The organism is Gordonia sp. N1V (genome assembly GCF_029269935.1).
GTDB classification, from domain to species: Bacteria; Actinomycetota; Actinomycetes; order Mycobacteriales; family Mycobacteriaceae; genus Gordonia; species Gordonia polyisoprenivorans.
The window spans coordinates 1-57,671 of record NZ_JARJDD010000032.1 but is presented as its reverse complement, the minus strand read 5'-3'; the positions used below and the strand labels follow the sequence as shown (position 1 = coordinate 57,671).

Below are 57,671 nucleotides of genomic sequence, written 5' to 3'. Positions count from 1 at the left end.
CTCGGCGCGTTCGACCGCCAGCACCGCCAGATCCGGATGGTCGGTCCGCAGACGATGCAGCGCGGCAAGGCCACCGAATCCGACGCCGACGATCAGAACATCGGGTTCCGTCACAGGGTTCGTGCTCATCGGTTCAATGCCTCCATCAGCATGGTGATCATCCGACGCGCGAACTTGCGGTCGGGATCGGGCTCGCGCAACAGACGTGAGATCGCCAGGCCGCGTGCCAGTTCGGCGGCCAGCTCGATCTGTTCGGTCGAATACCGGCCGCCGAATACCGCGACGCCGGTGGTGACGAGTTCGCCGGCGATCCGCTCCTCCACCGGGATCAGCGCTTCCCGCAGGACCGGGTCGGTGCGGGCGGCCACCCACAATTCCAATGCGGCATAGAAGAGCGGCCCGTCGAACACCTCGAGGAGCAGCGTCAGATCCGCCGCACCCCCGCCGGCGCGTTCGATGATCTCGGCCTTGCGTCGATCGACGAGATGGCCGATCGCAGCGACCACAAGGGCCTCCCGCGTGGGGAACTGGTGCAGCAGCGCCCCGCGCGACACCCCGGCTCGGCGGTTGACCTCCTGGGTGGTCGTCGCCCCGTATCCCCGCTCGATCAGCGAGGCGACGGTCGCGTCGAGCACCTTCTCCCGCGTCGCCGCCGACCGTTGCGCCTGCGTACGCGGCATGGTTGCGGGCGCATCGACACCCGTGAAGGCGGCTTCGGTATCAGCCATAGCGGCGATCGTAGCCGCAAAATCAAAAACAGTCCAGAGTGCTTGTAAGTTTACTCAGGCGCGTTCCCCGACCACCTCGGCCGCCTGCCGGGCGATCGCGAGTTCCTCATTCGTCGGTACCACCAGCACCGCGACCGCACTGTCGTCGGTGGAGATCCGTCGCGCTGTCCTGCTCCGCTCCGCATTGCGGTCGGGATCGACGACGATGCGGTAGTTCTCCAATCCGGCAAGCGCATCGGCGCGGACACCCGCAGCGTTCTCCCCGACACCCGCGGTGAAGGTGATCGCGTCCACCCGACCCAGATCGATCATGTACGCACCGATGTAGCGGCGGAGCCGGTGGATGTAGACGTCGTAGGCGAGTTTCGCGGCCTCGTCGCCGCGTTCGATGCGCTCGGTGACCGACCGGAAGTCGTTCTCGCCGCAGAGCCCCTTGAGACCGGAGTTCTTGTTGAGGAGGGCATCGATCTGGTCGGCGTCGAGTTTGACGACCCGATGCAGATGGAGCACCACGCCGGGATCGATGTCGCCGCTGCGGGTACCCATCACGAGCCCTTCGAGCGGCGTCATCCCCATGCTGGTGTCGATGGGGTCACCTCCTCGTATCGCCGACGCCGACGCACCGTTGCCGAGATGCAGCACGATCTGATGCACCTCGGACGGTTCCTTGCCGAGAAGCGGCGGCACCTGCTCGGACACGTACTGATGGCTGGTCCCGTGAAATCCGTAGCGGCGGATGGCATGCAGCTTGGCCACCCCGCGGTCGATGGCGTAGGTCGCCGCCGCCTCGGGGAGTCCGTGGAAGAAGGCGGTGTCGAAGACCGCGACCGACGGCACGTCGGGCAGCATTTCGCGTGCCGCCTCGATCCCGGTCAGATTCGCCGGATTGTGCAGGGGTGCCAGCGAGGAGATGCGGCGGATCTCGCCGATGACGTGGTCGTCGATGAGGGTCGGGTGGTAGAAGGTTCGTCCGCCGTGTACCACCCGGTGTCCCACCGCCGAGAGCCCCGCACTCGCGAGATCGATACCGCCCGAGGCGAACAGCTCTCGCACCCGCCGGATGGCGGTGAGGTGATCCGGGAGTTCGAGGGTCTCGGTGGTCTTCTCGCCGTCCTGCTCGTGGGTGATCGAACCGTCGTGGTCGCCGATCCGTTCGGCGATCCCCTCGGCCACCACGACCTCGGTATCGGGATGTACCAGTTGGTATTTCAGCGATGACGAGCCCGCATTGAGGACCAGGACCGCCCCGGCGACATGGTCGCTCATGCCTCGCGCCGCCTCGTTGCCGCCATGTTCTGCGCCTGGATCGCGGTGATCGCCACGGTGTTGACGATGTCGTCGACCAGCGCACCCCGGGACAGATCGTTGATCGGCCGCCGAATACCTTGCAGCACGGGCCCGATGGCGACCGCCCCGGCGCTACGCTGAACGGCCTTGTAGGTGTTGTTACCGGTGTTCAGATCGGGGAAGATGAGCACCGTCGCGCGTCCGGCCACCGAAGAGTCCGGCATCTTCGTCGCCGCCACGGACGGCTCGACGGCGGCGTCGTACTGAATCGGGCCTTCCACCAACAACTGTGGGGCGCGTTCGCGGACCAGATCGGTGGCCACGCGCACCTTGTCGACATCGGCACCGGTTCCCGAACTACCCGTCGAATACGAGAGCATGGCCACCCGCGGCTCGATACCGAACCCGGAAGCCGTTGCCGCCGAAGAGATCGCGATGTCGGCGAGTTGCTCGGCGGTGGGGTCGGGCACGATCGCGCAATCACCGTAGGCGAGCACCTTATCGGCCAGACACATGAAGAACACGCTCGAGACCGTCGAGACCCCCGGCGTCGTCTTGATCACCTCGAATGCGGGCCGGATGGTGTGCGCGGTGGTGTGGGCGGCGCCGGAGACCATACCGTCGGCACGCCCGGTGTAGACCAGCATCGTGCCGAAGTACGACACGTCGCGCATTCGTTCCTGCGCCTGCTCGAAGTCGACACCCTTGTTCTTGCGCAGCTCGGCGTAGATGTGCGCGAACTCGTCGGTGAGCGGTGAGGTCGCGGGGTCGATGACCTGCACACCGTCGAGATCCACCCCGAGTTCGTGGGCGCGGCGCGGTACGGCCGCCTCGTCGCCGAGGATGATCAGCGACACCACCCCACGACGAAGCAATCGCCCTGCCGCGCGCAGGATTCGGTCGTCGTCACCCTCGGGCAGCACGATGCACCGACGGTCGGCGCGGGCCCGAACGATCAGCCCGTACTCGAACATCTGCGGCGTCATGATCTCCGGGGTCGGCACCTTGAGTACCTTCATCATCGCCTCGGGATCGATGTGGGTCTCCATCAATCCCAGTGCCGCCTCGATCTTGCGCGCCGACCCGACCGCGACGCGGCCGCGGGTATTGGCCGCGGTGCGGGCGGTCTCGTAGGTCCCCTGCTCGCACATGATGATCGGCAGCGTCGACTGCAGACCGTCGACGAGCGCGTCGATCATCGGGTGCGGTCGCATCCCGCCGTTGAGGATGATGCCCGACAGCCGCGGAAATCCTTGTGCCGCATTCGCATTGACAAGAGCGAGCAGGACGTCCGAGCGGTCGGCGGGGGCAATGACCACGGTGCCCTCGGACAGCCGTTCCAGGATGTGCTCGACGGTCATCCCGCCGACCATGACCTTGAGCGCCTCCCGATCGAGGAGCTCCGGGTCGCCGCTGTACAGACTCGCCCGCAGCGAGTCCTTGAGTTCGGCCATCGTCGGGGCGAAGAGCACCGGCTCCTCCGGCAGACACCACGTGGGCACCGAGATCCTCGACAACTCGGCCGCCACCGCCGACATCTGTTCGGGGTCACACCGATTCGCGATCACGGCGGCCGTGGTGGCGTGGATGGCGGCGATATCGGCGAGCAGGCGCTCGGCGGTCTCCCGCACTTCCACCGGGGTGCGCCCGGAAGCATTGAGCGCCAAGATGATCGGCGCCGCAAGATTGGCGGCGACGCGCGCATTGTAGGCGAGTTCGGACGGGTTGCCGACGTCGGTGTAGTCCGAGCCGATGATCACCACCGCATCGCAGCGCGCCTCCACCGCGTGGAACCGGGCCACGATCTCGGCGATCGCGCCGTCGGGTGCGGCGTGTACCTGGTCGTAGGTGACGCCGATGCAGTCGTCATAGTCGATGTCGGCCGAGGCGTGCTCGATGAGCATCTCGACGAGGTAGTCGCGTTCACCCGCGCCGGCCCGCGAGATCGGCCGAAACACCCCCACCCGGCCGCCGGTCGCACTCAGCAGCGACAGCACACCGAGCGCGACGGTCGACTTGCCGGTGTCACCCTCGGCCGAGGCGATGTAGACCTTCGTGGACACCGCCGGGGTGGATACCACCGGGCTCGACACCACCGGCCGGTCGTTCGATCCATCCTCGTCGGTGGCGGTGGTCGTCTCTGCACCCATGGCCGTAACCCTAATGGTTCTGCTCGGCCTCAGTCGGCCGGCCGATCGGTGGGCCGCGCATCGTCGGGCGCATCACTGACGATGGCGCGCACCACCAGGTCGGCGATCTGCTCGTCGGACAACGAACTGTCGGGCACGAGCATCACCGAATAGATCATGCGCACCAGGAATTCGGCTGCCCCACGGGCGTCGGGCACCAGGTGCTGACCGATCTCCGGCGCCATGTCGGGTAGGGCCTCGTCGACGATCCGTGCGACCAGGGAAGGCCCCTCCGAGTCGGTGGTGCTGATCAACGCCCGCACGATCTCCTCGGGTTCGTGGCGCAGCACGTACTGCAAGGCCTCGTGCTCGCGGATGTAGGGCAGCACGTGTCGGATCTGGGCGCGCACCTTGCCGGCGGCATCGGGTTCGGTCGCCGCCCACTCGCGCAACTGCACGCGCAGCTGGGCGACCTCTCGGTCGACGATCGCGGCGACCAGCGCGTCACGGCCACCGAACATGCGGTAGGCGGTCGCCCGCGCCACCCCGGCGTGCCGGGCCACCGAGGTCAGACTCAGTGTCTTCGCGCCGAAACGCGACACGAGCCCGACTCCCACCTCCACCATCCGATCGCGGTCCACCTGAAGAACTTATCGAAGACCCCGCGTCGATGTGGAGCGCCCGCGTCGGTGAGAATCGGCTCGTCCACACCTACCGACCATCGGGGGCTGCCATGCACATCCGCGACGCCGAATCCGGCGACGTCGACGGCATCACCGTCATCTACAACCACGCCGTCGAGCACACCACCGCGATCTGGAACGATCAGCTCGTCGACGCCGACAACCGCCGCGAGTGGCTCGCCGGGCGGCAGGCCGCCGGTTTCCCTGTGCTCGTCGCGGTGGAGGACTCCGCAGTGGAGGACTCCCCGGTGGGGGATGTCCCAGAATCCACCGGAAGTCCGGCGGCAGAACATGTCCTGGGCTACGCGACCTACGGTCCGTACCGCCCGCACGACGGCTACCGCCACACCGTGGAACACTCGGTCTACGTCCGCGAGGGACAGCAGGGGCGCGGAATCGGCAGCCTGCTGATGGATGCACTGATCACCCGGGCCCGCGAGAATCGGGTGCATGTGATCGTCGCGGGTATCGACGCCGCCAACACCGGATCGATCCGGCTGCACGAGCGGCTCGGTTTCTCTCGGGTGGGGTTGCTCACCGAGGTCGGGACGAAGTTCGGGTCATGGCTTGACCTCGCATTCCTCCAGCTCACGCTCGACGATCGGGCGCCCACCGACGACTGATCGCCGACCGCCGGGGATCTTGATGAGGCCGCGGGTCAGCGCCACCCCGAGCAGGCACAGCACCCCGCCGACGATGCGCAGCGGTGTCGGGATCTCCGAGAGCAGCAGCCACGACAGGACGATGACCAGGGCCGGAACGACGAGGGTGGTCGCGGCCATCGCGCCGGCGTCGGTGCGCGAGAGGGCGTACGCCCAGGTGGTGAAGGCGATCGCGGTGGGCCCGACGCCGAGGAACACCATCCAGGCGAGGTCGGCGGCCGAGGCCGAGGCGACCTCACCGATCGCGGCGGGCACGAACGGCAGGGTGACGACAAGGCCGGCGACCGCGCCCCAGAAGGTTGCGGTCAGGGCATCGACGGTGGCCAGCGCGACCTTCTGCAACAGCACGCCGGTGGCGTAGAGGACCGCGGCGAGCAGACCCAGCCCGACGCCGAGCCAGTCGGCGTGCGCTCCCCCGCCGCCGAACGTGATGAGCACGACGCCGGCGAAGGCGATCGCGATCCCGACGCTCAGTTGGGTCGAGAACCCTTCGCCGAGAAAGAGTCCCGCGAAGACCGCGACGAGGATCGGGGCGAAGTTGACCAGCAACGAGGCGGTTCCGGCGTCGATGTGGCGTTCGGCCCAGTTGAGCACCACACTGTAGACGCCGAACCAGGCCACCCCGTAGGCCAGCACGAGCACGAGCGCCCGGCCGCGCGGCGGTCGGAACGCCGAGCGGCGAACCCCTCGTCGCGCCTTCATGCCGGCGATGGCAACGATCACCGCGAGGGCGACCACCGCGACGGCCAGGCGTCCCACCGCGAGCACGCCGGGCGAGAAGGCGTGCCCGGCCGAACGGATCGCGATGAACGACAGCGCCCACAGCGTGACCGTGGTCAGCGCGGCCAGCGCCGGGAGATTCAGAGTGCGCGATCCGAAGGTCATGTTCTCCATGGTCGACCATCGGAGACTTCAGCACAATTTCATATTTCTACACTGACCCATCAGTGTGACTGTATGGTCGTGGTCATGATCGATCCCCACCGCCTCCGCATCTTCCGCGCCGTGGTCGCCGAGGGGTCGATCGGCGGCGCCGCCGCGGCGCTCGGTTACACCCCGTCCGCGGTCAGTCAGCACATCGCCGGGCTGCAGCGCGAGACCGGACTCGCGCTGATCGAGCGGGTGGGGCGCGGAATCGTCCCGACCGATGCCGGCACGACGCTGGCCGCCGAGTCCTCGGTGGTCTTCGACGGCCTCTCGCGCCTCGACGGCCTGGTCGCCGATCTGCGACACGGCAACGCCGGCACCCTGCGCGTCGCCTACTTCGCCTCCGCGGGCGCGGCATGGATGCCGGAGATCATCGCCACCATCGGCCGCGAGTTCCCGGACACCCGACTCGATCTGCGGCTGATCGAGCTGGCCGATCCCGAGGCGAGCGCACCCGACATCGAGATCTATGTGGAGAGCCCGGAGAGCGCCCTGAGCCGAGCACCGATCGTCACCCCGGTTCCCGGCTTCGACTCCGTACCTCTGGTGACCGAGGACTATCTGGTGGTCGTCGGCGAAGGCTCGGCGTACGCCGGTTGCGACCAGGTGACGCTGCGCGAACTCGCCGACGACGCCTGGATCGACAACGACGTGGCACGCGGACCGTGTCGCGAGGGCTTGCTGAGAGCTTGTACCGCAGCAGGTTTCACCCCGAACTTCCGTGTCGAGACCCACGACTACGGCACCGCCATGCGCTTCGTCGCCGCCGGTGTCGGGCTGACCGTGGTGCCGGCACTGGCGGTGATCGACCTTCCTGCGGGCGTGCGCACCGTCGCGATCGCCGAACCCACCCCGCGGCGAGCACTGGCGTTGCGCCGTCATCACCGGGCTCGGCAGAATCCGGTGGCCGAGCGCGTCATCAACCTGCTCTACGAGCAGGTGCGGCGCACGCACGGGATGGTGGAGCCGTCGTCATTGGCGCCCACCGAAGTCTGACGCGGACGACGAAACCTAGTCGACGACAGTCAGTTTGCGCAATCGCGGCGCGAGATCCTTCTCGAAGTTCGCCAGGAACCGCCGCTGATCGTGGCCGGGCGCGTGGAACACCAGGTGGTTGAGGCCGGCGTCGGTGTAGAACTTGACCTTCTCGACGGCCTCGTCGGGGTCGGAGGCGACGATCCAGCGCTTGGCGACCTGCTCGATCGGCAGTTCGTCGGCCAACCGCTCCATCTCCGTCGACGAGTTGACGCTGTGCTTCTGTTCCGCGGTCAGCGACAGCGGGGCCCAGAATCGGCAGTTCTCCAGCGCCAGTTGCGGATCGGGATCGTAGGAGATCTTGATCTCGATCATCCGGTCGATCTTGGTGAAGTCGCGGTCGGCCTTCTCCGCGCCCTCCTTGACCGCCGGGATCAGCTTCTCGGTATAGAGTTCGGCACCCTTGCCGGAGGTGCAGATGAACCCGTCGCCGGCCCGACCGGCATACCGCGCGACGACCGGCCCGCCGGCCGCCACGTACACCGGAATCGGTTGTTCGGGAACGTCATACATGTACGCGCCCTGGGTGTGGTAGTAGTCGCCGTCGAAGTCGACCTGGTCACCGGTCCACAGTTGACGCATCAGGGCGATGGCCTCGCGCAGTCGAGCGAAGCGTTCCTTGAATTCCGGCCACTCCCCCTGGAAACCGGTCGCGTACTCGTTGAGCGCCTCACCGGTGCCCACGCCGAGCATGATGCGGCCCGGGTACATACAGCCCATCGAGGCGAAGGCCTGGGCGATGACCGCCGGGTTGTAACGGAACGTCGGCGTCATCACCGAGGTACCGATCTGCACCCGCTTGGTGCGTTCGCCGACCGCGGCCATCCAGGCCAGCGAGAACGGCGCGTGCCCGCCGTTGTGGCGCCACGGCTGAAAGTGGTCGCTCACCGCGACCGAATCCATCCCGTGTTCCTCGGCGGCGACCGCGATCTCCACCAACTCGCGGGGATCGAACTGCTCCGCCGACGCCTTCAGACCGAGCTTGAGTTCCTGTGCCATGCCTCCACCTCACTGCCGGCCACATCGGCGGCTACCGAACCGAACGATCACTCCGGGCTCCAACCTACTCATGGAATCGATCGTCTGTCAGTGCAGCCTCCGCCACCGGCGGCCAGGGACTTAGGTAAGGCTCCATATAGACTCGCTGCGGATCGGAGAACGCGGCACTTGGTGCATCCGGGGAGAGGTGGTGACGATGACGGCAACGGCGACAGTATCCCCGTCGATGACGACCGCAACCCGACGCCGCGTGCTCACCGTGTCGGTCGCGGTCGTGCTGATGCTGGTGGGTGCGGTGCTGTCGTTGTGGATCGGCACGCGCTGGACCGATCCGGCCCAGGTGATCGACGCCCTGACCGCGGGTCGGGGCCATGGCGGCGACATCGGGATCATCGTGTGGGATCAGCGAATTCCCCGCACCCTGATGGCCATCGCGGTCGGTGCGGCGATAGCCCTGTCCGGGGCGCTCGTGCAGGGCCTGACCGGCAATCCGCTCGGCGACCCGGGTGTCCTCGGCATCTCCGGCGGCGCCGCATTCTTCTCCGTGCTCGCGGTCTTCCTCTTCGGCCTGCAGAGCGTGTCGGCCTACGTGTGGTTCGCCGTCGCCGGCGCGATCATCGCCGCTGCACTGGTCTTCGGGGTGGCCTCGCTCGGCGGCGGGGGCGCCAACCCGCTGTCACTGATCCTCGCCGGTGCGGCGTGCTCGGCGTTCTTCATCGCCGGGACGACAGCGGTGATCCTGCACGATCAGGCCAGCCTCAACCAGTACCGCTTCTGGAGTGCCGGCTCGCTGGTGGAACGCGACCTCGGCATCCTCGCCGGTGTCGCGCCACTGATGATCGTCGGCGTGGTGGTGGCCCTGGCATGCGGCCCGTCGCTCAACGTGCTCGCCGCAGGTCCGGAACTGGCCACCGCGCTCGGCGTCCGGGTCGGGATGATCCGCGGCGCATGCTTTCTCGCCCTGACCCTGCTGGCCGCCGCGGGCACCGCGGCAGCCGGACCGATCGCCTTCCTCGGGCTGGTGGTCCCGCATATCGTGCGGCATTTCACCGGCCCCGACCATCGCTGGCTACTCGTGGCGTGTATGCCCGCGGGCGCCGCGTTGATGCTCGTCGCCGACGTCATCGGCCGGGTGGTCATGCGTCCCGCCGAGGTCCAGGTCGGGGTGATCCTCGCGTTCATCGGCGTGCCGGTCTACATCTATCTGGTGCGTCGCCGCCGGATGGTGCAGACATGACGGCCACCCTCCCCCGCCCCGACGAACTCGTCTGGCCGGTACCGCGCATGCGTATCAAGCGTCGAGGCGTGCTGCTGACGCTGCTGCTGGCGGCGATCGTGGTCATCGCCGCCCTCGTCGAGTTGGCGTCGGGCCCCTATTTCATCCCGCTGGCCGACGTGGCGCAGGTCGTGGTCGGCGGCGGCGACCGCATCGACCGGGTGACCGTGCTCGACTGGCGCATGCCGCGGGTGCTGGTCGGCCTCGGCGTGGGTGTGGCGCTCGGTGCGGCCGGTGCGATCACCCAGTCACTGGCCCGGAATCCCTTGGCCAGCCCCGATTTGCTGGGTGTCTCGATGGGCGCCTCGGCGGCCGCCGTCACGATGCTCGTACTGCTGCCCGCGGGCCTGGTGATCGGCGGGGTCACCGTCGGAACGCTCGGGGCCGCGCTCCTCGGCGGCATCCTGGTGTCCGTCGTCATCACCGCGCTGGCCTACCGGGGCGGCCTGGAATCGATGCGGTTGGTGCTCATCGGGGTGGGGGTCAATGCCCTGGCCAGCGCCGTCATCTCGCTGATGCTGGTGCAGTCACGTCTGGCCCAGGCCGCCGACGTCGTATCGTGGCTGACCGGATCACTGGAGGCCCGTACCTGGGGACAGGTCGTCCCGCTGTGGATCACGATCGGCGTCGGGATGTCGTTGATCGCGTTGGCGGCGTTCGACTTTCGGGTCACCCATCTCGGCGACGCCGTCTCTCGTGCGCTCGGTGTGCCGGTCCGCACCACCCTGTTGTTGCTGTGGATCCCGGCCGTGGTGATGACCGCGGCGACGGTCGCCGCAGCCGGCCCCATCACCTTCGTCGCGCTGGCCGCACCGCAACTGGCCCGGCTCCTCTATCGCAGCCCCACCCCGCCGGTGATCGGCAGCGCACTGGTCGCGGCCGCGCTCGTTCTCTACGCCGATCTCCTCGCGCGTTACGCCCTGGGATCGGCTCCGGTCGGCATCGTGACCTCCGCTCTCGGTGCGCCGTTCCTGCTCGTCCTCCTCATCCGCGTGAATCGAAAGGTGACCGTATGAGTGCGCCCCCCACCGAGGCACTGGCCGCCCGCGGCATCAGCGTCGGCTACCGCGGCACGCCGGTGATCACCGACCTGGACCTGACCATCCCCCGTGGACGGCTGACCTGCATCATCGGCCCCAACGGCTGCGGCAAATCGACACTGCTCAAAGCACTTTCGAGGCTGATCCCCATCTCGTCGGGACGGGTGGAGATCAACGGGCGGGCGCTCGGCGATCTGTCCACGCGGGAACTCGCCACCGCGATGGCGGTGCTGCCGCAGAGTCCGATCGCGCCGGAGGGAATCCTGGTGGCCGACCTCGTCGCCCTCGGCCGCCATCCCCACCAGAGTTGGCTGCGCCAGTGGTCGGCGGGCGACGGCGATGTGGTGCATGCGGCTCTCGCCCAGACCGGCGTGGCCGATCTCGCCGACCGCACCGTCGATTCGCTCTCCGGCGGACAGCGGCAGCGGGTGTGGATCGCAATGGTGCTCGCGCAACAGACCGACACACTGCTCCTCGACGAGCCGACCACCTTCCTGGATCTGTCCCGCAGCCTCGAGGTCCTCGACCTCATCGACGTCCTGCACACCGAACAGCGGCGGACGGTGGTGATGGTGCTGCACGATCTGGCGCTGGCCTGCCGCTACAGCGACGAGTTGGTGGTGATGCGCGACGGCGCGGTGATCACCCAGGGCGCACCGCAGGACGTGATCACCGAAGAAATGCTGTGGGAGGTGTTCGGTCTGCGTAGCCGCGTCATGGCCGATCCGGTGTCGTCGCGGCCGCTGGTGGTGCCCGTCGGCGAGCGGTGTACCGACGTCGTGCCGGGAGGCCGCACAGAATCACGGGGCCGCGCCGTATGACGCAGCCGTCGCCGGAGCACCACGAGTCCGACGCATCCACGCTGCTGCCGATCGCGACGCCGCGTGAGGTGCTCGCCTACCTCGGCGCCGAGCTGCGTCGGCATCTGCCGCTGAGTATCGGGGTGGTGCTCACCTCGGTCATCGGAGCAGGTGCCTCGCTGGTCGCGGTGCTCGCGCTCGGCTCGATCGTCGACGCGGTCCGGGCGGGCAACGACCGCGGAATCCTCGTCGGCGTCGCGATCGCGGTGGTGATCGCCGCGGTGGTGACCGCCGTGTTCACCGCACTGTCGGAAACGTTGCTCGCCACCCTGATCGCACGCCTGCTGGCCACCATGCGCGAGCGGGTGGTGGCCGCGGTGCTGTGCCTGCCGGTCACCCGGATCGAACGGGCCGGACACGGGGATGCGCTGTCGCGGGTCGGCGCCGACATCGCGGTTCTCGTCGCGGGCTCGCGCACCGCGATCCCCGCGATCTTCAGCTCGTCGGTGCTCATCGTCGTCTCGGTGGCGGGCTTGTTCTCCCTCGACTGGCGGTTGGCGCTGGCCGGTCTGGGCGCCGCACCGGCCTATGTCGCGGCCATGCGCTGGTATCTGCCCCGGTCCTCACCGAAGTATCGCCAGCTCCGCACCGCCGAGGCCGATCACATCGACCGCCTCGTCGGAGGTATCGACGGGCTGACGACGGTCCGTGCCTACGGTCTGGAGACCGCCACCCGTGACCGGATCGACGCCTCGGCCCGCTCGGTGCGCGACATCTCCGTCTCGGTGTTCGGGGTACTCGAACGGTTCGTCTCTCGCGAGAACCGCGCCGAATTCGTCGGTCTCTCACTGATCATCGTCGTCGGATGGCTGCTGCTGCGGGCCGGTGACGTCAGTCTCGGGCAGGTGGCCGCGGCCACCCTGTTGTTCCATCGACTCTTCAATCCGATCGGCGCCATCCTGACCTTCTTCGACGAGGCTCAACGGTCGGGGGCGGCGATGACCCGGGTCGTCGGGGTGATCGACACCCTCGCTCCGGGAACCCGGCCGCATCTGCCGCCCGCCGAGCCGGGGCCGGTGGAGATCGTGGTGCGCGGGCTGCGCCACCACTATCACGCGAACGGTGCCCCGGCGGTCGACGACGTCGATCTGACGATCCCGGCCGGCACGAGTCTCGCGCTGGTCGGCGCCTCCGGTGCCGGCAAGACGACCATCGCCTCGCTGACCGCCGGGGTGCTCACCCCGATCGGCGCGCCACCGGATGCGATCCGCTACAACGATGTACCGATCTCCGGTCTCGGCGAGGACCGGATCCGCGCGTTCACGAGCGTGGCGACGCAGGAGACCCATGTATTCGCTGGCACCCTCGCCGACGATCTGCGTCTGGCCCGACCCGACGCCGACGACGAGCAGCTGTGGTCGGCGCTGGCCAAGGTGGGTGCCGATCACTGGGTCCGCGAACTCGACGAGGCCCTCGACACCCGTATCGGCTCCGGCGGCCTCACGCTCGACCCGATGCGCGCCCAGCAGATCGCGCTGGCACGGCTGTTGTTGCGCGACACCCCGGTGGTGGTTCTCGACGAGTCGACCGCAGAGGCCGGCTCTCGCGGCGCGGCGCGGCTCGAGGCCGCGGCGGCGGCCGTCACCCGCGGTCGCACCGCGTTGATCGTGGCCCACCGCCTCAGCCAGTCGGCGGCGGCCGATGCCGTCGCCGTCATCGACGGCGGCCGGGTGGTGGAGTACGGCACCCACCGAGAACTACTCGACGCCGACGGACGGTACGCCGCGCTGTGGCGCGTGTGGTCGAGCGCCACCGAGCACGACGGGACTCGAGAGGACGGCGCCCGATGAGCCGGACACCCGACCGTGCCGCGGTGGCCCTGCTGCGCGACGCCGTCCGACGCAATCGCGGCGCGGTGGCGGTGGGCTCGGTACTGCTGTGCGTGTACCAGGCCGCCGAGGCGGCGGTGCCGGTGCTCCTCGGCGTCATCATCGATCGAGCGATGACCTCGGACAGCTGGTGGGCGCCGGTGATCTCGATCGCGGCCCTCGGCGCGGTCATCACGTGCGTGTCGGTGTCGTGGCGCACCGCCTATCGCGGGCTGCAGCGGGCCAATGCCGGACACGTGCGTCACCTGCGGGCGATGTTGTCCGCCAAGGTGATCACCGCGCGCGACAACGATTCGCCATTGTCGCGAGACGAGTACGTCACGGTGATTGCCGAGGACACCGCGCAGGCCTCCGACATCATCGAGGTGATCCCGGTGACCATCTCCTCGGCGGTCGGCGTGCTGGCCGGTGCCGTGGTGCTGACGGTGATCGATCCGCTGCTGGGCAGCGTCGCCCTGGTAAGTACGGTGTTGTTGCTGGCCGCACTGAACCTGTTGTCGCGCAAGGTCACCCACCGTACCGAGGAACAGCAGGAGCTCATCGCCCGGGCGACCGGCGCGGTCGCGGATCTGTTGCGCGGACTGCGGCCGCTGAGCGGCTTCGCCGGACGCGGCCCGGCATACGACCGCTACCGCACACTGTCGGCCACCACGCGCAGCCATGCCGAACGCCTGGCCCGGATCTCCGGCGTGTACGAGGGTATCTCCGCCGGTGCCGCAGCCCTTCTCGTCGGCGTGGTCGGCACGCTGGCCGGCGTCCGCGCATTCTCCGGTGACATCTCCATCGGCGATCTGGTCGCGGTGGTCGGACTCAGCCAATTCATCGCCGAACCCCTCGGCCAGCTCAGCCGGATGCCTCGATTCGCCGCGCTGGCACGGGGTTCGGCCCGCCGGGTGGTACTGCTGGGATCCGGGCGCACCGGCGAAGGCGGTGCCCCGGTGACCACCCCGGCGCCGTCGGGCACGGTCCACCGGAGTACGCATCCCGACCTCCTCGTGCAGGTGGACACCACCGAGATCGCCGTGACCGCAGGCGCCCTGGTGGCGGTCGACTGCACCACCGACCAAGCAGCACGGGTGGCCACCGCTCTTGCCGCGGGTCCCGACGCGCCCCCCGAGGCACCGTCGATCTCGGTGCGCGGCACCGAGATCGGTGATCTCGACGCGGCCGGCCTCCGGCGGGTGGTGCTCGCCGATGCGCGGCACCCGGCGATCTTCGGCGGGCGCCTGGGCGCGGTCGTCCACCCCGACGGGACGCACTACGAGCCCGGTTCGGAGCCGGCGGACATCCTCACCGAGTTGGGTCTCGACGAGTTGGTCGACGACACCGCCGCGCTCCTCGATCATCCGGTCGCCGACCGCGGGGGCAACCTCTCCGGCGGACAACGCCAGCGGGTGGCACTGGCCCGTGCGCTGCATGCGAATCCGGACATCCTGGTGCTGGTGGACCCGACCTCCGCGGTCGACGCGGTGACCTCGGCAATCACCGCCGACACGGTCCGCCGACGCCGGCGGGGAAAGACCACTCTCGTCCTCGCCGCGAGTCCCGCGTTTCTCCGGTTGGCCGACAATGTCGTATCTTTGGAGGACAAACAAAGGCTAGGCTAACCAAATCAGAGGTGTGTGATAGTGAAGCCGATGACCACAACTCGCGACGTGGTGGGCGTGGGGTTCGGCCCGGGAAACCTCGGGCTCGCGATCGCCATGAGCGAATACGACGACGCAGACCAGAACTCTCCACCGCTCGACACGGTGTTCCTCGAACGTCGCCACACGTTCGGCTGGCACCCCGGCATGCTCCTACCCGGGACCAACATGCAGATCTCCTTCCTCAAGGACCTTGTCACCCAACGCAATCCGCGCAGCCGATTCACCTTCGTCAACTATCTGGTGGAGAAGGACAGGCTGACCGGCTTCATCAACCGGCAGACCTTCACCCCCGAACGGGTCGAATTCGCCGACTACCTGTCCTGGGTCGCCGACCACGTCGCCGCCGATGTCCGCTACGGCCGCAACGTGATCGGGGTCGAACAGGTCGATCCCCACGACGCCGACGCCCCGGCGGGAGCACGCTTTCGCGTGGTGACGACATTGGACGACGGGTCGGTCGAGACATACTTCTCGCGCACCGTCGTCGTCGCGCTCGGCCTGCGAGAACGGTTGCCGGAGTGGGCCGATCGCCCCGAGCTCACCGAGAGCGGCCGGGTCTTCCACAACCACCGCTTCCTCGATCATCTCGATGCCCTGCGGGCCGACATCGCCGGATCGGAATTCCTGGTCGTCGGCGGTGGGCAGTCGGCCGCGGAGGCCATCGACTACCTCTACACCCGGGGCGCAGGCGTCACCTCCACCTTCCACGGCTACGGCTTCGCCCCCGCCGACGACAGCCCGTTCGCCAACCAGGTGTTCGACCCCTCCGCGGTGGACGATTTCTACGCCGCATCCGAGGATGTCCGTGCCGACCTGCTCAACCGGCATCGCTACACCAATTACTCCTGTGTGGAGCCGCAATTGCTCACCACCCTGCACGATCACCACTACCGCGAGTCGGTGACCGGCCAGAGCAGACTGCACCTGCGCCGATCGACCGCGGTGACCTCGGCTTCGGTCACCGATCAGGGGCGCGTGCAGGTCGAGTTGTACGACCGTATCCATCGCACCCACGACACCGTCACCGTCGACGCCGTCGTCTGCGCCACCGGATTCACCTCACCGGGCGTCGACGGCATCAGTTCCATCGGTGACACATGCGTCGTCGGCCGCGACCATCAGGCGGTGGTCGACGGCACCCGCATCGCCGGACTGTTCGTCCAGGGGGCCTCCCAGGGCACCCACGGCCTCGGGGCCACCCTGCTCTCCAACATCGCCATCCGGGCCGGTGAACTGCGCTCGGCCATCATCTCCGAACTGGCCCAGCCGGAACCGGCCGAATCGGAGTTGGCGGCGTCGGGACGGGGCGGGCAGCATCGCTCCCACTCGGGCATGTGACTCACCCCACCACCCCGACCCGCTATCACCCCCGACATCACAGGGTCCGATTCCACAGGGTCCGATACCACTGTGTCCGTCACCACCACGGGCCGATCAGCCGGCAGCGCATGAACGTGTCACTCGCATGCCACCGGCGTCACAGAGAGGTTGACGATGAGTTCGCTCGGTTCGAATGTCCTCACCACCATCGCCCCGACAGCTCTACAGGAAATGCGCTCGCGCCTCGGTGACGTGGGAGTGGGGTCCACCGCGGCCACCATCGCACTGGCCACCGCCTGGTGGGCCGCGCGCAGCAGCGCCGTCGACGGTTCACCGGCCCCGGCCGTATCGCTGCGCGTCGTCGACGGTGGCCGCACGACCACCGAGATCAGCACGACACCACTGTTCGGATCGAGCTCCCCCGGAGAGGTCGGCCTGGTCGACGTGGCCGGCGGGCTGGATACTGTTGCTGCGCTGCGAAACCGCACGGAGAAGTCCGAGGACGCCGCCGTCATCGCCGAGGTGGGGTCGGTGCGGGTCAGCACCCGCCTCGACGGCGACGGGCTCGGCGTGAGCACCGACGCGCCGGTCTCACCCGACGACCTCACCGACCTCGTCGGCGATCTCGTCACCCACCCCGATCGTCGCCTGGACTCCGTCCGGCCCGACACCGCCGAGCAGCGTCTGCGGCGCCAGCGTCGTTGGAATGACACCGATGCCCCGCGGCGGCGACCGGATGTGGTGGAACTGATCGCCGACCACGTGCGGGCCACACCGGATGCGCTCGCCGTGATCGACGACCGGCATCGATTGTCGTATCGCGAACTATGGCTCCGCGCAGCCTCTCTGGCCGATGAACTCGAGGACCGCGGTATCGGTGACGAGGCGCTCGTCGGGATCGCGATGGATCGTGGGGCCGACATGGTGGTGGCCATCGTGGCCGCGCTGATGACCGGTGGCGCCTTCGTGCCGGTCGACCCCGAGTGGCCCGATGCCCGCCGGCGCGATGTCATCGAGCGCGCGCAGGTGCGGGTGCTCGTCACCCGCCGCGGCGCGAACTCGCCCCACGACCGCGCGAATGATCCGGCGATCATCGAATTCGACTGCGACGCAGAACTACCCGATCAGGAGGTCGATCCCGTCACGCGACCGATGCGCGGAGCCGGGCTCGCCTATGTCGTGTTCACCTCGGGATCGACCGGAAAACCCAAGGGCGCCATGATCCGGCGTGAGGCCATCGTCGAACGACTGCTCTGGCAACGCGATGAGATCCTCGGGTTCGGCCCGACCGATGCCGCATTGTTCAAGGCGCCGTTGGCTTTCGACATCTCCATCAACGAGATCCTGCTGCCGTTGATCAGCGGTGGCCGGGTGGTGGTCGCCCACGCCGGTGGTGAACGCGATCCACAGTATCTGCTCGATCTGATCGCCCGCGAGCACGTCACCTTTGCCTACCTGGTCTCGTCGATGCTCGACGTGCTGCTCGCGCTGGCCGACGGCGGGTCGCGGCTGGACTCCTTGCGGCACGTCTGGTGTGGCGGGGAACTGTTGACGCAGGCTCTGTTCCGGCGTTTCCGGGAACAACTGCAGATCCCGATGTACCACGGATACGGTCCGGCCGAGGCGACGATCGGTGTCTCCCACGTGATCTATGCCGGCGACGACGACCGCATGGGGCCGTCGATCGGGTCGGCGAACCCCAACACAGCGCTGTATGTCCTTGACGCCGAGCTGCGGCCCAGCGTGGCCGGCGAGCCCGGCGAGCTGTATGCGGCCGGGTTCCTGCTCGGCCGTGGGTATGTGGGCCAGGGCGATCTCACCGCGGCTCGCTACGTGGCCGACCCGTTCGGACGGCCGGGCGAGCGCATGTACCGCACCGGCGATCTGGCGCGGCGCCTCGACGACGGATCACTGGAATTTCTCGGCCGCGCCGACAACCAGGTCAAGGTCCGCGGGATGCGCCTCGAACTCGAGGACGTCGAGGCCGGGTTGGCCGAGCATCCCGACGTGCGGATGCCCTGTGTGACACTGCAGGACGGCCGGCTGATCGGCTACGTCGTCTGCCACCGGGGCCGCCACCCGAGCGGGGCGGACATCCGGGAATGGTCGCGGTCGGTGCTGCCCGACTACATGGTGCCCGCGACGGTGATGGTGCTCGACGCGTTCCCGATGACGGTCAACGGCAAGCTCGATCGGCGCGCACTACCCGATCCGGACTTCTCCGAAGCGCTCGGCCCGCAGCCAGATCTCGCGGTCGGCGAGCCCGGCGCGGAGGCCTCCCCGGCGCTGGCCGCGGTGACCGCGGCACTCGCCGGAGCTCTCGGTATCGACCGGATCGGTCCCGACACCGACTTCTTCGACGTCGGCGGGGATTCACTGCGCGCCATCGGGGTCCTCGGCGCACTGCGCCGAGAGGGCTGGAGCGCAACGGTGTCCGATGTCTTCGACGCCCGCACACCACGTGCGCTGGCCGCGCGTGTCACCCGCGCCGGCCACCAGCCCGACCCCGACGACCGGCCGGACGGCGTCGTCGACGCGATGCCGATCATCCGGTGGGCGGGCGAGATCGCCGAGCACATCCACGGATTCGTGCAGGCCGTCGAGCTCCGCGCCCCGGACGATCTCGATCAGGCTGCCGCGCAGTCGATCCTGACCGCAACCGTCCGCGCGCACCCGGCACTCGCAGCGACCGTGGTCACCGGACCACGGCTGCACCTGCGGATACCCCGCGTTGAGGAGATCGACGTCGTACCCGTGACCGAATTGGCTTCGGGCACAGCGGACGAAAGCATCGAGCTGCTGACCGGGCAGCTCGATCCGGCGCACAGCGTGGTGCTGGCCGCCGGTCTGCGCGTGGCGGCCGACGGCACCCGCGGACTTCTCGTCGTCATCCACCACCTGGTGATCGACGGTGTGTCCTGGAACATCCTCACCGACGACCTCACACGCGCAATGGCGGCGTGGCGCGAGGGGTTACTCGACGATTCCGGTTCTCCGACAACCGATGTGGACCCTCCGGTGCAGGCCGAGGGCACCTCACTGCGGCGATGGAGCGAACTACTCATTGCGGCCGCGCCCGACATCGAGGCCGACCGCGCCTACTTCGACGACGTGCTCGCCCACCCCGACACCCCGCTGGCCGACGACCCTACGGAGCTGACCGCCCGCGTCGCAGACGAGGTGACGCGGGTGCACGAGTTCGGCGGGCCGGGGGCCGAGGCACTGCTCGGTGAGGTCGTCGCCGGATACGCCACCAGCGCCGAAGCGGTGTTGATGACGGCACTGTCGCTGACCTTGGCCCGGTTCCGATCAGAACAGCGGGGAGCGGACCACCAGGGGGCGCACGCCCACACCCACAGCGTCGTCGAACTCGAGGGCCACGGCCGCGAGACCCGGCACATCCCGACCCCGGGCGGCGGCGAGGCCGATCTGAGTCGTACCGTCGGCTGGTTCACCACGCTGTATCCGGTGCTCGTCGACCCCGGCGCCGTCGACCTCGACGACCCCGCCGAGGTGAGCCGCGCACTCAAGGCCGTCAAGGACCAGCTGTCGGCGGTGCCCCACCGCGGTATCGGTTACGGCATTACCCGTTATCTCGGCCCGGACCACGGAGACACCGACCACGCCGATGCGGTGCCGGACCGGTCGCCGCAGGTGCTGTTCAACTATCTGGGCCGGGTCGGGGCCGCCGAGGCCAAAGACTTCGCGCCGCTGGGTCCGACGGGCCAACTCGGTGAGCGTCGCGACCCGCGGCAACGCCTCCCCCGTGAACTCGAGTTCAACGCCATCACCGAACCCGGCCCCGACGGGGCCGTGCTCCGCACCACGATCTCCTGGGCTGCCGGCCGGTTCGGTGACGACCGGATCGACAGGCTTCTGGACTTGTGGGAGCGCGCCCTGCACGCGGTGGCCGGGATCGCCGCGCTGGCATCGCATTCGGCCGGTGACTTCGCCCTGACCCCGGGCGGCGAGGTGATCCTCGATCAGGACGAACTCGACGCCATCGACGGACCCGGCCTCGTCGACGTGCTGCCGCCGACCCCGCTGCAGCAGGGCATGCACTTCCACAGCATCTTCGACGGCGCACAGTCGAGTATGTATGTGGAGCAACAGATCCTGACGTTGCGCGGAACCCTCGACGTCGAGCGGCTGCAGACGGCGGCCGCGATGTTGTTGCGGCGCCACCCCACCCTGGCCGCGGCGTTCCGGACGACACGGTCGGGTCGGGTGTATCAGCTCCTCGACACCGACTGCGCCGACCGGCTCGAGTTCACCGTGCTCGACCGGACCGCCGAACAGGTGAGCATCGACGAGATCGCCCGCGCCGATCGCGACCGCGGCTTCGATCCCGAGACGGCACCCCTGATGCGCTACACGGTGATCCCCGACGGCGACGACCACGTCGTGGTGCAGACGGTGCACCACCTGATCGCAGACGGGTGGTCGGTGCCGATCGCGTTGCGCGAGTTGTTCGCCGCGTACCGGGATGCCGGCCACCGGGATACCGGCTACCTGGATACCGCCGCACGGGACCGCACCGAGGTGCCCGCACACCGCCTCGATCGCGGTTTCGCCGGTTACCTACGCTGGATTGCCGCCCGCCGCCACGACGCCGACGTGGCGCGCTGGCGCGACGAACTCGCCGGTCGGCTCCATCCGGTGGTGGTGGCGCCGGGCGCCACGGCGTCGACCACCCTGGCCGAGATGTCGCTCGACGCACCGGAACTCGCAACGCTTGCGGCGCGGACCCGTGCGGCCGGGCTGCGCCTCCCCGATGTCGTGGAGGCCGCATGGGGATTGGCGTTGCGCCGGATGACCGGTGTCGACGACGGCACCGACGTGGTGTTCGGCTCGACCGTCTCGGGCCGGGACGCCCCGGTGGACGGGATCGACGATGCCGTCGGCATGTTCATCAACACCGTGCCCGTCCGCGCGCCGGGGGCAGCGCCCACCCGGCGCGCCCGCGACCTCGTCGACGGGCTTGCCGCACACCACGATCGGGTCCGCGACTGCCTGCACATCGGCCTGATCGACATCGCCCGCACGGCCGGACGATCGGCGGGAGAACTGTTCGACACCCTCGTGGTGGTGGAGATCGGCACCGGTGGCGATCAGATCGACACCAGCGGAACGGGCCTGGAGATCGTCGACATCGTCAACGACGGCGCGCCGCACTATCCGCTCACGGTGGTGATCACCCCGGACGCCCCTGCACCGCTGCGACTGATCCACGACGAGTCGGTGATCCCCCGCGCTCGCGCCGAGCGCATCGCCGCGCACCTCGTCACCGCGACCACGATGCTGCTGACCGACTGCACCGTCGCGGAGGTGAGTTCGGCTCTCGATTCCCTCGACGATGACGACGATGCGACGCTCGCGCAGGTGTGGACCGCGGCGGTCCGTGCGCACCGCAGCCGTCCGGCGCTCGGCGACCTGCGGGCCCAGTCGGCGCAGAGCACCCGCACCTATGGCGAGATCGACTCTACTGCAACAGCACTCGCCGAGCAGATCCGTCGCACCTTACCCGCCCCGACGCCCGGTGACCCACCACCGCGCGTGGCATTGCTGATCGAGCGATCGAGCCGCTTCGCCGAGGCCGTCATCGCCGCGGTACTGGCCGGGGTCACCTATGTCCCGCTCGATCCGTACTCGCCGCAGCAGCGCCTCGACCTCATCGTCGACGACTGCCGGCCCGCCCTGATCGTCGCCTCCCCTGATCACGCCGGGCTCGCGAAGCGTCTCGCCGACGACCACATCCCGGTCCTGTGCCCCGATCCCGACGGGCGTGACACGCCCGCCGAGCCCAACGGCACACTCCCACAACCACATCGCGTCCGCCCCGACGACCCCGCGTACCTCCTCTACACCTCCGGCTCCACCGGAACCCCGAAGGGCGTCGTGGTGACCCACCGCAACGTCGTGTCGCTGCTACGAAACGCCGAGAGCCACGTGGTGACCGGACCGGACGACATCTGGTGCATCGCACACTCCTTCGCCTTCGACTTCTCGGTGTGGGAACTGTGGGCGCCGCTACGCGCCGGCGCGCTGGCCGTCGTGGTCGATCACGCGCTGACCCGCATCCCTGCCGATCTCGCCCGCGCCCTGCGCGACGCGCGGATCACCGTGCTCAATCAGACACCGACTGCCTTCGCCGCGCTCGACGCGACCGGCGTGACACTTCCGGACCTGCGGTACCTGATCTTCGGCGGCGAACGTCTCGAACCGGCGCTGACCGGCCGGTGGCTGGACCGACACCCCGGTGCGGTGGCGATCAACATGTACGGGATCACCGAAACGACGGTGCACGTCACCGCGCTGACCCTCACCGACGGGATACGCGAGGACACGGGCAGCCCCATCGGCCGTCCGCTCGACGGTCTGGTGACTCACGTGCTCGACGAGCAGCTCCGTCCGGTGGCGGTGGGCGAGACCGGCATCCTGTACGTCTCCGGACCGCAGGTGTCGGCGGGGTATCACCGGCGACCGGACCTGACCGCCACCCGATTCGTCGCAAACCCCTTCCGTACCAACCACTTGCGAGCCGGTGGCGACCGCCTGTACTGCTCCGGTGATGTGGTGCGGGTACGGCCCGACGGCGGGATGGACTACATCGGCCGGGCCGATCGGCAGGTACAGGTACGCGGCTTCCGGATCGAGACGGGCGAGGTGGAGGCCGCGTTACGCCGTTCCGGGGTCGCCACCGAGGCCGCCGTGCTGGCCGTCGACACCGCCGACGGTCCGCGCCTACGTGCGGCAATCGTCGCCGACGGCGCACCAGGCTCCGGCGAGGATCACGCGGCCCGCGCGCGGCGCGCGGCTCGGGAGTCTCTTCCGGCGCACATGGTGCCCGACGAGGTGCTCGTGGTGGATGCCCTGCCGCGCAACGTCAACGGCAAACGCGATGACGAGCGGCTGCGGGAACTACTCGTCGCGATCCCCGTCGCCGCGATCCCCGAGATGGCAGCACCGGACAGCGGAGACCCCCACGTCCCGGACACGCGGGTCACCGCCGTGGCGTCGGTGATCGCCGAAGCCCTCGACCTCGACGCGGTCGGCGGCAATGACGACTTCTTCATGCTCGGCGGCGACTCGATCGTGGCGATCCGGGTGGCCAACCGGCTCACCGCGAGCGGCGTCAAGGTGACCCCGCGCGATGTGTTCCTCGGCCGTACCCCGGCGCGGATCGCCGAACGCCTCGGTACCGATGCGGTGCCCGTCTTGAGCAGTGCGGCAGCGGATTCCGGAACCGGCGTGGCACCCGTGCCGACGCCCATCCTGCTCCGCCAGCACGAGTGGGGATTCCCCGATGACCTGGTGCAGGCACGGCTGGTCCGGACGCCGCAGGGCGTCACCGCCGATCAGATCCGCACCGCTCTCACCGCCGCCGTCGACGCACACCCGATGCTCGGCGCCGTGATCACCGGCACCGAGGCCGATGCGGCGCTGTCGATCTCGATGCCGGACTCCGGTCCGGCGACGCCGCCGGTGCGGGAGTCGGCGTCGGCCGACCCGGCCGATGCGGTGCGTGAACTGATCGACGACATCAGCATCGCCGACGGCCGACCGATCGCCGCTGCCCTCCTCGACGCCGGACAGTGCGTGGTGCTGCTGGCCCACCATGCGGTGGTCGACAGCGTGTCGTGGATGGTCATCGTCGACGACCTCGAGCAGGCCCTGCGTGGCGGGCGTCCGGCTGCGGAGCCGAGTTCGTATGCCACGTATGCGCAGCAGGTGATGCGCGCGGCCTACAGCCCCGTCATCGCATCGGATCTCGAGCATTGGCGAGACCTGCACACCACCGAGCCACTTGTCGCGGCAACGGTATTCGACGCACACCGGATCACCACCCACACCGTCGAGGTCGACGGACCGGAGGTGGCTGTCGTCATCGACGAGGCCGCGTCCGCGCTCGGTGCGGCGGTCACCGAGGTGATCGTCGCCCTCATGCTCGCGTCGGTCGCACGTCTGCTCGGCACCGAACCCACCCTGCTCGTCGACATCGAAGGGCACGGTCGCCCCGATCCGGGTGAGCCGGTGCGCGGCGGCGACGTGGCGCTGGACTGCGGTCGCACCGTCGGATGGTTCACCCAGATCGCACCGGTGCGGGTGACGGCCCGTACCGACGCCGCGGTGACCTCCCGCGAACTGGCCGCGGCTCTCGCCGATCAGCCGGACCCACTGGGCTACATGGCCTTACGCCACATCCACGCGCGGACGTCCCGACTGCTCGCCGAGGGCGGAGCACAGATCCTGGTGAATTATCTGGGTCGCGGCGAGAGCCGTGAGATGTTGCCCACCCCACCACCGTCCGCCCCGCCGCGCACCCCGTACGCCGTCGAGGCCGACGTCTGGGTCAGTGGGTCATCACCGCGCCTGGTGGTGCAATTCGCCGTGGCCGAGTCGATCTCGGACATCGTCGGCCAGGAGATCACCGCCGAAGCGATCACCGACGCGGTGCGGAGCAGCGTCGGCGCGCTGGCCGCCGAGATCGACCGGACGGCCGATCGTGGCCCGGTGCCGGTGCCGCCGACGGTGTTGCAGCGGGGCCTGCTGTTCCAGTCGCAGGTCGCGCCGTCGGGGTCCTATCACGCGCAGACCGCGTTGACCTTCGACCGGGAGATCGATCCGGATCAGCTCGCCGAGGCCTTCGCCGACGCCGTCGTCGTGCACCCGGCGATGGGCGCGCGATTCGATCTGAGTGCGGCATCACCCACCCAGTACCTGCCCGGGCGTGACGAGCGCGTGCTGTTGCCGGTCGAGGTCGTCCACATCGACAGCACCTCGTCCGACGAGCATGCCCTGCGGGAACGTGATCGCGCACAGGCGATTCCGCTCGACCGCTCGCCCGCCGCCCGTGCAACCATCGTCCGGCGCGCCGGTCACGGTGACACGGTGTTGTTCACCTATCACCTCGCACTGCTCGACGGGTGGTCGAGGGCGCGTTTCCTCACCGAGTTCCTCGACCGGTTGCGTGATCGCGAACAGTCCGCGGTGCGTACCCCGCGGCCGGCACGGCCCGGCTTCGCCGAGGTGGCCACACTGCTCGACGCCCGAGATGACCGGCAGGACATCGCATTCTGGCGTTCGGCTCTCGGCGGAATGGCCGCGCCGACACTGGTGGGCCGGACCGCGGAGGTCGGCGCACCGGCCCCGGTAGCGGCCGAGGTGTTGCCGCGCAAGATCATCCGCTTCCTCGACGCCACCGAGACCGCCGATCTCCTCGCGGCGGGTCGCGCGCACGGGGTGACGTTGACGGCGTTGGCCACCGTCGCCATGGCGTTGACCCTGCACCGAGCGACCGGTGAGTCCGACGTGATGTTCGGGCTGTCGGTGTCGGGGCGCGACCTGCTGGAGGTGCCCGGCATCGACGAGGTCGTGGGCGTACTCCTCAACACCGTGCCGGTCCGTGTCCAGGTCGACGCGTGGCGTCCGATCCGGGAGATGTTGCGCCGCATCTCCGACGATCGTGCCGCGGCGATGCCGCATGACGGGGCCGATCTCGGTGAGATCCATCGAGAGCTGGGGGTCACCGCCCTCTTCGATTCGCTGGTGGTGATCCAGAACTTCCTCGACCCGGAGGCGGCCCGCGAGACCCGGGACCGGCACGGGATTCTCACCGAGGAGGCCGAGGACTCCACCCACTTCGCGCTGACGTGGGTGTTCACCCCCGGCGACGAGATGACGCTGAAGGTCGAATATCGCGCCGAGCTGGTCGACGAGACCACGGCGACGCGGCTGGCCGACCACGCCATGACCGTGCTGCGGGCACTCTCGCGCACCGCGCAGGCGCCGGATACTCCGTTGGCCGCCCTGCCGGTGGCATCCGATCCTGCTGTGTCAGGCCCGAATCCGGCTGCGGTGGCGGCCGCGAACGAGCCGTGGTCGTCGACCGTGATGGACGAGTTCGCCGGGGCCGTGCGCCGCGAACCGGAGTCGGTGGCACTGGTGTGCGGCGCGGTGCGGTGGAGCCTTGGGGAGCTTGCCGATCGGGTCATGCGGCTGGCCGGCCGGCTCGCGGAGGCGTCGGTCGCGCCCGGCTCGACCGTCGCGATCGCCGTTCCCCGCTCCGCCGAGGTGGTCGTCGCCATCCTCGGGGTGCTGTGGTCCGGCGCGCGATACACGCCACTGGACCTCGAGCACCCCGACGACCGGCTGCGCGCGATCTGCGACGACTGCGCTCCCGATGTGGTCCTGGTCTCCGACGAATCGAGCCATCGCATGTCGGCGGTGGTTCCCGCCGACCGGCTGATGCCGGTCACCGACGATCCCGCGGCCCCGGCACTGGCCGTCTCGCGCGCCCATCCCGAAGGCGACGCGTACGTGATCTACACCTCCGGGAGTACCGGCACCCCGAAGGGCGTCGTCATCGGACATGCAGGCCTGGCCAACATGCTGGCCAATCACCGGCGGCGGATCTTTGCCCCGGCGGTGCAGTCGGCGGGCCGGAGATTCCGCGTGGCCCATGCCATCTCGTTCGCCTTCGACATGTCGTGGGAGGAGCTCCTGTGGCTCGCGGAGGGTCACGAGGTGCACATCTGCGACGAGGAACTGCGCCGCGACGCCACCGGGCTCGTCGCCTACGTCGCCGAGCACCGGATCGACGTCCTCAACGTCACGCCCGGACAGGCCGATCAACTCGTGGCCGAGGGACTTCTCGCGGCGCAGGCACACATTCCGCCGCTCATCCTGCTCGGCGGTGAGGCGGTGTCGACCACCCTGTGGGCGCGGCTGCGAGCCACCGCGGGTACCCGCGGCTACAACCTGTACGGGCCCACCGAATACACGATCAACACCCTTGGCGTGGGTACCGACGAGTCGGCCACGCCGTCCATCGGACGGCCGGTGGACAACACCGAGGTGATGATCCTCGACAAGTGGCTGCGTCCGGTGCCCGACGGGGTGGCCGGCGAGTTGTATGTCACCGGTGTGGGATTGGCTCGCGGCTACCTCCATCTCGCGGCCCGGACCGCCGCGACGATGGTGGCGTGCCCGGCCGGCGCCGCGGGTGAGCGCATGTATCGGACCGGAGACCTGGTGCGGCGTAACAGCGACGGCCTGATCGACTATCTCGGTCGCACCGACGACCAGGTGAAGATCCGCGGCCATCGGGTCGATCCCGCCGAGGTGTCGGCGGTGGTGCTCGAGCGGTTCGCCGACCATGTCCGCGATGCGGTGACCATCGCCCGTGACGGGGTGTTGTGCTGTCATCTGGTGGCCGACACCGACGATCCGGCTCACCTGACGACCCTGGTGCGCGACGGCTTGCGTGACGCGCTGCCCGACTACCTGGTGCCCACCCGATTCTCGGTGCAGGAACGGATTCCGTTGACACTCAACGGCAAGATCGACCATGCCAAGCTCGGCGCGGGAGACCTCGTCGAGTCCGGCGGCCGCCCGCTGGCCGGGCCGCAGGAGGAACTCGTCGCCGACCTGATGGCCGAAGCCCTCGACTGCGACGATGTCGACTCCGATGTCGACTTCTTCGCGGTCGGCGGGCATTCGATGTCGGCGGTTCGTCTGGCCGCGCTGCTGCGGGGCGAGTTCGGGCGGCCGGTCTCGGTGCGGGAGGTCTACGAGCTTCGGACCGTCTCGGCGATGGCCGCCGAATTCGGTTGATACACAACGATTGAGGCTAGGTGGTCACAGCAGGGTCAGTGCCGTGTGCTGAGCTCGTCGCAGAGGTCACGGACCAGCGCGAGCCGCCACACGGCATGATCGTGGCCGCCGTCGATGACGCGCATGGTCGCCCGGGCACCGCGGTCGGTGAGTGCGGTGCGCACCGCATCGACGTGCCGGTGCATGGCGGGCTCGCCACTGCCGACGGTGAACCGGAACGAGAGGGCCGGCGACGAGAGGTCGAGCGTGTCACCGCCGAGTTCCTCCAGGACCGCACCACCGTCGGGCCCGTCGAGCGGCCCGCCCATCGCCGGCGCCGGCCACCAGAACGAGGGTGACTGTGCGACAACGGCATCGATACCACGTACCGCCGAGCCCGCGCCCGCGGCAACAACCGCGGCACGCACCGCGGCCACCCCGCCGAGGCTCTGCGCGGCCAGGACGGTGTACCCGCGATGCAACCCGCGCCCGAGGAGATCGGCGTCCACGGCGGCCAGCACCGACGTGGCCACCGCGGATGCCATTGCAGCCGAGGTCAGTTCGTCCTCCCGCGCCGACCGGTCAAGGGGTGCGGGCAGGTAGGCCAATGCCACCGAGTCGAGCACCGACACCCACTCGGCCGATCCGGCGGCCGCGGCAGCGAGCGCGGACGACAGCGGATACAGGTGCAGCCAGTCATCCCCGTCGAGCAGCAGCACCACCGGGACGATGCCGTCGGCGGCGGCCCGACGCGGAGCGCTCAGGTGCATCGTCGCGCGACGGCCGAGGACACCACGATCGAGTCGAATGCGCTGCGGGCGAGATCTTTCCGCGGCCTCCTCGACCCAATCGGCCGAGTCCGGTCGCCACAGGTCCAACCCGTCGAGCCCCGACCGCGGCGCGTGCGGATGGGTGAGCAGCGACACCAGCCCACCCGGGCTGTCGGCGTTGAACGGATCGGCGCCGGGTGCATCGTCACCGGGTGCGATGCGATAACTGGTTGCCGGAAAGGCCATCTCGACGCGGGCGACGCCGGGTGAGGCAGGCAGCGGCAGCGGTGCGTCGCCCACCAGTGCCGCGAGGTCGTCGGCCGCGATCGGCACGAACCCGACCGGCGGACCGCCGTCCTCGCGGACGACGGTGGCGCCACGCGCGTCGAGGTCGGTGATCAGCAAGGCCTCGGCGCTGCCGTCGGGCAGGACGCGATACCGCGGCCAGCACGGCGATCTGCGCTCGTCCACGAGATCGAAGACAACGTCGGCGTGCGGTGCGAGCAGGTCAGCAGAAATGGGCATTTCGGCACTTTCGGTCGAATTGACTCATAAGCTAAGGCTCCACTAACCTACCTGGGTGCGCGTAGTGACCTTCGGTTATCAGACCTGGGGGCACCGGACCCTCACCGCGGCCCTGAAATCGGGGCACGACGTCGTCCTGGCCGTCACCCATCCCACCAGCTCCCACCCCTACGAGCAGATGTTCAGCGACTCCGTCGAGGATCTCGCGCAGGCCCATGGGGTTCCGGTCCACGTCGCGCAGCGAGCCGACGACGCCCTGATCGACGCGGTGCACCGAGCCAAGCCCGACGTGATCCTGGCCAACAACTGGCGGACCTGGTTGCCCAAGAGCGTCTTCGATCTACCCACCCACGGCACCCTCAACGTCCACGACTCCCTGCTGCCCGAGTACGCGGGATTCTCGCCGGTCCTCTGGGCCCTGCTCAATCGGGAGAGCCGCGTCGGGGTGACTGTCCACCGCATGGACGAGACACTCGACGGCGGCCCGATCGTGGCGCAGCAGTCGATCCCGGTGGGACCGACGGCCACCACCACCGAACTCGTGGCGGCCACCACCGAGTTGATCGAACCCCTGGTGCTCTCGACGCTGTCGGCCCTCGCCGACGGCACCCTCACCGATCACCACCAGGACCCGGCTCGCGCCACCTATTTCCACAAGCGCTCCGACCGCGAGTCCCGGATCGACTTCACCGCGAGCGCCGCCGACATCGAGCTGTTGGTGCGCGCCCAGTCCGACCCGTACCCGAACGCGCACTTCCGATTCCGCGGTGAGCGGCTGCGGGTGATACGCGCGCATGTGTCGCGGGGCCGCTTCGGCGGCACCCCCGGACGCGTCACCGTCGAGTGTGAAGGCGGCATCGCGGTGGTGTGCGGCTCCGACGCCCCCAATCGGCCAGCCCCGGCGATCGTCCTCGATCGTCTGCGGCTCGACGACGGCCGGGAGGTACCGGCCACCGAGTACTTCGGCACGCGTGCCGGTTATGTGGACGAAATCTGATCGGCTTCGCCGAGAGAACACAGGAGATATGGTGACGTTCAACAAGATACGTGGTGGCGCTGTCCTGATGGCGCTCGTCGCCCTGGTGGCGGCGCTCCTCACGGCCTGCGGCTCGGATTCCGACGACTCGTCGTCGAGCGCGGCGCCGGCGGCCGAGCAGGGTGCACTGCCGGCGACCATCACCCACAAGTTCGGTTCCACCGAGGTCACCGCGGTACCCAAACGCGTGGTGTCGCTGGGCTACACCGACCAGGATGCGTTGCTGGCGCTCGGCGTGGTGCCGGTGACGGTGCGCAACTGGGACGGCATGACCACCACCAAGGGCGCGGCGGTCGGCGCGTGGGCCACCGATCTACTCAAGGGCCAGAAGCCGGAGATCTACAACGCCGAGGAGATCGATCCGGAAGCCATCGCCGCGATGAAACCGGATCTGATCGTCGCCGTCTACTCCGGTATCGACAAGGACACCTATGACGCGTTGTCCAAGATCGCCCCGGTGATCGCCCAGAAGGCCGACTACGCCGACTACGAGCAGCCGTGGGACGTGACCACCGAGGAGATCGGTGCGGCTGTCGGACAACCCAAGAAGGCCGCCGAACTCGTCGCAGGCGTGAAGAAGAAGATCACCGATCTCGGGGCCGCCCACCCGAACTGGAAGGGCAAGACCGTCAGCGTCGCCACCTACGACGGCAGCGCACTGTCGGCGTTCTCCGCGGCCGATCCCCGGACGCAGTTCTTCACCGCTCTCGGCTTCGCCCCGAACATGCAGGTCGATCAGGCCGCCGGCGACAAGTTCTACGCGACGCTGTCGCTGGAGGAAGCCCGCAAGCTCGACACCGACGTGATCGTGTGGGATCAGCTGTCCTACGCACCCAAGGGCAAGCAGACGATCCTGGACCAGAGCGCGCTGGCGAACCTGCCCGCGGTCAAGGACAACCACAGCGTCTACCTCGAGGGCGAACTCGAGAAGGCGTTCGGTTGGCAGACCGTGCTCAGCCTCGGCTACGTCGTCGACAACATCGGGACGCCGCTGGCGCAGGCCGCCGGCTAGCGCTCACGGCCTCCCCTCGACGAGGGCCCGTACCGTCACCTCTCCCCGAGGTCTCGGTACGGGCCCTTCTCGTACTCCGGACCAGTCGTTCTGCCTCGGTTCTGGACATCAAGTTCACTTGAAGTTCTAACCTGGCTGCCATGAGCATGGAATCGGTCGCGTGGGACGTCATGTACAAATCGATGACCTCCCCCGACGGCACGCCCCGCAGCCCCGATCGGCGCGGCACACTGCGCCGGATCGGCGGCTTCGCCCGCCCGCATGCCCGCCGGATCGTCGCCTTCCTGGTGTTGTCGATCTTCACCGCCGTGCTGACGGTGGTGACACCACTGCTGGCCGGGCACGTGGTCAACCTGATCACCGCACAGGATTCCGGCGCCGCCGCGGCCATCGCGGGCTTCGCCGGCCTGATCGCCGTGATCGCGGTGGCCGAGGCGGCCGCGTCGGTGGTGACGCGGTGGCTCTCGGCCAACATCGGCGAGGGTCTGATCCTGGATCTGCGGCGCGCGGTCTTCGACCACGTCCAGCGCATGCCCGTCGCGTTCTTCACCCGTACCCGCACCGGCGCCCTGGTGAGCAGGCTCAACAACGACGTCATCGGCGCCCAACGCGCGTTCAGTGACACGCTCTCGGGGGTGGTGTCGAATCTGGTGACGCTGGTGCTGACGCTCGGCGTGATGATCGCGATCAGTTGGCAGATCACGGTGCTGGCGTTGATCCTGTTGCCGGTCTTCGTCATTCCGGCCCGCCGCCTCGGCAAGCGGATGGCGGCGTTGTCGCGCGAGGCCGCCGAACACAACGCCCGGATGTCGACCCAGATGACCGAACGGTTCTCCGCTCCGGGAGCGACGCTGGTCAAACTGTTCGGACGCCCGGAGCAGGAGTCGGCGGAGTTCGCCGACCGCGCGGATCGTGTGCGCGACATCGGGGTTCGGCGTGCGATGCTGCAGACCGTGTTCATGACGGCGCTGACCTTGGTCTCCGCACTGGCACTGGCGTTGGTCTACGGGCTCGGGGGCTGGCTGGCCGTGCACCAGCACCTGTCGGCCGGGGCCGTCGTCTCCCTGGCCCTGCTGCTCACCCGCATGTACGCGCCGCTGACCGCGCTGGCCAACGCCCGCGTCGAGATCATGAGTGCGCTGGTCAGTTTCGAGCGGGTCTTCGAGGTGCTCGACCTGCGACCACTGATCGTCGACAAGCCCGACGCCGTCGACGTCCCCCGCTCCGACGCCGGGGTGTCGGTGCGCTTCCGTGACGTGTCGTTCGCCTACCCGTCGGCCGACAAGGTGTCGCTGGCCTCCCTGGAAGAGGTTGCGCAACTGGATAATCGGGGCGGCCAGACGGTGCTGCACCACATCGACCTCGACGTCCCCGCAGGCGGCATGCTCGCCCTCGTCGGCAGCTCCGGCGCGGGCAAGTCGACCATCGCATCGCTGGCCACCCGCCTCTACGACGTCGATGACGGTGGTATCGAGCTCAACGGCGTGGATCTGCGTGACCTGACCGCCACCACCGTGCATCGCACCGTCGGATTGGTCACCCAGGACGGTCACCTGTTCCACGACACCGTTCGCGCCAATCTGGTTCTGGCACAGCCGGACGCATCCGACGACGAGATCTGGGAGGCACTGCGCCGGGCGCGTCTCGACGAATTGATCGCGTCGCTGCCCGAGGGACTCGACACCGTCGTCGGCGAACGCGGCTACCGGCTCTCCGGCGGTGAGCGGCAGCGGTTGACGATCGCGCGGCTGCTCCTGGCGAAACCGTCGGTGGTGATTCTCGACGAGGCCACCGCGCATCTGGATTCGACGTCGGAGGCCGCGGTCTCCGAAGCCCTCGGCGAGGCCCTGGCCGGACGCACCTCCATCGTCATCGCGCATCGCCTCTCGACGATCCGCGCCGCCGATCAGATCGCCGTCATCGAGGACGGCCGGATCGTCGAACGCGGTGACCACCCCACGCTTCTCGCACGAGGCGGTCGGTACGCACAGCTCTATCGCACCCAGTTCGCGGCCGACGACGACGAGGCGTGCTGCGCGGCCGGGGCGTAGGGCGTTTGGCGGTTCCGCGGGTTCAGCTCTCGGGTGCGCGGCCGGTGGTGCGCCGCGCGATCAGTGTCGGCGGTAGGACGAGCCTGCGCGACGACCTCATGCGCGAGGCGGTCGGCGTCCTGTGGCACAGCGACTCCCCGGCCGGTGTGAACCGGGGCCAGCACATCGTCGGCGGGCGGTCGGCCTGACGGCGCCGACGCACGACGATCGCTGAGCGAGCGCGCCACATACGAATACAGATTCCACATGAGCGGACCCTCGACCCCCAAAATCAGGGTTTTTCGGCCAACTTGGTGGAATCTGTATTCGTATGGCACGGTCGCGGCGATCCCGCGGGAGGGGTCAGTCGTCCTCGTCGTCCGCGGGCTGTGCGGGCGGGGTGAGCCGAGCCTTGCGGTAGGTCATCACGAGCATCGCGATGTTCACCACGATCAGGACGATGCCGAGGGTGACCCACAGCCACCGGCCGTCGCGCCACCAGATGTAAGTGAGGAAGCCGACGCAGACCATCACGATGATCGCCCCGATGGTCACCATGCCCCGCGAAAAGGTCTGCGCGGCGCTCTGGAACTGGTGATCGGTCATGGTGACGCCGACCCTCCTGGTCTGTGGCTCGGGAAGTACTCAGTGGCTCGAGAAAAATTCAGTGCCCGATGACGATCGTCAACGCGATCGCCACCGCAATCACCACTATGGCAGCGACCACCACCAGCAGATGCGAGGACCCCGGCATCGGGCCACCCTCACGCAGTGCACGATCGGTCCGGCGCCACCGCCAACCGCCCATGACGGCGATCGCACACCCGAGCGCCACCATCACCAGGCCGAGGGTCGTCTCCAGTGTGCGATCGGTGATGTCGGGAGCCACGTAGACGATCGCGACACCACCGGCCAGGAATCCCAGCGACGTCCGAACCCACGCGAGCAGCGTGCGTTCAGCCGCCAGCGTGAACCGCGCATCCGGCGCGCCGGCTACCCTCCCGGGCTGGTCCCGCCCGTCATCCGGCCCACTTGTTCTCTCGGTCGTCAGCGCTCTTCGCCTCTCGGATCGCGCGGCCGGCGAACTCGGCCGACACCTCGATGGCCTCCAGTGTCTCCCGATGGTGCGAACCGAAGACCGGGAACGCGTGAATCTGCCACGAATAGCTGTGCGCCTCCGCCCGGACCCCGGCCTCGTCGAGGTTCTCGACGAGGTCGATGACATCGGGTTCGAGCAGTTCGTTCTCCGCGGTGATCATGATGGTCGGGGGAAAGTCCTCCAGCTCGAGGTCGGCGATGCGGCGCACCCCGGTGAAGGCGACCGGGCCGCGCAAGAAGTGCGGCGCGAGCTTGACCAGCTGGGACAACGGGATGTAGGCATCGGAACTGCTGCTGCGGTCGGGATTGTCGGCCAGGTCGAGATCCAACAGCGGTGAGAACCCGATGAGCGCTGCCGGTGTCGGGAGTCCTTGTGCGGCAGCCCCTTCGACGACCTTGGCGGCCAGGAATCCACCCGCCGAATCGCCGGCGACGACGACGCGTCGGTATCCGCGTTCGGTCAGCAACTCCCGGTAGGCCGACATCGCGTCGCTGACCGAGGTACCGACCCCGGCCGCGGGCAGCTGCCGGTAGACGAGGGAGAACACCGGCACCTCGCAGGCGCGCGAGAGTCGCGCCGCAATCGACCGGTGCGTCCCCACCCCGCCGACGACGAAGGCGCCGCCGTGCAGATAGAGGATCGCGGTGTCGGAGTCCCGGCGTGAGGGGCCGGTGGGCAGGATCACCTCGGCCGGTCGGTCACCGAGGCGAATCTGCTCCCGGACGACGTTGTGCGGTTTGGGCCCGACGGCGAACATGCGGTCGATGAGGAAGAGTCCGGCCATACCCTCCCGGTTGAGCGGCCACAGCGACAGCAACGGTTTCAGGAACAGTCGGCTACCCACCCAGATCGGATACGAGAGCGCGCTGGCCTTGCGGTGTTGGACGATCGGCATACCGAATACCTCCTGTGCCGGCATACCTCCTGTGCCGGCGTCGGGCGGGTCCGATGGGGCATGACCGGTGTGGACGGGTCAGCTCCAACCTCTGGTGTAAGCGAACCTACACCGAGATCAGAGTTCATTCCGGTTGTTCGGCAGCCTTTGCGTGCAGGGTCACCGCGGGCGGGATAACGGAGACGATCGACACCTTCCGTTCACCCGTGTCCGGCGCAACTCGTCGACCAGTCGCGATATTCTTCTCGTTCCATGTCTAGGCAACGGTGGTGAGTGTGGAGATCCCAGCACAGTATTTGCTGTCGTCGCAGGCCAGCGACCCGCGAACACTCTGTGACATCCTCGACGAGACCGCCGCCCGATACCCCGACGCGCCCGCGATCGACGACGGTGAGCGGGTGTACAGCTACGCGCAACTGCGCGCGGTGATCCGCCGCGGCGCCGACCGTCTCGCGGCGGCCGGGGTGCGGCGCGGCGGGCGTGTCGGTATCCGGATGCCGTCGGGGTCGCGGGACCTCTACACCGCGATCCTGTCGGCGATCTACGCCGGTGCGGCGTATGTGCCCGTCGATGCCGACGACCCCGACGAGCGCGCCGAACTCGTCTTCGGCGAGGCCGGGATCGACGTGCTGATCGACGCCGACGGCGTGCACCCGACGTCGACTCCCGAGGAGTCCAACGCCACGCCCGGTGATGCGGGCGCCTGCCGTCCCACCACCGCCGACGACGCGTGGATCATCTTCACCTCCGGATCGACCGGGACCCCGAAAGGTGTTGCGGTGACCCATCGCAACGCCGCGGCCTTCGTCGACGCCGAAGCGCGGCTGTTCCTCACCGACGAGCCGATCGGCCCGGGCGACCGGGTGCTGGCCGGATTGTCGGTGGCCTTCGACGCCTCGTGCGAGGAGATGTGGCTGGCCTGGCGCAACGGTGCGTGCTTGGTACCGGCACCGCGGTCACTCGTCCGCAGCGGAATGGACCTGGGCCCGTGGCTGGTGGCGCGCGACATCACCGTGGTGTCCACCGTTCCGACACTGGCGTCGCTGTGGCCGCCGGAGGCTCTCGAGGCGGTGCGTCTGCTGATCTTCGGCGGGGAGGCGTGTCCACCGGAACTCGGTGAGCGGCTTGCTGTTCCGGGCCGCGAGGTGTGGAACACCTACGGGCCCACCGAGGCGACGGTGGTGGCCTGTGCGGCACCGTTGGGTGGAGAGGGTCCGGTGCGGATCGGATTGCCGCTTCCCGGTTGGGATCTCGCGGTGGTTGATGCCGAAGGACGGCCGGTCGCCGAGGGCGAGATCGGCGAACTCATCATCGGCGGTGTCGGACTGGCCCATTACCTGGACCCGGCCAAGGACGCCGAGAAGTATGCGCCGATGCCCACTCTCGGCTGGGAGCGCGCCTACCGCAGCGGCGATCTCGTACGGCTCGACGCGCAGGGACTGGTCTTCCAGGGGCGCGCCGACGATCAGGTGAAGGTCGGCGGTCGGCGCATCGAGCTCGGCGAGATCGACAATGCGCTGCAACACCTCCCGGGGGTGAGCGGTGCAGCAGCGGCGGTACGCCGATCGGCGGCCGGCAACGCACTGCTCGTCGGCTACCTGGTCTCCACCGACCCCGACTTCGACGTCTCGGCAGCGCACGCCCTGCTCTCCGAGCGACTGCCGGCGCCGATGGTGCCGCGACTGGCACTCGTCGACGAACTGCCCACCCGAACCTCCGGCAAGGTCGACCGCAACGCGCTGCCCTGGCCGCTGCCCGGGGCGGGCACCGACGACGACGATGACGCCGACGACTTCACCGCCACCGAACAATGGCTCGCCGACCGCTGGACCGACGTCCTCGGCGCTCGCATCGCCAGCGTCAACGCCGACTTCTTCACCGAGGGCGGCGGCTCGCTGTCTGCGGCGCAGCTGGTGACCGCGCTGCGGGAGCGGTACCCGCAGGTCACCGTCGCCGACCTCTATGATCACCCGCGGTTGGGGTCGCTGGCACGGATGCTCGACGCGATCGCGCCGGCCACGGTCGTCGTCGAACGCGAGGTCACCCCGACACCGCGTCGTACCGGTATCGCCCAGATCCTGCTGTCGGTGCCCCTGACCACGCTGACCGGTCTGCAGTGGGCGACGTGGCTGGGCGTGACCAACAACGTCGCGGGAGCCGCGGCCCGCGCACTCGATGTCTCCGTGCCGTGGCTGGTCGAGGTGAACTGGTGGGTGGTGATCGTGGCCTTCGCTATCTTCATCACCCCGCCGGGCCGGATGCTGATCGCCGCGGCCGGAGCGCGGGCACTGCTGGCCGGTGTCACCCCCGGCGACTACCCGCGTGGCGGATCGGTACACGTCCGGCTGTGGGTGGCCGAGCGACTGTTGGAAGCCGCGGGCGCGGCGAACATGTCCGGTGCGCCGTGGATGATCTACCTGGCCCGTGCGCTGGGCTCGAGCATCGGCCGCGGCGTCGACCTGCACACCATCCCACCGGTGACCGGCATGCTCACCGTCGGCGAGGGCGCGTCGATCGAACCCGAGGTCGACCTGTCGGGATGGTGGATCGATGGCGACGTCGTGCGCATCGGTGAGATCGTCATCAAGCGCGGCGCCGCGATCGGCGCCCGCTCGACGCTGGCTCCGGGCGCGGTGATCGGCCGCGACGCCGAGATCGGACCGGGCTCGGCGGTGTTCGGCCGGGTGAAGAAGGGCCAGCACTGGGCCGGATCGCCCGCGGTCAAGGTGGGCAAGGCCGGCCATCCGTGGCCCGCACATCGCCCGCCCCGCCGATCGGGCTGGGTCCCGGTGTACGGGGTGTCGTCGCTGCTGCTGGCCTCGATCCCGCTGATCTCGCTGGGCGCGGGGCTCGTGGTGATCGGCACCTGGGCGCTGCACGCCGACCGGCTGCGTGACGTCGCCCTCCGCGCGTTGATCCTGACCCCGGCCGCCACACTGGTGAGCCTGGGCGTGTTCGCCGTGATCACCGCCGTGCTCGTGCGGCTGCTCGCGCTGGGGATGACCAAGGGCTATCACCCGGTGCGGTCGCGGGTCGGCTGGCAGGTGTGGATGACCGAGCGGCTGCTCGATTCGGCACGGACGTACCTGTTCCCGCTGTACGCGAGCCTGTTGACGCCGTGGTGGTTCCGCATCCTGGGCGTCAAGGTCGGCAAGGGTACCGAGATCTCGACGGCGCTGGTGTTGCCGAAGTTCACCACCATCGACAACGGTTCCTTCCTCGCCGACGACACCATGGTCGCCTCCTATGAACTCGGTGGCGGCTGGCTGCACATCGACGACGCGAAGATCGGCAAACGCTCCTTCCTGGGCAATTCCGGGATGGCCGGGCCGGGTCGCAAGGTGCCCAAGAACGGCCTGGTCGCCGTGCTGTCGGCGGCGCCCGATCGGGCGAAGTCCGGGTCGAGTTGGCTGGGTAGTCCGCCGGTTCGGTTGCGCCGCACCGCCGCCCGCACCGATACCTCACGCACCTTCGATCCGCCGATGCGTCTGAAGGTCGCCCGGTCGGTCATCGAGACCCTGCGTCTGATTCCGGTGATGGTGTCGTTCGTGCTCGGGCTGTTCATGCTGATCGGTCTGCAGTACATCGCCTTTCACGCGAACTACGTAATCGCCGGGTTGGTGAGCGGACTGATCCTGCTCGTCGCGGGCGCGGCGGCCTGCTGTATCGCCGCAGCCGCCAAGTGGCTCGTCGTCGGACGCATCGTGGTCTCCGAGCATCCGCTGTGGAGTTCGTTCGTGTGGCGCAACGAGCTCTCGGATGCGTTCGTCGAAACCGTTGCCGCACCGTGGTTCGCCAACGCCGCCACGGGAACGCCGATCCTGAACCTGTGGTTGCGGATGCTCGGCGCCACCATCGGTCGTGGGGTGTGGTGCGAGACCTACTGGCTTCCCGAGGCCGACCTGGTGACGTTGGGTGACGGCGCGACCGTCGAGCGCGGCTGCGTGGTGCAGACCCACCTGTTCCACGACCGGGTGATGGCCATCGACCGGGTGGTCCTGGAGCCGGGTGCGACGATGGGCCCGCACTGTGTCGCGCTGCCCGCCTCGGGGATCGGGACGTCGGCGACGGTGGGCCCGGCGTCGCTGGTGATGCGTGGTGACGTGGTGCCTGCACACACCCGGTGGCAGGGCAATCCGATCGCACCCTGGTTCGGCTGACGCGAAGGGCCGCAACCGGAATCCGATTGCGGCCCTTCTTTTGGGTTGTTCGCGCGCGACGCGCTCAGAGGGTGTCGGGGCCGCTCTCGATCTTCTTGGGCAGCGTGCACAGCGTGACGATGCTGATGACGACGAGCATGACGCCGCCGACGAAGACGACCACGGTGACTGCGTACTGACCGAGGACGATCATCACGATGCCGGCGATCACCGAGATCACGCCGGAGAGGATCAGGAACCAGGTCGGGGAGTGCTGGGAACCGGACACCGCACTGAACAGGTCGTGCACGCCCTGGAAGATCCAGCCGATGCCGATGAACAATGCGAGCAACCACACCGCGTCACCCGGGCTGAACAGGGCGATGATGCCGACGAGCAGGGTCAGCACACCGACGACGCCGAGCAGCGCCCGTAACCCGGTGGAGAGAAATGTCGCGGCAAATGCCTGGTAGAGCCGGAAGATTCCGGCGATGATCAGCGAGATGCCGAACAGCACGGCGAGCACGAGAGTGGTCGCGCGGGGCCAGAAGACGGCGACGAGGCCGAGCACGATCCCGACGATGGACGTCACGATCAATGCCGTGCGGACCGCGCCGATGATCTCGTTCGGGAATTGTCTGGTGTTCACACCGAATGTCATTTCCGAAGATTATCCCGAATTCGGTGTGAGGGATGAGAGGTCGGCGCAGGTTGGGCCGAAGGACTCTCGGCGGTATCGCCCGATCGACCCGCGCATCACCCGCAGGGGGTGAACCGGTAGACAAGATGACGTGAGCGATATCGCCTTCTTCCGGCCCGACACCGACGGGCGGGTGTTGCCGCTCGCCTACGCCCGCAGCCTGTGGGCGCCGGGCACCCTCAACGGACCCGCGGTCTGCGCGCTGGCCGCGCATGCAGCCGAGCAGCGGATCGCCGAGCCGGGTTTCCGGGCGGCACGTTTCACCATCGACCTGTTCAGGGCGGCGCGGGAGATACCGACCAGCACCCGAGCCCGTGTGCTGCGATCGGGTGGGCGGATTCGGGTCGCCGAGGTCGACGTCGTGCAGTTCCCCGACGACAGCGCGGCAGAGGCTGAGGTGATCGTGGCGCGGGCGACCGCGGTGTTCCTGCGCGAGTCGCAGAATCCGCCGGGGCAGCGGTGGCAAAGTGATGCCGGGGCCCGCACCTTCTCGCCGCCGACGACCGCGGTCGACGACTGGGCACCCCGCTTCGCCTCCGACGCCGCTGGTGTCGGGGAATGGGACTCGAACATGGGCAACCACCAGAACGGGCTGCGCAAACGGGTGTGGACACGGGCCGCACCGGCGGTCGTCGGGGCGGAACTGACACCGTTCGTGCGTGCCGCGATCAGTGCCGAATCGACCAGCCTGATCTGCAATTGGGGAACCACGGGGATCGGTTTCATCAATTGCGATCTGACCGTGGCCCTGTCGCGGTTGCCGCGTGGTGATCGCATCGGCGTCGAAGCCGACTCGCACACCGAGCACGACGGGATCTCGGCGTCGACGGCCGGGCTGTACGACGTCGACGGGATGTGGGGCGTCGGAATGGTGACGGCGGTGAACAACGCCGCGGCCGAAATCGACTTCACCAGCGTTGATGTGCGCGGGCGCTATCGCGAAGCGTGAGACCTCGAGTTGACATCAGGTCCGCATTGCGCGGCTGACGACGCGCATGAGTCGCCGACGCACTGCGCCGGCAAGTCCGATGTCGAGGTCGGAAGGTGCTTGGTCGCTCGGGCCGAATCTGGGGAACAAGGTGGCCGCGGTGGACCAGTCGATCGCCGCGCGATCAGCATCGGTCAGCTCTCGATAGTCCTCGAGCGCAGTGGCGAAGTATGTGGCGGCGGCCACCGGTGCGAACGGCCAGTCTGACCCGAAGGTGATGTGGCCTGGCGCTGCGAACGCCAACAGGGTCGGGAGCGCGGCCGGGCTGGCGGTCAGGGCGGTGTCGAAGTAGAAGGTGCGGAACTCGTCGAGTGAGTCGGTGATACCGCGGCCGGTGTCGCCCAGGATCGCGATCGCCATCCGGTGCGAGGCGTAGGGGACGAATCCGCCGCCGTGACTGAGTAGAAATCGGATACGCGGATACTTCCGTCGAATCCCGTTCCTCACCAAGAGATATGCCGCCCGACTGGTGTCGAGGAGGAAGTCGGTGGCGAACGGTGGGAGGTCCGAAACCGCCGGTCCAGGCAGGTCGGCGGGATGGATGAAGACGACTGCTTCTCGTGCATCGAGCACCTCCCATAGCTCGTCCAGGCCTGGTTCTCCGAGGTAGTTTCCCTGTGCATTGGCGAGCAGTGTCACGCCGTCGGCGCCGAGTTCGTCGAGTGCGCGGGCCGCTTCGCGCGCCGACGGGCCCGCATGGGGGGTGGGCACTGTGGCGAGAAACCCGAGGCGGTCAGGATGTTGGCGTGCGAGGTCGGCATTGTGATCGTTGAGCTGCGCTGCCAGCTGTGACGCCTGGTCGGGATCGTCCAAGAAAGTGGTCCCCGGGGTGGACACCGAGAGCACCGCAGCGTTGACAGACAGTGCCGCCATGGTGGAAAAGGTGCTGTCGAGGTTCCAGTCGGGAAGAGTCCGACCGCCGGCCGCATCTATCCCTTTGGCGCGCAGGGCGTTGCGGTAGAAGTCGGGCACCACGTGATGGTGGGTATCAATGCGGGGCATGGTGGATCCTGTTCTGCGGGTTTCGGTGACGAATCTCAGTTGTCGGCGATCCCGGCGCCTGCGAGCGCCGGGACGATGTCCTCATCGGTACGCAAAGACAGTGCCCCACGACGGAACTGGTTGAGTTTGTCGATGATCGTCTGACCCACGGGGGTGTGGCCCCAGATACTGATTCCCTGATGAGTGGATGGTTCCCAGGTCTTCTCGTCCACTGTGATGGGGTTCCACCCCACTTCCCATTCGAAACCCGACGGGGTGAGCGCATAGAACGACAACTCTTTGTCGTTGGTGTGCTGCCCGACCGAGAGTGACATGCCGAATCCGAGTTGCTTGACCCGCTGATAAGCCTCGGTCATGTCGTCGAGGGTGGCGACCTCGATGTTGAGATGCTGCACTCGCGTGCGAATCGGATTGATCGGCAATGCCCGTACATTCGCGATCGCAATCGAATGATGTCGTTCGTTGACGCGCAGAAACCGGATCTTGAGTTTCGCTCCACTGATCGTCTCGTCGATGTAGTCGGTGAGCCGCGCGTCGAAGACCGTGTTGTAGTAGCCGCGCATCTGCTGCGGCTTGGTTGAGGTGATCGCGACATGGCCCATACCCGAAGTCCCCGTGACGAATCCACCGGAGTTGGTCATGAACAGAGGTTCGTCGGTGACGCGTGCGCGGGTGAAGATCTCCTGGGCCAGCCGGTTGGGACCGGGGAACCGGGTCAGCCGTTGCACTCCGCGGATCGCTGCGTCGTGCTCGGAGCCGTCAATGCTCGGAACCCCGCGGCCGGTCACCCGGGAGAGGATCGTGTCGAAAGATTCGTGGTCGTCGAGTTCCCAGCCGAGGGCAACAACATCTTCGGCGGGCCCACGAACGATGATGAATCGGGCTTGGTGGTCGTCGAGGCGGAATCGGATGACGTCGGGCGAGACCTCGTCGAGGTGCATGCCGATGGCATCTTTGCCGAAACGGCGCCAGTCGGCGAATCGTTGGCTTTCGATGACGATGTAGCCGAGGTGGACGTTGCCGAACACCGAGGGCGCCGCGACGGTCGACGCCGCGGTGGGTGCGCTCATGGAAACTCCTTATGCGTAGGTGCCGTCGAGGAAGTCGGCGACGACGCGGTTGAACAGGTCGGCGCGTTCCCATTGGACCCAATGGCCGGTACGCGCCGGCATGATCAGATCGGCGTAGGGGAGGCGATCGACGAGCATCTGCGCACCGGCGGGCTTGTTGACCTTGTCGTTCTGTCCCCAGAGCACGAGTGTGCGGGTCTGCAGTTGGGCTAATCGCGGGTCGCGGGTGAAGTCCATGCGCCACAACGTCTTCAGTGCTCCGACTCCCGATGGTCGTCGCAGCGGGGGGTTGGCGATGGCGTCGGGGTCGATCGATGACTGGTAGCGCTCGTCGATTGCTGCGGCGGGTACCGATTCGGCGTCGTACACCAGGTATGTACGGATGAATTCTTCGAGTTTGTCGCGACTGGGGCCTGCACCGGTGTAGTAGCCGAGGAGGCTGTTGAGCCCTTTGGTAGGAGCTCCACGGGTCGTACCGATGCCGCCTGGTCCCATCAGCACGAGCCGGTCGACCCGGTGCGGGGTGTCCAGGGCCAGCCGCAACGCGCACGCGCCGCCGTAGGAGTTGCCGACCAGATGGGCCTTGTCCAAGCCGAGGTGGTCGAGCAGCGCGCGGATCGCGTCGGCCAGCGCCCCGAACGGATCGTCCTGCGAGAGGTTCTTGCTGCTTCGGCCGTAGCCGGGCATGTCGGGAACGATGACCCGGAATCGTTGTGCCAGTGCGTCGATGTTGCGCACGTAGTTCGACAGCCCGGAGGCGCCCGGTCCGCCGCCGTGCAGCAGGATCACCGGTTCACCCGAACCGATGTCGGTGTAGAAGATCTCGGTGTCACCGTTGACGGTCACGGTGTGCGAGGTGTGCTCGGAGGCGATCATGCTGTGTTCCTTCATCGCGTCGGGACCGGTGCTGCGCGCAGGCCGGTGGGTGGTAGGGGCAGTGAGCTGTCGACATCGGCTGCGGCATAGATGAATCCGTCTGGACGCACGGCCACTGCGGCGGCGGACAGTTGAGTCAGCCACGCAGCGAGGGTGCCGTCGGAGTCGATGATGGTCCCCGCCCTCGGTAGCGCTCCGGCCGGGAGCACCTGCAGGGTCGACACATCGCACGCCTGCCACGCCGAGTGCTGACGAGCGTCGAGGCTCAGGACATGCCAGCGGCCGGCGAGCACGTTGTCGAGGGGCGTGCGGATTCCCTTCTCGTCGAGCACCCACGGTTGCGGGAGTTGCCACCCGCGGGCCGGATGCGAGGTCGGCGACAGGAAGCCGTTGTCATAGTGCGCCTTGGGAATCCACTTGGTGTTGACCATCCAGCGCGGGAACGAGGGAACTTTTGACAGAGCGCGGAGAGCATGATTGCGTATCGCCGCAAGTAGTGGACGGCGTTCGGTGATGATCTTCCCGGCGAACACTGCGTGCGCGGTGGTCTCGCGGAGATGCGGTTCACGCTCGGTCTGATAGGTGTCGAGCACTGTCTCAGGCAGGCTGTCGTCGAGGACCGCGGCGAGTTTCCAGCATAGATTCGCCACGTCACGCACACCCGAGGCCATACCTTGACCGATCCACGGCGGCATCGCATGGGCGGCGTCGCCGGCGAGAAACACTCGGCCGACGCGCCACCGGTCGGCAACCCGGACGTGGTGGCTGTAGACGACCGCACGCAATATTTCCACGTGATCGGGAGTGATGCCCTGATTGCGCAGAATCTCCCAGATCGCTTGGTGAGAGACCAGGTGATTCTCGTCCTCGCCGTCACGAACCGGAAATTCCCATCTGTGATGCCCCAGCGGGGTTGGGCAGTCCACGGTGGGTCGTTGCGGGTCGCAGTGAAACCGCAACCGCGAACTACCCTCCCACTCCTTGCGGACCTCGGTGTCGATCACCACCCACCGCTCGGTGAAGGTGCGGCCCTGATAGCCGATGCCCAGTTGTCCGCGCGTCGCCGACGATCCGCCGTCGGCGGCGATCACATAGGACGCACGTAGCCTGACGAAGCTGTCCTCGGACAGATCGGCGGCGAGTATCTCGGTGTCGTCCGGCCCGCTGACGACTTTCAGACATTCGTGTCGGGTCAATACGACGACGTTGGGAAAGCGTTCCACTCCGGAGCGCAGCGTCGTGTCGACGGCGGGCTGGTAGATGAACTGCTGAGGCGGGTGCCCCGCTCCCCGCGACGTCGGCTGCACCTCGATGAACGGCCGTCCGTCGGAGTCGACGAAAGCGACCGGCCCCCCGGGCAGCATGTCGTCCTGCAAACGGTTGGATAGACCGACCTGTTGCCAGATCCGCAGCACCTCTTCGTCGGTGGAAATGGCGCGCGCCCGGCCGTAGATGTCCGGATCACGCTCGAGCACAACCACATTCAGGCCTTGTTTGCCGAGTAGGTTCGCAGCGGTCGCCCCTGTCGGGCCGTAACCGATGATCGCGACGTCATAGTGCGGAATGTCGGGCACGGATATCTCCTCGAACCTGGCCGCGCTGCACGAAAGCGCCGCACACTTATCTGTAACGATCACTACGGTAAGCCCTTGACCACCGCCCGTCAAGGGCTTACCGTAGTGACTACTACAGAGACTGTCCGGTATCGGAAGGGAGCGAGTCAATGGCCGCAGCACCTCGGCGGGTACGAGCCAACGGCGAGGCATCGAAGACAAAGATCCTTGACGCCGCAACAGAAATCGCGAGTGAACGCGGATACGAGGGCACCAGTATCGGACTGGTGAGCAAACGATGCGGGCTGCCGGCGAGCTCGATCTATTGGCACTTCGCCGACAAGGACGATCTCATCGCCGCCGTCATCGAGCGCAGCTTCGGACGCTGGCTGGCGGCGTGGACCGTACCCGCAGAAGGCGATGCCCAGCAACGTGTCGCGGACATGGCCCTGCAGGTCGCCAAGGCCCTGCTCGATTCTCCGGACTTCCTCCGGCTCGGTCTGATGCTGGCTCTCGAGCGGCGACCGGTGGAACCACGGGCTCGCGAGATGTTCCTGCAGGTGCGTCGCGAGGCGCACGAGACGATTCGTCGGGCGACCGCGGATCTGGCGCCCGGCCTCGACGAGGCCTCACTCGACCAGCTGGCCACCTACTCGATGGCCGGAGCCGATGGACTATTCATCGCCAAAGAGATCGGCGGGGATGCTGTTGACCTGCTCGCGCTGTTCGAGCTACACGCGCACGCCGTCATCACCGCTGCCGTGCACCTGGTCGAACAGAGCGAAAAGGAGGATCAGCGATGACCCTGACCACCGATCAAGTTGGGCACTGGGCCGACCGTCTTCACCAAGCGCTGTCGACGAGTACTCCGATCGAGCCGCCGACAGAGTCCGTACCCGATCTCGATGTGGCCACCGCATACGCGATTCAGCAGTACAACCTCACTCGTCAACTCGACAGTGGCGCTTCGCTTGTCGGGCGCAAGATAGGCCTCACCTCCGCGCCGATGCAACAGCTTCTCGGTGTCGATTCGCCTGACTTCGGCTTCATTCTGGACAGCATGGTCACCCCCGACGGCGGCACCATTTCCTCGGCCGCCCTGTGCGCACCAAGGGTGGAACCGGAGATCGCCTTCCGTCTCCATCGCCCCCTTCGCGGGCCCGGCGTCACCGTCGCTGATGTCATCGAGGCCACCGATGCCGTCGCCGCCGCCTTGGAGATCGTCGACAGCCGTGTCTCCGATTGGCGAATCACATTGCCCGACACCGTTGCCGACAATGCCAGTTCCGGTGCCGTGGCCCTCGGCCCGTGGGTTCCCATCGGCCAGGCACCTGATCTCGACGAGGTCGCGGCATCCCTGATGATCAATGGCGACATCGTCGACAGCGGTATCGCGACCGCGGTACTCGGGCATCCGGCCGAGGCCGTTGCGTGGTTGGCCAACGCGCTGGCGGACTACGACACCGGTATCGACGCCGGCCAGTTCGTGATGTCCGGCTCGATCACGTCCGCGGTGTTCGTCCATACCGGTGACACCGCAGCAGCGGACCTGACCGGATTGGGCCGAGTCGCGGTCACCTTCGTCTGAAACACGCAGCTCATCTCAACTCGAGACGCGACAACGCTGTCTGCGCAACACCCATAGCCCGCCCACACCCGAAAGCAGCGCCATGAGCAGTACATCCCGATACCCCGTCGCCATCATCGGCTCGGGCAACATCGGCACCGACCTGATGATCAAGATCATCCGCGACGACGGCCCACTCGCAGTCGCCGCGATGGTCGGTATCGACCCGACCTCCGACGGCCTGGCCCGTGCCCGACGATTCGGAGTGACCACCACCGCCGATGGGGTCGATGGGCTCCTCGCACTCCCCGAATTCGACGACATCGAGCTGATTTTCGACGCCACCTCGGCCGGCGCCCACCGCGCGAACTGGGGCTCGCTGGAGTCGACCGGGAAACGAATGCTCGACCTGACACCCGCCTCGATCGGTCCGTTCTGCGTACCGGTGGTCAACCTCGATGAGCACCTCGACGCCCCCAACCTCAACATGGTGACGTGCGGCGGTCAGGCCACCGTCCCGATCGTCGCTGCCGTCAGTCAGATCGCGCCGGTGTCCTACGCCGAGATCATCTCCTCGATCTCCTCGAAGTCCGCAGGCCCCGGCACCCGCGCGAACATCGACGAGTTCACCGAAACCACTACCACCGCTCTGCAAGAGGTAGGCGGCGCCACACGTGGCAAAGCGGTGATGATCCTCAACCCCGCAGACCCCCCGATCCTGATGCGCAACACCGTGTATTGCCTCGTCGACGGGGACGTCGACCACGCCGCCATCGAGGAGTCGATCATCGAGATGGTCGGGCGCGTCACCGAATACGTGCCGGGCTATCGCCTCAAACAGCGCGTGCAGTTCGAGACTTTTAGCGCCGAGAAGCCGCTGCACATCCCCGAAACAGGAAAGTTCACCGGTACCCGCGTGACGACGATGCTCGAGGTCACCGGCGCCGCTCACTATCTCCCGGCCTATGCGGGCAACCTCGACATCATGACCTCGGCGGCAAAAGCCACCGCAGAACGCATTGCCGCCCATTTCACCCACCCGGCAGGAGTCACCCCGTGACCGCCATCTACATCAGTGATGTCACTCTTCGCGACGGAATGCACGCCATCCGCCACCAATACACCACCGAACACGCGGTCACCATCGCCGCCGTCCTCGACGCCGCCGGCGTCGACTCGATCGAGGTTGCCCACGGCGACGGACTCGCCGGGTCCAGTTGCATCTACGGTTTCGGCGCACACACCGACCTCGAATGGATCGAGGCTGTCGCCGGGGCCGTCGAACGGGCCACCGTCGCCACGCTCCTGTTGCCCGGAATCGGTACCGTGCACCACCTCAAGGACGCATACCGCGCAGGCGCGCGCACCGTACGCGTTGCCACTCACTGCACCGACGCCGACATCTCGGCCCAGCACATCGCTGCCGCCCGCGAACTGGGCATGGACACCGTCGGCTTCCTCATGATGAGCCACATGGCCCGCCCCCAGGAACTGGCCGAACAAGCCAAACTGATGGAGTCCTACGGCGCCACATGCGTCTACGTCGTCGACTCAGGCGGTGCGATGACCATGCACGACATCGCCGAACGCTGCGATGCGCTGCGCGGAGTCCTGCACTCCGACACCGAGATCGGCATCCACGCCCATCACAATCTCTCCCTCGGCGTCGCCAACTCGATCGTCGCCGTCGAACACGGAGCCAACCGCGTCGACGCCTCCCTGGCCGGGATGGGCGCCGGCGCCGGCAACGCTCCCCTCGAGGTCTTCATCGCCGCGGCCACCCGTATGGGATGGGACACCGGGTGCGACCTCGACGCGCTCGAAGACGCCGCCGACGACATCGTCCGCCCGCTACAGGACCGTCCCGTCCGAGTCGACCGCGAAACCCTCACCCTCGGCTATGCCGGGGTCTACTCCAGCTTCCTGCGGCACGCCGAGATCGTGGCCGAGCGCTACGGCCTCGACGCCCGCAGCCTGCTCGTCGAAGCCGGGCGGCGCGGGATGGTCGGCGGTCAAGAAGACATGCTCGTCGACATCGCACTGGACCTGCGCTCCGACACCGTCGGAGCGCACGGTGGCTGAGGCCGACGACGCCGGCAGTCCGCTCATCAGCCGACGGGCGCAACGCGGCGTTCTCTTCGCCATGTGCCTGGCTTTGATCCTGGTGGTGGCGTCGGTATCCGCGCTGAACCTCGCACTCCCTGACCTCGCCGTGGACCTCGGCGCCGACAACACGGCACTGACCTGGATCGCCGACGGTTACACCGTCGCGCTCGCGGCTCTCGTCCTACCGCTGGGAGCCATCGGAGATCGCTACGGGCGCAAGAAGATCCTGATCGTCGGCACAATGGTTTTCGGTGTGGGGTCACTGGCTGCATCCTTCGCGGACACCACTTCGGCTCTCATCGGCTGGCGCGTGGTGATGGGCATCGGAGCGGCGATGATCATGCCCGGCACCCTGTCGACAATCACCGCCACGTTCCCGCCCGAACAGCGCAACAGAGGCGTCGCCATCTGGTCCGGATTCGCCGCCGCCGGCGCAATCATCGGCATGCTCGCCGCCGGCTCGCTACTCGAGCGCTGGGGATGGCAATCGATTTTCATCACCAGCGCCGCAGTCGCCGCGGTGGCCGCAGTAGCCGCCGCATTGCTGTCCCCCGAGACACGCGATGAGGCGCGCCATCGTTTCGATGTTGTTGGTGCCGTGGCGACCTCCGTCGCGGTCGGCACCCTGGTGTTCGCGATCATCGAGGGCAACGACCAGGGCTGGACCACGGTCCCGGTCCTGTTGGCCGCAGCCGTGTGCATCGCCGGCTTCACCGTCTACGCAATTCAAGGACTGCGGACACAGCACCCCTTGCTCGACCCACACCTGTTCGGGCTGCCCGGGTTTCGAGCCGGCGCGGTCGTTGTCCTCACCCAGTTCATGGCGATCTTCGGGTTCTTCTTCGTCGGCCTGCAATACCTGCAACTGATCCTCGACTACAGTCCGCTGACCGCGGCGGTAGCACTGATCCCCGTCGCCGCCGTCGTCCTACCCACCGCAGCCCTCACACCGCGCCTCGTGTCGGTGATTGGTCTCAAGCTCGTGATGGTCATCGGCCTGCTGCTCATTGCCGGCGGACTCGTCGTGGTCTCCCGACTCACCCCCGACTCCGGCTACCCGCCATTTCTGCTCGGTCTCATCGTCGCGGGCCTCGGCATCGGACTGGCCAGCTCCACCGGCACCAGCGCCATCGTCGGATCGCTGTCCCAGAACAAGCAGGGCGTCGCCTCCGCCATGAACGACACCACCCGCGAAGTCGGGTCGGCCATCGGTATCGCCGTGATGGGCTCGGTGTTCTCCAGTCAATACTGCGAACACCTCCCCGACCTGTCGCGTCTACCCGAACCGGCGGCAACGGCCGTCCGTGACTCGGCAGCCGCCGGTCTGGCGACCGCCGAGCGACTCGGCGGCGCCGTGGGCGCACATCTCGAAAGCGGTGTGCGAGAAGCGCTCATCGACGGCATGTCAGCGTCGATGCTCTCCGTCGCCGGGGTATTGCTCGTCGCCGCGGCCGGTTGCGCACTCAAAGCACCGCGTCGGCAACCCGAACCGGCGTCTGCCGACCATGAGCCGACCAACAGCACCACCAACTCCGTCGCCCGAGAGGAATCTCCGAAACAATGACCCCCACTGCGCATTCACGATCCGACCACGGCGCACCGACCGGCTACGGGCGGTCGGCGGGAGTGAGCCGCCGAGCGATGCTCATCGGTGCCGGCGCCGTAGCAGCCGGAGCCACGGTTGCCACGGCCGGCGGCGGTGACGCCGGAGCATCACCGGCTCCCACAGGTCGCTACCGAATCGACATGCACGCACATTTCTTACCGCCGGAGTATCGGGCCGCGCTACTGGAACACGGACACTTCACCATCGGCGGGTATCCCACCCCGCAGTGGTCACCGGAATCAGCGATCGACTTCATGGACCGTTGGGGCATCCAGGCTCAAGCCCTCTCGGTGTCGGATCCGGGTGTGTCCTTCCTGCGCGGAAAGGACTCCCGCGACCTCGCACGGTACTGCAACACATACGCCGCCGGCCTGTTCCACACTCACCGAAGCCGGTTCGGCGCATTCGCCGTGCTGCCCATGCCCGATGTCGCCGCGTCCATCGCCGAACTCGAATATGCCCTCGACACATTACATCTCGACGGCGTCCTACTGCTCAGCGCCTACGACGGCGTCTACCTGGGCGATCCCCGCTTCGAGCCGCTGATGGCCGCACTCAACGCCCGTAGAACATTTGTCTTCGTCCACCCCGCAGCCATACCCGACAATGCCAAACCGGCGCTGCCACTGCCGGACTTCCTCGAAGAGTTCACCTTCGACACCACACGAGCGGCCACGCTGATGCTCGCCGGCGGCACTCTTCGCCGCTATCCCGGTATCCGATTCCAGCTCGCGCACGCCGGCGGCACCCTACCGTTCTTGTCGTGGCGGATCGGGGTACTCGCCGAAACACCCATCGGTAACCATTGGCCCGCCGGAGCGCCACGCCCGTCGGCGCTCGACGTGCAGCAACTGATCCAAACGTTCTACTTCGACACCGCACTGAGCGCTTCGGAAGCCGCCATGAGATCGGTGCTCGCCGTCGCACCACGTTCACATATTGTGTTCGGCTCCGACTGGCCGTTCAGCCAGGCTGTCTTCCTGGAAGGCGGAGGCGACCCCGCACCCGGGCTCAGTACGGTGTTCAGCACAAGCCAGCGCTACGAGATCGAACGGGCCAATCCGCTGAGCCAACTACCACGCCTTCGATCGGCAGTCGGTTGACCTATCGATATCGACGTGACATCCCCTGCGGCGCTGAACAACTCATACACCGATGAGTGGACGCATCCATTGGGCCGTGCGGCACTGGAACTGCCCGTTCATCACCGAATTCGGTTAGCAGACAGCAGAGCATGAGCGACTGTTCGCAAGACGACGCCCGGGAGTGACGCGATACGCGCGTGATCTCTCCGCCTTTGCTAGGGTCCACCGCATGACCTGGCTCCGTCTGCGCCCAAGATCGGTTCCCCTGGGCCCGAGAACAGCGGTGGCCGCCGCGGTCACGACGATCGGCCTGATGGTGGCGGGCGTGGGCGGCGGACCGGCCGGCGCCACGACATATGCCGCAGGCATGGCCGGCACCGTCGCCCGGCTCACCGGACCCGGCGCCATCAACGACACCCTCGGGCGCTACGACATCCTCGGCACCGACCTCGGCGTCATGTGGGACAACGGTCGTGGCGAGATCCTGACCGCCTTCGGCGATACCCAGTCCTTCGACGGGCGGTCCCTGCTCTACGGGTCGTTGTTCCACTGGCGCTCGAATGTGTTGTTGCGCAGCACCGATCACAACCTGGCCGACGGCATGACCTTCACCGGCCACACCGGACCACCCGGGTATGCCAGCCGATTGCTCAAACCCGACCTCCGCAAGGAGATCACCCTGATCCCGACCGCCGGTGTGGCCGTGGGCAAGACGCAATACCTGAACTTCATGTCGGTCAAACACTGGGTGGCCAACAGTCATTGGGTCACCAATTTCTCCGGCCTCGCCCGCTCCGACGACAACGGACGCACCTGGCGGCGCGTGGGACCGCAACGCCCCAACTCGGGCGGTAACGTCAAGTTCCAGATGGCCGCCTACCTCAAGGTCGGCGACACCGTGTATCAGTACGGAACACCCGACAGCCGTTGGGGCGCAGTCTATCTGGCGCGTGTCCCGGCGTCGCAGATGGAGAACATCAACGCCTACGAGTACTTCTCGAACGGCCGGTGGGTGCCACGCGTCCCGGGAGCAGCGACACCGATCATGCCACCCAAGAACGGGGAGATGTCGGTGGCGTGGGATTCGTATCTGGGCAAATACATCTCGCTGGTGCAGACCGAGCCGGGCGTCAAGCTGCGGACCGCGGATCGGCCCGAGGGACCGTGGTCGGCCGGCGAACTCGTCGTCTCCCGCGACGACCCGTACTCGGGTTACGCACCGTTCATCCATCCATGGTCGACGTCGGGCCCGACGCTGTATTTCACCTACTCCGTGTCGTTCGGCTATCAGGTCTACCTGATGCGGCTGCCGCTGCGGCGCGGCTGATGGCGCAGGTGAAATACAGCGTCGAGGTGGGCCTACCGTCCCAGCATGACGTTCATCTGATCGATCTCGGCCTGCTGGGTGTTCTTGATCTGCGTTGCCAGCGACCGTGATTCAGGGTCGATCCCGCCGGCGAGTTCCGCATCGGCCATCGTGATCGCCCCTTGGTGATGGGCGATCATGCCCTGCAACCACAGCGTGTCGAATTGCGCGCCACGGGCGTTCTCGAGCGACGTCATCTGCGCGTCGGACATCATCCCGCCCATGTCGCCGCTCATCGAGTGGCCGCCATGGTCGCCGCCGTCGTCGACCGCGACGCCCCACGACTTCAGCCGTGCGGTCATCTGATCGATCTCGGGCTGCTGGGCATTCCTGATCTGCGTTGCCAGCGCGCGCAATTGGGCATTGTCGGTACGGCTGGGCACCAGGTCGGCCATCTCGACCGCCTGCTCGTGGTGCGGGATCATCATCTGGTTGAACATGACATCGGCCTGGTTGTGCGCCGCGTTATGGGGCGACGAGGTTGCCGTCGTGCCGTGTCCCGAGTGCCCGGTGGGCGACGAGGACTCCGACGACGAACAGCCCGCCACGATCAACGCGGCCGCGGCGAGTGCTGTTGCCGCCGAAGCGGCCCTGCGGATGGTGCGAAGAGACATCTGAAAGCTCCTGTGTGATGGTCGATATGGCTGTGATGGTGGTCTGGGACCGGTCCATCAGCAGCGGATCACCGACAGGCTCAGATGCGTGGGCTGCGCCCAGGGTGGTGGTCGCCCGAGGTGTCCGAGGAGTGCGGGCGCGATGCCCATGAGGGCGGGTAGCGCCGCGAAGCCCCAGACGAGCATCAGCAGGATGACCGGCGGCAGTGGCGCGTCGTCGGCGCGCACGAAGACGCAGTGGTGGCCCAGGACGCAGTCACCGGCGTCGCTCATGTGGGAGACTTCCGGGTCCGCGGCATTGGTCATCGTTGCGATGCTGTGGTGTTCGGTGCTGTGGTGTTCAGTGCTCTGGTGAGGTGCAGCGTGCGCTTCACGCGGGGCGCCGGCGACGAGAGAGTGCATGAGCAGCACCGCGATTGCGAGCAGCCCGACCAAGCACACACGAAGCCACCACTGCCGGTGACCGATTCGTGGGGCGCGCATCGCGACCAGCCTAACCGGCGGGCCCACCTCAGCCGACGGGCGACGCCTCGGCGTCTGCCTGCGCCTTGCGTCTGTTGCGTGGCGCAATGAGCTTGCGGTCGACGAGCCGGTAGACGGCGACGACGAAGGCCGCCAACGCCCAGCCGAGCAAGATGTCGAACACGTAATGCTCGGCGGTGTAGACAAGGGTGAACGCCATGGCAAAGGCGTACCCCAGGAACAATGTTCGGCCGAGCGCTTTGACGCGCGGCCACATGAACAGGGCGAGCAGCATCGTCAGCGCGGCGTGCAGCGAGGGGATGGCGGCGACCAGGTTGGACTTGCCCTGACCGATCTCGATGAGGTTGGACGCGACGTGGATGTTGAGGAATTCCCATCCGCGGGCCGAGATCCGTTCGACGTACGGTGCCGCACCGGCATGACTCGGGTCGAAGGGACCGAGTATCCCGCCGGGCTGGGTGGCCTGCGGGGTGGTCATGCAGATCGCCTCGCGCGGTCCGTCGGCGACCTCCGCGGAGGTGCACCGGGCGGCTGCCCAGGGTGGTGCCGCGGGCACGAACGTGTATCCGATGAGCCCGAGGAAGGTGGTGGCGATGAAGCATGCGGCGAACCGTCGCCACGTCGCCCGGTTGCGCAGCCACAGGATGGCCGCGAGCGCGTACGGGACGACGAAGTACGACATGTAGACGACGCTGGTGATGACCTCCCACCACGGCGCCGACGGCGACTTCAGGTGCGCCTGCAGCCACACCGTCGGGACCACCCCGAAGATGGCCTTGTCGACGTCGGGGGCGAGATGCCAGGCCACCGGGACCTGGATGAACTCGGCGACGTTGCGGGTCCAGTCGTAGAGCAACAGGATCAGCGCGAACGGCGCCCAGTCGATGATGACGGTGATGACGCGGCGCCGGCCGATACTGGCCGCGATCAGCCCGAGGCACAGCAGGATGATCAGGCGGGTGCGGTCGAAGGCGAGCCCGTGCTCGACGATCTCCCACACCATGAACAGCGCCCACGCGACGATCGCGACCCGGCGGACCATGGTGAGGTCGCGACGCTTCTCGGGTTCGGCCTCCATCTCGGCGGCCGCGGCGATGTCGGCGAGGATCGGTTCGAGGTCCGGCGGGTTGTCGTCGCCGAATGCGGCGTCGGTGTCGGTCTCCTCTACGCCGGTGCCCGCGCCGTTCTGATCCACGGCGGATTCGCGTACGACCTGCTCAGGAGCCTGCCGTCGGCGGTGATCGTCCGGCGAGGGCACGTCGATTGCCTCGTCAACACTCACGCGAAACCGCCTCTTCATCACCGCACTACCGACACGTAACCCAGAGTCAGCCTAATGAACATTCCTGAAAGTGGCCGGTCGCCTCGCCCCTTCGCACGTCAGGAGTGTCGAAGATGCCGACGGCCCGACGCCGATGGGCGACGCGACATAGACTCCGAGTGGGACACATCACACGCTCAGGCAGTTATGAGCCACGTGCCCGATCGGCGAGGCCGGCATCCGGTCAGGAGGTTGTAGATGCCCAACAGGTTCCTGCGCTACGGCGATCAGCGCTACATCATCACCAAGGAGGCCGAAGCGCGGCTCGACCGCGCCCTGGAGTCCGTGTACTCGCACGGCGGCGGCCATCAGTGGTTGAACCTGTACCCCGACACCGAGGCGCCGTGCCGACTGTTGATCGCGTCCGGTGTGCCGATCACCGTCGAGACCGAGCCCAACGACTGATCTGCACCGTTCGGCGAGTGCGGGCTGCGGGGTTCGGTCTCGCGTGCGCGCCCTAAGCTGGCACCATGCGCATCGGAGCTCACTTGCGGGAGGATGACGACCCGCTGACCACCGCGACGGACCTCGGCGTCGACGTCTTCCAGATGTTCGTCACCGACCCTCAGAAGTGGAAGAAGCCGGTCCCCCGCCCGGACGCGCAGGCTTTCCGCGACTCCCCGATCGACGTCGTCGTCCACTCGAGTTACCAGATCAATGTGGCCAGCCTGAACAACCGGCTCCGCATGCCCTCCCGCAAGGCCGTCGAGGAGCAGGCTGCCGCTGCTGCCGACCTCGGCGCGTTCGGTCTCGTCGTCCACGGCGGCCACCTGCGCGACGGGGAGGATTCAGCGGAAGGGTTTGCCAACTGGCGCAAGCTGTTCGACCGTCAGGTCGACAAGGGCGGCTTCGGGGTCCCGATTCTCATCGAGAACACCGCAGGCGGCGACCATGCGATGGCCCGAACCCTCGAGGCCATTGATCGACTCTGGGAGGCGGTCGGCGATTTCGAGCAGGCCGGCTTCTGTCTCGACACCTGTCACGCGTGGGCGGGCGGCGAGGATCTCGTCGGACTCGTCGAGCGGGTCCGGGAGATCACCGGGCGTATCGATCTGGTGCACCTCAACAACTCCCGCGACGAGTTCGACTCCGGCCGCGACCGTCATGCGAATCTAGGGTCGGGACACATCGACCCAGAGGTGCTCGTCGCCGTCGCGGCAGCGGCCGACGCACCCATCATCCTCGAGACGCCGGCCGAAGGAATCCCCGACGATCTCGAATACCTGCGGTCGGCGTTGTAGCGCCCTCGAGACCCGTTGAGCCACAGCTGGTTCCACCCCACAGACAAAGCGACCGTCACCGCGGGTAGGTGACAATCACCTGCCCACTCCGTCGGTTCCGCCACTCCACCCGTCGGTCGGTGTAGAGCGTCGGCACCCACTCGGCGAGGTGTTTGCGTTGGTGATCGGCCCGGCACAGTGGGATCAGATCACCGAGCACCGTCCAGCCTCCGGCCTCGGGGTCGGTGTGGTTGAACGGTCGCCAATGATCGAGGTCGCACAGGTGTGACGGCATCCCGCAGAACGGAAACCGGCACCAGGCATCATTGGCCAGCACCTCAGCGCGCAATGTCGCGCTGGGTGCATACGTCAATGCCCCAGGAGGTGGCACGGTGTGACCACCGTGTCCGGTCGGATCCGCCGGTGGCGCCTGCGGCCGGTCGGAAATCTGCGGGATGAGTGGTCCCGCGGCACGGGCGGATTCGGGGTAGTGGACGGTCTTCGCCACGTCGGCGAGGGCGGTGGCGTAGTCGCGGTCGATGGGCCCGTATCCCTGCAACCGGGGCACGAGAATCCCGTCCGGATCCTT

At 67.8% G+C, this 57,671-nt stretch carries 44 protein-coding genes (1 of these 44 running past the window's edge); 24 read left to right on the top strand and 20 right to left on the bottom strand.

Features of this window, described 5'->3' with window-relative positions:
• The 5 genes in view from P3L18_RS26365 to P3L18_RS26345 are tightly spaced (at most 54 nt apart) and all read right to left on the bottom strand, a layout consistent with a single transcriptional unit that may run on beyond the window.
• A protein-coding gene (locus P3L18_RS26365; protein WP_276115791.1) for an NAD(P)/FAD-dependent oxidoreductase crosses the window boundary here: on the bottom strand, window positions 1-129 show its 5' end (the start). Its footprint begins 1,368 nt before the window's first position; 129 of the gene's 1,497 nt are visible here — the first part of the coding sequence; it begins with the start codon at window positions 127-129; its stop codon lies beyond the left edge, outside the window.
• On the bottom strand, window positions 126-728 hold the full coding sequence (locus tag P3L18_RS26360) for a TetR/AcrR family transcriptional regulator (protein WP_276115790.1): 603 nt from the start codon (window positions 726-728) through the stop codon (window positions 126-128). The genes P3L18_RS26365 and P3L18_RS26360 overlap by 4 nt, the downstream gene beginning before the upstream one ends.
• A gap of 54 nt (window positions 729-782) precedes the next feature.
• Entirely contained in the window at window positions 783-1,994 is a 1,212-nt protein-coding gene (locus P3L18_RS26355; protein WP_079931319.1) for an acetate kinase, read from the bottom strand.
• Window positions 1,991-4,165, bottom strand: coding sequence for a phosphate acetyltransferase (gene pta / locus P3L18_RS26350; protein WP_276115789.1), 2,175 nt, complete (start codon window positions 4,163-4,165; stop codon window positions 1,991-1,993). Before pta ends, P3L18_RS26355 begins: the two co-directional genes overlap by 4 nt.
• Before the next feature lie 29 nt (window positions 4,166-4,194).
• Window positions 4,195-4,785 carry a TetR family transcriptional regulator gene (locus P3L18_RS26345; protein ID WP_014358677.1) on the bottom strand — a complete coding sequence of 197 codons (591 nt, stop codon included), beginning with the start codon at window positions 4,783-4,785 and terminating at the stop codon, window positions 4,195-4,197.
• A 29-nt stretch (window positions 4,786-4,814) separates the two neighbouring features.
• On the opposite strand from P3L18_RS26345, the gene P3L18_RS26340 reads away from it, so the two are divergent.
• Entirely contained in the window at window positions 4,815-5,450 is a 636-nt protein-coding gene (locus P3L18_RS26340; protein WP_276115788.1) for a GNAT family N-acetyltransferase, read from the top strand.
• Here the strand turns inward: P3L18_RS26340 and P3L18_RS26335 are convergent.
• On the bottom strand, window positions 5,388-6,383 hold the full coding sequence (locus P3L18_RS26335; RefSeq protein WP_006369474.1) for a DMT family transporter: 996 nt from the start codon (window positions 6,381-6,383) through the stop codon (window positions 5,388-5,390). The two genes, P3L18_RS26340 and P3L18_RS26335, sit on opposite strands and share 63 nt — an antisense overlap.
• Before the next feature lie 75 nt (window positions 6,384-6,458).
• Here P3L18_RS26335 and P3L18_RS26330 point away from each other — a divergent pair, with 75 nt between their 5' ends.
• On the top strand, window positions 6,459-7,412 hold the full coding sequence (locus P3L18_RS26330) for a LysR family transcriptional regulator (RefSeq protein ID WP_231386767.1): 954 nt from the start codon (window positions 6,459-6,461) through the stop codon (window positions 7,410-7,412).
• 15 nt (window positions 7,413-7,427) lie between these two features.
• Here P3L18_RS26330 and fgd read toward each other — a convergent pair whose 3' ends face one another.
• Window positions 7,428-8,450, bottom strand: coding sequence for a glucose-6-phosphate dehydrogenase (coenzyme-F420) (gene fgd / locus P3L18_RS26325; RefSeq protein ID WP_079931323.1), 1,023 nt, complete (start codon window positions 8,448-8,450; stop codon window positions 7,428-7,430).
• Window positions 8,451-8,676: 226 nt separating this feature from the next.
• On the opposite strand from fgd, the gene P3L18_RS26320 reads away from it, so the two are divergent.
• From P3L18_RS26320 to P3L18_RS26290, 7 genes are all read left to right on the top strand, one after another.
• On the top strand, window positions 8,677-9,687 hold the full coding sequence (locus tag P3L18_RS26320; RefSeq protein WP_006369471.1) for an iron ABC transporter permease: 1,011 nt from the start codon (window positions 8,677-8,679) through the stop codon (window positions 9,685-9,687).
• Window positions 9,684-10,742 (top strand): iron chelate uptake ABC transporter family permease subunit, encoded by a 1,059-nt coding sequence (locus P3L18_RS26315; RefSeq protein WP_276115787.1) that lies wholly within the window; start codon window positions 9,684-9,686, stop codon window positions 10,740-10,742. Before P3L18_RS26320 ends, P3L18_RS26315 begins: the two co-directional genes overlap by 4 nt.
• Complete coding sequence (locus tag P3L18_RS26310; RefSeq protein WP_079931325.1) at window positions 10,739-11,587, top strand: ABC transporter ATP-binding protein; 849 nt, start codon at window positions 10,739-10,741, stop codon at window positions 11,585-11,587. The genes P3L18_RS26315 and P3L18_RS26310 overlap by 4 nt, the downstream gene beginning before the upstream one ends.
• Complete coding sequence (locus tag P3L18_RS26305; protein WP_014358672.1) at window positions 11,584-13,416, top strand: ABC transporter ATP-binding protein; 1,833 nt, start codon at window positions 11,584-11,586, stop codon at window positions 13,414-13,416. The genes P3L18_RS26310 and P3L18_RS26305 overlap by 4 nt, the downstream gene beginning before the upstream one ends.
• Window positions 13,413-15,062 carry an ABC transporter ATP-binding protein gene (locus P3L18_RS26300; RefSeq protein WP_276115786.1) on the top strand — a complete coding sequence of 550 codons (1,650 nt, stop codon included), beginning with the start codon at window positions 13,413-13,415 and terminating at the stop codon, window positions 15,060-15,062. The genes P3L18_RS26305 and P3L18_RS26300 overlap by 4 nt, the downstream gene beginning before the upstream one ends.
• A gap of 30 nt (window positions 15,063-15,092) precedes the next feature.
• On the top strand, window positions 15,093-16,442 hold the full coding sequence (locus P3L18_RS26295) for a SidA/IucD/PvdA family monooxygenase (RefSeq protein WP_079931328.1): 1,350 nt from the start codon (window positions 15,093-15,095) through the stop codon (window positions 16,440-16,442).
• Window positions 16,443-16,598: 156 nt separating this feature from the next.
• The gene (locus tag P3L18_RS26290; protein ID WP_276115785.1) at window positions 16,599-28,040 is read left to right on the top strand and encodes a non-ribosomal peptide synthetase; all 11,442 of its coding nucleotides are present in this window, start codon (window positions 16,599-16,601) and stop codon (window positions 28,038-28,040) included.
• A gap of 35 nt (window positions 28,041-28,075) precedes the next feature.
• Here the strand turns inward: P3L18_RS26290 and P3L18_RS26285 are convergent, their stop codons facing one another.
• On the bottom strand, window positions 28,076-29,314 hold the full coding sequence (locus P3L18_RS26285) for an alpha/beta hydrolase-fold protein (protein ID WP_276115784.1): 1,239 nt from the start codon (window positions 29,312-29,314) through the stop codon (window positions 28,076-28,078).
• Between the two features lie 55 nt (window positions 29,315-29,369).
• Here P3L18_RS26285 and P3L18_RS26280 point away from each other — a divergent pair, with 55 nt between their 5' ends.
• The 4 genes from P3L18_RS26280 (at window position 29,370) to P3L18_RS26265 (ending at window position 33,601) form a co-directional block, all read left to right on the top strand.
• On the top strand, window positions 29,370-30,311 hold the full coding sequence (locus tag P3L18_RS26280; protein WP_079931331.1) for a methionyl-tRNA formyltransferase: 942 nt from the start codon (window positions 29,370-29,372) through the stop codon (window positions 30,309-30,311).
• 28 nt (window positions 30,312-30,339) lie between these two features.
• The gene (locus tag P3L18_RS26275) at window positions 30,340-31,362 is read left to right on the top strand and encodes an iron-siderophore ABC transporter substrate-binding protein (RefSeq protein WP_276115783.1); all 1,023 of its coding nucleotides are present in this window, start codon (window positions 30,340-30,342) and stop codon (window positions 31,360-31,362) included.
• Window positions 31,363-31,502: 140 nt separating this feature from the next.
• Window positions 31,503-33,413, top strand: coding sequence for an ABC transporter ATP-binding protein (locus P3L18_RS26270; RefSeq protein ID WP_276115782.1), 1,911 nt, complete (start codon window positions 31,503-31,505; stop codon window positions 33,411-33,413).
• Window positions 33,414-33,418: 5 nt separating this feature from the next.
• Window positions 33,419-33,601 (top strand): hypothetical protein, encoded by a 183-nt coding sequence (locus P3L18_RS26265; protein WP_172398925.1) that lies wholly within the window; start codon window positions 33,419-33,421, stop codon window positions 33,599-33,601.
• A gap of 154 nt (window positions 33,602-33,755) precedes the next feature.
• Here P3L18_RS26265 and P3L18_RS26260 read toward each other — a convergent pair whose 3' ends face one another.
• From P3L18_RS26260 to P3L18_RS26250, 3 genes are read right to left on the bottom strand one after another with little or no spacing between them, the layout of a single operon-like run.
• Window positions 33,756-33,998 carry a hypothetical protein gene (locus P3L18_RS26260; protein ID WP_079931335.1) on the bottom strand — a complete coding sequence of 81 codons (243 nt, stop codon included), beginning with the start codon at window positions 33,996-33,998 and terminating at the stop codon, window positions 33,756-33,758.
• Between the two features lie 58 nt (window positions 33,999-34,056).
• Window positions 34,057-34,359: a DUF202 domain-containing protein gene (locus P3L18_RS26255; protein ID WP_079931337.1), complete on the bottom strand. Its 303-nt coding sequence runs from the start codon at window positions 34,357-34,359 to the stop codon at window positions 34,057-34,059.
• 52 nt (window positions 34,360-34,411) lie between these two features.
• The gene (locus P3L18_RS26250; protein WP_276115793.1) at window positions 34,412-35,386 is read right to left on the bottom strand and encodes an alpha/beta hydrolase; all 975 of its coding nucleotides are present in this window, start codon (window positions 35,384-35,386) and stop codon (window positions 34,412-34,414) included.
• Between the two features lie 266 nt (window positions 35,387-35,652).
• On the opposite strand from P3L18_RS26250, the gene P3L18_RS26245 reads away from it, so the two are divergent.
• On the top strand, window positions 35,653-39,546 hold the full coding sequence (locus P3L18_RS26245) for a Pls/PosA family non-ribosomal peptide synthetase (protein ID WP_276115781.1): 3,894 nt from the start codon (window positions 35,653-35,655) through the stop codon (window positions 39,544-39,546).
• A gap of 64 nt (window positions 39,547-39,610) precedes the next feature.
• Here the strand turns inward: P3L18_RS26245 and P3L18_RS26240 are convergent, their stop codons facing one another.
• Window positions 39,611-40,186: a DUF308 domain-containing protein gene (locus P3L18_RS26240; protein WP_014358660.1), complete on the bottom strand. Its 576-nt coding sequence runs from the start codon at window positions 40,184-40,186 to the stop codon at window positions 39,611-39,613.
• A gap of 130 nt (window positions 40,187-40,316) precedes the next feature.
• On the opposite strand from P3L18_RS26240, the gene P3L18_RS26235 reads away from it, so the two are divergent.
• Window positions 40,317-41,174: an acyl-CoA thioesterase domain-containing protein gene (locus P3L18_RS26235; protein ID WP_276115780.1), complete on the top strand. Its 858-nt coding sequence runs from the start codon at window positions 40,317-40,319 to the stop codon at window positions 41,172-41,174.
• Between the two features lie 15 nt (window positions 41,175-41,189).
• Here the strand turns inward: P3L18_RS26235 and P3L18_RS26230 are convergent, their stop codons facing one another.
• Genes P3L18_RS26230 through P3L18_RS26215 form a run of 4 tightly spaced genes read right to left on the bottom strand, consistent with a single transcriptional unit; the run spans window position 41,190 to window position 45,735 of the window.
• Entirely contained in the window at window positions 41,190-42,215 is a 1,026-nt protein-coding gene (locus tag P3L18_RS26230; RefSeq protein ID WP_276115779.1) for an amidohydrolase family protein, read from the bottom strand.
• Between the two features lie 35 nt (window positions 42,216-42,250).
• Window positions 42,251-43,285 carry a VOC family protein gene (locus tag P3L18_RS26225; RefSeq protein WP_276115778.1) on the bottom strand — a complete coding sequence of 345 codons (1,035 nt, stop codon included), beginning with the start codon at window positions 43,283-43,285 and terminating at the stop codon, window positions 42,251-42,253.
• Between the two features lie 9 nt (window positions 43,286-43,294).
• Window positions 43,295-44,161 (bottom strand): alpha/beta fold hydrolase, encoded by an 867-nt coding sequence (locus P3L18_RS26220; RefSeq protein WP_079931348.1) that lies wholly within the window; start codon window positions 44,159-44,161, stop codon window positions 43,295-43,297.
• An 11-nt stretch (window positions 44,162-44,172) separates the two neighbouring features.
• Window positions 44,173-45,735, bottom strand: a complete 1,563-nt coding sequence (locus P3L18_RS26215; protein ID WP_276115777.1) for a bifunctional 3-(3-hydroxy-phenyl)propionate/3-hydroxycinnamic acid hydroxylase — start codon at window positions 45,733-45,735, stop codon at window positions 44,173-44,175.
• Between the two features lie 149 nt (window positions 45,736-45,884).
• Here P3L18_RS26215 and P3L18_RS26210 point away from each other — a divergent pair, with 149 nt between their 5' ends.
• From P3L18_RS26210 to P3L18_RS26180, 7 genes are all read left to right on the top strand, one after another.
• Window positions 45,885-46,517 carry a TetR/AcrR family transcriptional regulator gene (locus P3L18_RS26210; protein WP_079931343.1) on the top strand — a complete coding sequence of 211 codons (633 nt, stop codon included), beginning with the start codon at window positions 45,885-45,887 and terminating at the stop codon, window positions 46,515-46,517.
• Window positions 46,514-47,302, top strand: coding sequence for a fumarylacetoacetate hydrolase family protein (locus tag P3L18_RS26205; protein ID WP_079931344.1), 789 nt, complete (start codon window positions 46,514-46,516; stop codon window positions 47,300-47,302). The genes P3L18_RS26210 and P3L18_RS26205 overlap by 4 nt, the downstream gene beginning before the upstream one ends.
• Before the next feature lie 82 nt (window positions 47,303-47,384).
• Complete coding sequence (locus tag P3L18_RS26200; protein ID WP_276115776.1) at window positions 47,385-48,341, top strand: acetaldehyde dehydrogenase (acetylating); 957 nt, start codon at window positions 47,385-47,387, stop codon at window positions 48,339-48,341.
• Window positions 48,338-49,363: a 4-hydroxy-2-oxovalerate aldolase gene (dmpG, locus tag P3L18_RS26195; protein ID WP_276115775.1), complete on the top strand. Its 1,026-nt coding sequence runs from the start codon at window positions 48,338-48,340 to the stop codon at window positions 49,361-49,363. The genes P3L18_RS26200 and dmpG overlap by 4 nt, the downstream gene beginning before the upstream one ends.
• Window positions 49,356-50,951: an MFS transporter gene (locus tag P3L18_RS26190; RefSeq protein WP_276115774.1), complete on the top strand. Its 1,596-nt coding sequence runs from the start codon at window positions 49,356-49,358 to the stop codon at window positions 50,949-50,951. The genes dmpG and P3L18_RS26190 overlap by 8 nt, the downstream gene beginning before the upstream one ends.
• Window positions 50,948-52,096 (top strand): amidohydrolase family protein, encoded by a 1,149-nt coding sequence (locus P3L18_RS26185; protein WP_276115773.1) that lies wholly within the window; start codon window positions 50,948-50,950, stop codon window positions 52,094-52,096. Before P3L18_RS26190 ends, P3L18_RS26185 begins: the two co-directional genes overlap by 4 nt.
• A 265-nt stretch (window positions 52,097-52,361) precedes the next feature.
• Window positions 52,362-53,405, top strand: coding sequence for a DUF4185 domain-containing protein (locus P3L18_RS26180; protein ID WP_276115792.1), 1,044 nt, complete (start codon window positions 52,362-52,364; stop codon window positions 53,403-53,405).
• A gap of 32 nt (window positions 53,406-53,437) precedes the next feature.
• Here the strand turns inward: P3L18_RS26180 and P3L18_RS26175 are convergent, their stop codons facing one another.
• The 3 genes from P3L18_RS26175 to P3L18_RS26165 all read right to left on the bottom strand — a co-directional run bounded on the left by P3L18_RS26175 (window position 53,438) and on the right by P3L18_RS26165 (window position 55,823).
• Window positions 53,438-54,058 (bottom strand): DUF305 domain-containing protein, encoded by a 621-nt coding sequence (locus P3L18_RS26175; RefSeq protein WP_014358657.1) that lies wholly within the window; start codon window positions 54,056-54,058, stop codon window positions 53,438-53,440.
• 57 nt (window positions 54,059-54,115) lie between these two features.
• A complete protein-coding gene (locus P3L18_RS26170) occupies window positions 54,116-54,364 on the bottom strand; it encodes a hypothetical protein (protein WP_276115772.1) in 249 nt (82 codons plus the stop codon).
• 205 nt (window positions 54,365-54,569) lie between these two features.
• On the bottom strand, window positions 54,570-55,823 hold the full coding sequence (locus P3L18_RS26165; RefSeq protein WP_006369444.1) for a phosphatase PAP2 family protein: 1,254 nt from the start codon (window positions 55,821-55,823) through the stop codon (window positions 54,570-54,572).
• Between the two features lie 237 nt (window positions 55,824-56,060).
• Here P3L18_RS26165 and P3L18_RS26160 point away from each other — a divergent pair, with 237 nt between their 5' ends.
• Complete coding sequence (locus P3L18_RS26160; protein WP_006369443.1) at window positions 56,061-56,267, top strand: hypothetical protein; 207 nt, start codon at window positions 56,061-56,063, stop codon at window positions 56,265-56,267.
• 65 nt (window positions 56,268-56,332) lie between these two features.
• Window positions 56,333-57,103 carry a deoxyribonuclease IV gene (locus P3L18_RS26155; RefSeq protein WP_006369442.1) on the top strand — a complete coding sequence of 257 codons (771 nt, stop codon included), beginning with the start codon at window positions 56,333-56,335 and terminating at the stop codon, window positions 57,101-57,103.
• Window positions 57,104-57,158: 55 nt separating this feature from the next.
• Here the strand turns inward: P3L18_RS26155 and P3L18_RS26150 are convergent.
• Window positions 57,159-57,671 (bottom strand): HNH endonuclease signature motif containing protein (locus P3L18_RS26150; protein WP_276115771.1); only part of this gene is annotated, 513 nt, incomplete at its 5' end.

Coding starts and splice junctions, on each gene's coding strand:
- P3L18_RS26295 (WP_079931328.1), top strand. CDS start 15,093: ATGACCACAACTCGCGACGTGGTGGGCGTGGGGTTCGGCCCGGGAAAC.
- P3L18_RS26210 (WP_079931343.1), top strand. CDS start 45,885: ATGGCCGCAGCACCTCGGCGGGTACGAGCCAACGGCGAGGCATCGAAG.
- P3L18_RS26285 (WP_276115784.1), bottom strand. CDS start 29,314: ATGCCCATTTCTGCTGACCTGCTCGCACCGCACGCCGACGTTGTCTTC.
- P3L18_RS26320 (WP_006369471.1), top strand. CDS start 8,677: ATGACGACCGCAACCCGACGCCGCGTGCTCACCGTGTCGGTCGCGGTC.
- P3L18_RS26310 (WP_079931325.1), top strand. CDS start 10,739: ATGAGTGCGCCCCCCACCGAGGCACTGGCCGCCCGCGGCATCAGCGTC.
- P3L18_RS26240 (WP_014358660.1), bottom strand. CDS start 40,186: ATGACATTCGGTGTGAACACCAGACAATTCCCGAACGAGATCATCGGC.
- P3L18_RS26205 (WP_079931344.1), top strand. CDS start 46,514: ATGACCCTGACCACCGATCAAGTTGGGCACTGGGCCGACCGTCTTCAC.
- P3L18_RS26185 (WP_276115773.1), top strand. CDS start 50,948: ATGACCCCCACTGCGCATTCACGATCCGACCACGGCGCACCGACCGGC.
- P3L18_RS26220 (WP_079931348.1), bottom strand. CDS start 44,161: ATGATCGCCTCCGAGCACACCTCGCACACCGTGACCGTCAACGGTGAC.
- P3L18_RS26175 (WP_014358657.1), bottom strand. CDS start 54,058: ATGTCTCTTCGCACCATCCGCAGGGCCGCTTCGGCGGCAACAGCACTC.
- P3L18_RS26270 (WP_276115782.1), top strand. CDS start 31,503: ATGAGCATGGAATCGGTCGCGTGGGACGTCATGTACAAATCGATGACC.
- P3L18_RS26160 (WP_006369443.1), top strand. CDS start 56,061: ATGCCCAACAGGTTCCTGCGCTACGGCGATCAGCGCTACATCATCACC.
- P3L18_RS26335 (WP_006369474.1), bottom strand. CDS start 6,383: ATGGAGAACATGACCTTCGGATCGCGCACTCTGAATCTCCCGGCGCTG.
- P3L18_RS26155 (WP_006369442.1), top strand. CDS start 56,333: ATGCGCATCGGAGCTCACTTGCGGGAGGATGACGACCCGCTGACCACC.
- P3L18_RS26200 (WP_276115776.1), top strand. CDS start 47,385: ATGAGCAGTACATCCCGATACCCCGTCGCCATCATCGGCTCGGGCAAC.
- P3L18_RS26290 (WP_276115785.1), top strand. CDS start 16,599: ATGAGTTCGCTCGGTTCGAATGTCCTCACCACCATCGCCCCGACAGCT.
- P3L18_RS26230 (WP_276115779.1), bottom strand. CDS start 42,215: ATGCCCCGCATTGATACCCACCATCACGTGGTGCCCGACTTCTACCGC.
- pta (WP_276115789.1), bottom strand. CDS start 4,165: ATGGGTGCAGAGACGACCACCGCCACCGACGAGGATGGATCGAACGAC.
- P3L18_RS26300 (WP_276115786.1), top strand. CDS start 13,413: ATGAGCCGGACACCCGACCGTGCCGCGGTGGCCCTGCTGCGCGACGCC.
- fgd (WP_079931323.1), bottom strand. CDS start 8,450: ATGGCACAGGAACTCAAGCTCGGTCTGAAGGCGTCGGCGGAGCAGTTC.
- P3L18_RS26340 (WP_276115788.1), top strand. CDS start 4,815: ATGTGGAGCGCCCGCGTCGGTGAGAATCGGCTCGTCCACACCTACCGA.
- P3L18_RS26360 (WP_276115790.1), bottom strand. CDS start 728: ATGGCTGATACCGAAGCCGCCTTCACGGGTGTCGATGCGCCCGCAACC.
- P3L18_RS26170 (WP_276115772.1), bottom strand. CDS start 54,364: ATGACCAATGCCGCGGACCCGGAAGTCTCCCACATGAGCGACGCCGGT.
- P3L18_RS26330 (WP_231386767.1), top strand. CDS start 6,459: ATGATCGATCCCCACCGCCTCCGCATCTTCCGCGCCGTGGTCGCCGAG.
- P3L18_RS26355 (WP_079931319.1), bottom strand. CDS start 1,994: ATGAGCGACCATGTCGCCGGGGCGGTCCTGGTCCTCAATGCGGGCTCG.
- P3L18_RS26275 (WP_276115783.1), top strand. CDS start 30,340: ATGGTGACGTTCAACAAGATACGTGGTGGCGCTGTCCTGATGGCGCTC.
- P3L18_RS26315 (WP_276115787.1), top strand. CDS start 9,684: ATGACGGCCACCCTCCCCCGCCCCGACGAACTCGTCTGGCCGGTACCG.
- P3L18_RS26250 (WP_276115793.1), bottom strand. CDS start 35,386: ATGCCGATCGTCCAACACCGCAAGGCCAGCGCGCTCTCGTATCCGATC.
- P3L18_RS26225 (WP_276115778.1), bottom strand. CDS start 43,285: ATGAGCGCACCCACCGCGGCGTCGACCGTCGCGGCGCCCTCGGTGTTC.
- P3L18_RS26305 (WP_014358672.1), top strand. CDS start 11,584: ATGACGCAGCCGTCGCCGGAGCACCACGAGTCCGACGCATCCACGCTG.
- P3L18_RS26260 (WP_079931335.1), bottom strand. CDS start 33,998: ATGACCGATCACCAGTTCCAGAGCGCCGCGCAGACCTTTTCGCGGGGC.